Origin of the sequence: Mucilaginibacter phenanthrenivorans (assembly GCF_024721155.1) — a bacterium.
Classification (GTDB): Bacteria; Bacteroidota; Bacteroidia; order Sphingobacteriales; family Sphingobacteriaceae; genus Mucilaginibacter; species Mucilaginibacter phenanthrenivorans.
The window spans coordinates 56,837-114,507 of sequence record NZ_JAHVAP010000018.1; the positions used below are offsets into that span (position 1 = coordinate 56,837).

The window sequence follows — 57,671 nt, forward strand, 5'->3', positions numbered from 1 at the left end:
TTAGTGGCGTCCTGCGCAGCCTGGGCTTTTTTGATAGAGTCCTGCTGGGCCTTTTTCTTCTTGTTTTTGAAAAAGCCCTTCAGCAAAAAGTTGTGTTGTGCGGCGGTAAGGTCCTCATTAAGCGTGTTGGTGGTTTTATGCACGTTTGCCATGGTGGTTTTTGCCTGGTTAACCGTACCCTCCAGATCGCGGGAGAGTTTGTCGTTATTCAATAACCGGCCGATGCTGCCCTTGCCGCTGTTTACCTTAGCCACAATTGCCGACAGCCCTTCGGTAAGATCCGCTGCGTTATCTGCTACCTTTGTTAGTTTGGCTATCATCCTGTCTACGTCAAACGGATTTACGGATGTAAGCTGGCCGCCGTCGTTTATCTGCTCGGTGCTGGTTATGCCGCCAGGGGCTATTACCACCAGCTTATCGCCCATAAGCCCGTCGCTGCCGATGCTTAGCTTAGCGTCTTTTTTAACAAACTTTTTTACGGTGTTATTCAGGGTAAGGTCAACGCGTACGGCGCTGTCTGTTACTATGGTGATAGCCTGTACCACGCCTACATTTATTCCGGCAAAGCGCACGTTGTTGCCTACCTGCAGGCCGTTCACGTTTTTAAATGTTCCGTAGATCCTAAACGTAGAGCTGAACAGGTTTTTCTGATTCCCGATAAAAAATATAACCAGCACCAGCACAGCTATACCGATAAAGGTAAACACGCCGATTTTTATTTTTTGAGATGAAGTTGTTTTCATAATATGTCTTGAAAATATGATCCTACAATTTTGTCTTTTGATTTATGCAGCTGGTCGAATGTGCCTTCTGCTAAGTATTCGCCGTCGTTCATGATTACCACGCGGTCTGACGCTATTCGGGCGCATTCCATGTCGTGGGTGATGATGATGGACGTCGTTTTTTGTTTCTTTTGGATAGAGAGTATTAGGTCGCTGATCTCGCGCGAGGTTATCGGGTCGAGGCCGGTTGTGGGTTCATCATACAGGATGATCTCCGGCTCCACAATAATGGTACGTGCCAAACCAGCCCGCTTGCGCATCCCGCCTGACAAATCGGAGGGCATTTTGTCGATAGCATCCAGCAGGCCTACGCTCTCCAGGGCTTCTTCCACCCGCTTATCAATTTCGGCCTGGTCCTTTATCTTGAGTACCCTGGTTAAGGGGAATTCGAGGTTTTCGCGCACGCTCATGGAGTCATATAACGCCCCGCTCTGGAACAGGAAACCCATCTTGATACGCAATTCCTTCAGTTCCTTTTCATTCATTTCGGCAACGTCATCGCCAAATACCTTAACCGTGCCGCCATCAGGTTTCAGCATTCCTATGATACATTGAATGGTAACCGATTTACCGGTGCCTGAACGCCCCAGGATCACCACGTTTTCGCCGCGGTGCACCTCGAGGTTTATATTTTTAAGCACATGCTTTTCGCCAAATGATTTTTTGAGTCCTTTTATGGCGATCACAACCTCTTCCTTTTTGGTTGATGGCTGTTTTTGTTTGCTGTTTTCCTTTACTTCTGCCATTTCCATCCTATTTATAAAACAACAAACTGGTTATTTGTACGGCAATGGCATCGATCACAAAGATCCAGAGCGAGGCCGTTACCACTGCGGAGTTGGCTGCAATTCCCACGCTTTCGGTTCCCTTATTGGAGTGGAAGCCCTTATAGCAGCCCACAAAACCAATGGCGAAGCCAAAAAATATGGTTTTGATAAAGGCGGGTAAAAAGTCGGTAAAATCAAGGGACGCAACTATCTTGGTAAAGTACAGGCTAAAGCTCATGCTGTCGCGGATATTAAGCGCCAAAAAGCCGCCGAAGAGGCCGATGGCGTCGCCAATAACGGAAAGCAGCGGCACCATAAATGTAGTGGCCAAAATACGGGTGACTACCAAATACTGGGTAGGATTTGCGCCGGATACTTCCATGGCGTCCAGCTGCTCGGTTACCTTCATACTGCCCAGCTCTGCACCTATGCTCGAGGCTATTTTACCGGCACAAATAATGGCGATAATAACCGGGCCGATCTCGCGTACAAACGAAACGGATAACGTTTTGGGCAACATGCTTGCTGCGCCAAACGTTACGAGCGTTGGTCGGAGTTGTAAAATGAGTACCACGCCCATGATGAACGAAGTAACGCCAACCAGCATCATTGACCGGTAGCCGATCTCGTAGCACTGCCGCACAAACTCCGACCACTCAAAGCCGCCTGTAAAAATGTTTTTAAAAAACTGCACGAAGAAACCAACCTGGTCGCCTATTTCTTCGAACCATTTTTTCCACGCAGGTATTGCAACCTCTTCTGACATAGGGATTTATATTTTGTGCTATAAAAGCGATGATGTTAACTTTTGTTTTGTCTCAATCAAATAAATTTACCGTGGTGTATTCGGGCCGGCTTGTATACGGGGGTATTGGTAACGGGCAATCGGAGTGCGCTATGGTTTTAATAATTGAGTTATAGTATCAACACGGGGGAGCGTGTTTTGTTTTAGAGGAGGGTTTTGGCATCAAGAGCTAAAGGGAATATCCGGGAAATGGTATGCTGAAGCAAGAGAGGGAGTTAGGGCACCAGGGCATAAATATGTTCGTCCAAAACCTCGCCGTTTTTAATGATAGCGCTTTTTGAAACGCCCTCCTTTACAAAGCCGCATTTTTCCAGCACACGCATGGACCGCGGATTATTGCCAAACACACCGGCTTGCAGGCGCTTAATATCCAGGTTAGCGAAGGCATAATCGACAACTAATTTTAGCGCATTGGTCATAATGCCCTTGCCCCAATGCGGTTCGGCCAGCCAGTAGCCAATCAGGGGGGATTTCCGGTAAACGTCAGTACGCATTTCGATTCCGACCGCGCCGGCCAGTTCGCCGTCAATAGCAATTACAAAGCAAAGAAATGGATCCTGGTTCAGCATTAAGCTGATCCACTCAATGGCATTTTCCATGGTGTATGGATGGGGAAACCTATCAAACAAAAACGCATACACATTGCCGTTATTGGCATGTTTTTGTAGCGCCGTTGCGTCAGTCGTCCTCCATCCGCGCAGCGTAAAACCTCGTCCCTTAATTTCCATATTGTAACAAAACAGTGTTAAAATTACGAATGATTAGGGAAACTCTTTATATTGTGAGGTTGATTAAGTTGATTAGGTGAGTGGTTGATTGAGTTAATAAATAACGCAATCAGTTTAAGCCTTTCCAATTAATCATTCATGATAAACTGACCGCAATGAAAAGAATTTTTACCCTTTTACTTCTTCCCATCTGTACCGGCGCTTTTGCCCAGAAGCTTGGCCCCTTATCCATCGAAAAAATAATGCGCGATCCCAAATGGATCGGTGTTGCGCCGTCAAACATCCGTTGGAGCGATGACAGCAAAAAGATCTATTTTAACTGGAACCCGGAGAATGCCGATCGCGACCAGCTATATGCCATCACCCCATCAAACATAAAACCCGAAAAGGTAAGCCTTGAGGCGCAAAAAGCATTGATCCCGGAATATGGCGAATGGAATAAAAAGCGTACCATAAAACTGTTTGAAAAGAACGGCGATATCTGGCTGTCTGACCTAAAAACAGGCAAAATTCAGCAGCTCACCAATACCGTCGACCGGGAAAGCAGCGCTACCTTTAGCGGTGATGAAAGCAAGGTGATCTTTCAGCGCGGCGAGAACCTTTATTCGCTGAAAATAAATGGCGGCGAGCTGGTGCAACTCACCAACTTTACCCATGGCGCATCGGCGACCCCTACCCCGGCGGCAGGCAGAAGAGGCGGTGGCGCACGTCGTGGAGCTGCTGATGTAGCAACCGGTAACGACCAGGAACGCTGGCTAAAAAGCGAGCAGCTGGAATTGTTCGATATCATTAAAGTAAAGGATAAGGACCGCAAGCTCGATTCGGCAGAACGCAAGAACTTCGAAGTAAAAAAATTAAAAGAGATTGCCGTTGATGATAAGTCGGTTGGTTCGGTTGCTGTTAGTCCGGATGGGCGTTATATCACCTACAGGCTGGCAAAATATCCCGAGGGTGTGAAAAGTGCCATCGTTCCTGATTATGTAACTGCATCCGGTTTTACCGAGGATATTCCAAACCGCACCAAGGTTGGCGGCCCGCAAACAACGTATGAGTCGTTTGTTTTTGACACGCAAAAAGATACTACTTATAAAATAGTTACCTCGGCTATCCCGGGTATAAAAGACCTGCCTGATTACGTGAAAGATTATCCGAAGGAGCAGGAACGCCGCACCAAAACGAATGCTGACAGGCAGGTGGAAATCCGCGGTCCGTTTTGGAGCGAGGATGGTAAAAATGCCATTGTTGAAGTATCGGCACAGGACAATAAAGACAAATGGATCATGAAGCTTGACCCGGCAACAGGCGCTTTAACCCTGATGGATCGCGAGCATAACGATGCCTGGGTTGGTGGTCCCGGTCAGGGTAATGTAGGCTGGACGGATAACACCCATTTTTACTTTGAAAGCGAAGCCAGCGGTTACGCCCACATCTATTTGCTGGACGTTACCACCGGTACTAAAAAACAGCTGACCACCGGTAAATACGAGGTACAAACCCTGCATTTATCAAACGATAAAAAGACTTTCTACTTCACCGCCAATGTGGAGCACCCAGGCATTACGCATTTTTACCGCATCCCGGTAAGCGGCGGCGAACCTGTTAAAATTACCTCCATGAAGGGCGGCAACGAAGTAACCTTATCGCCGGATGAAAAATGGGTGGCTATCCGTTACTCGTATTCCAACAAGCCATGGGAACTGTACGTGCAGCCAAACAAACCTGGTGCAAAGGCTGAGCAGGTTACCAACTCAACGACAGAAGAATTTAAATCATACGCGTGGCGCGAACCACAGGTGATCACCTTTAAAAACCGTTACGGCAGCGATGTGTATGCGCGTTTGTACGTTCCTGAAAAACAGGACCCTGCCAAGCCGGCTGTAGTGTTTGTGCATGGCGCAGGCTACCTGCAAAATGTGCATTACTGGTGGAGCAGCTATTTCCGCGAGTACATGTTTAACAATATGCTGGCAGATAACGGCTATACCGTTTTGGATATTGATTACTCCGGCAGCGCAGGCTACGGTCGCGACTGGCGCACCGCCATCTACCGCCACATGGGCGGCAAGGACTTAACCGACCAGGAAGACGGCGTAAAAATGCTGGTTGACAAATATGGCGTTAACCCTAAACATGTTGGTTTGTACGGCGGCTCATACGGTGGTTTTATCACACTGATGGCCATGTTTACCGAGCCTGATACCTGGGCGGCAGGCGGCGCAATCCGTTCAGTTACCGACTGGGCACATTACAACCACGGCTATACCGACGAGATTTTGAACGAGCCTTACAATGATGAAAAGTCCTACCGTTTAAGCTCGCCGATATATTTTGCGAACGGGCTTAAAGGCAACCTGCTGATGCTGCATGGCATGGTTGACCAAAACGTAAACTACCAGGACATTATCCGCCTGAGTCAGCGATTGATCGAGCTGCACAAGGAAAACTGGGAATTGGCCTCCTACCCGGTAGAAGACCACGGCTTTGTACAACCCAGCAGCTGGACGGACGAATATAAACGCATCTTTAAGCTGTTTGAAACTACGTTGAAGAAATAGAGAAAAGCCTGCTGACCGACAGCAGGCTTTTTATTTTCAATTCAAAACCGAACGGCCCGATGTTCAATATCGTTACAATGAATGGTGTAAATAAAAGCACAATTTTCTATATGTCAACAAGTTAGTAATTTGGAACAACGATTGCGGTAGTTGATTTACTTGAATGCATATACTTTCCATATCACCCCTTACGACCTGGTCTTCCTGGGAACGATATTTACCGGGCTGACTTTTACCATGCAATTATGGTTTACCAAAAGGATCAACCGAACTGCAAACCGGTTTCTTGGCTTGGCTCTTGCAACCATTGTTTTGTGGATGATCCGGGTGGTGGGCATTGATATGGGACTTGGAACCGGTTTGCCGCACTGGAGTTGGCTGCCGCTGCAATTTTCGCTGGCGCTGGGACCGTTGATCTATTTTTATGTGCTTAAAATAACCCGGCCAGAATATAATTTCAGGTATAAGGACCTGTTGCATTTTAGTCCGCTGCTGCTGGAGTCGGGCGCCCACGCATTGGAAGTTAGCGAGAGCGCAAGGACAAGTGCGGCTACTTACGATACGTTAATCTTTCGGCAAATAAACCCGGTATTGTACGCGGCAGCGTTTGTTTCGGTCAGCATCTACCTTTACGCATCGCATAGGCTGATCGGGCGCTTTTACCGGCGACTAAAATTTACCGGCGGCGACCGGTACCGGCACGAAATGCGGTGGCTGCATAAGCTGCTTATAGGTTTTGGCATAGTGTGGCTGTTATGGATACCCTTTACCGTTGCCGGTTACTATTACCATTCGGACGCACATTTTTATTATCCTTTGTATTTCCTGTTAGGGGTAATAACTATCTGGATTGCGGCCAAAGCATTTTCAAAGCCGGAGGTGAGTATTTTGCCTAATCCTGCTCCGTTTTTAAAGCCACCGCTTCCAGCAGAAATGAAGCAAAGGGGTATTTGGCTTAAGAAAGCCGTACAAACCGGCCGCTATTACCAGGATCCTGAACTAAGCTTAACCTTGCTGGCCGAGAGGCTTGAGCTGACTACCCATGAATTATCCCGCATCATCAATACAGCGCTTAAAAAGAGCTTCAATGATTTTGTTAATGAATACCGAATTGCAGAGGTGGCCCGCAAAATGCAGGACCCGGCGTATGATAATATAACGCTGCTGGGTATTGCATTTGAATCAGGCTTCAATTCAAAATCTACTTTTAACCGGGCTTTCAAGCAAATGACCGGAAAAAGTGCTGCGGAATATAAAAATGAGCTAAAAAAACAGCGCCCATCTTATAATTTGACGCATCATACCCAATTTTCAGCGATAATTTCGTACCATAAAACCACTCCGACGTGGACACACGAAAAATTAAATCGCAACTTTATGTTTAAAAATTACTTCAAAACCGCCTGGCGCAGCCTTAAAAAAAATAAAGGATTTACTGCCATTAATGTATTGGGTTTGTCAGTTGGCCTGGCAACCTGCCTGCTCATTGTTTTTTATGTGGTTGATGAATTGAGTTACGACCGTTATAATGTTAACGCCGGCAACATATACCGCATTACCGAACAGGTAAAGTTTAATGGCAACGAGGGCTCGTACGCGGCATCTGAAGCGCCATTGATGGCCAATATCAAGAGCTTACAGGGCATAGCGAAATACGCCCGGATGCTGCCGACCGAATCGCTTTTCATTTCTCCCCGTAAATATTTCATCAAAAAAGGCACTAATGACATCCAGGAGAACAACATAATTTTTGCCGAACCGAATATTTTTGATGTTTTCACACTGCCAATGATTGCGGGTAGTCCGTCGGGCGCTTTGACCGAGCCCCACAGCGTTGTACTTACTGAAAGCGCAGCAAAAAAATACTTCAATAAAACGGACGTTATAGGCCAGGTGCTGACACTAAATGACACCGGCTTTTACAAGGTTACCGGCGTATTGAAAGATATTCCGGCCCAATCGCATTTTAACTATAATGTATTCGTTTCCTTTTCGTCAATCCCCGAAAGCAAGGTGAACTCGTGGGGCTTTGGCGGACTCCACACTTATCTTATGCTAAAGCCCGGCACCAACGTAAAGGCGCTCCAGGCCGCTATAACCAAAATAGAGATAGCTAATTCCTACTCCCCCAAACTATGGAGCACCGGCGATAATTATTTCCGCGTAGTTTTAACGCCATTGCTTGATATTCACCTGCGTTCGAGCAGCCAGTATGAGCTGAGTAAAAGCGGCAATATCCAATACGTTTATATATTTTCAGTGATCGCGATATTTATTTTGCTGATTGCCTGTGTTAATTTCATGAACTTGTCTACCGCGCGGTCGTCAAACCGGGCCAAGGAAGTTGGGGTGCGCAAAGTATTAGGCTCGGCCCGTAAATACCTGGTTGCCCAGTTTTTAACGGAGTCGTTCCTGGTTACTTTAATCGCTACGATAATAGCCCTTGTTTTAGTGTGGTTGTTATTGCCATTATTTAACCACGTGGCCGATAAGCAGCTATCCTTTACCGTTCAATCCATGGTTTGGTTATTGCCATCATTGCTTGGCCTTGTTTTGGTGATAAGTTTCCTGGCAGGGTCGTACCCGGCACTTTTCCTGTCTGCCTTTCAGCCTATTGATGTGTTAAAGGGAAAAATCTCGGCTGGCTTTAAGGGGGGCTTTCTGCGCAGTTTTTTGGTGGTTTTCCAGTTCGCCATTTCCATCTTTCTCATCATCGGCACGCTGGTTATTTATAACCAATTAAATTACATTCATAGCAAGAGCCTGGGCTTTAACCGCAGCCAGGTTTTGGTCATCAATAACGTAAATAATTTAGGCAAAAACGCCAAACTGCTGAAACAGGAATTAAAACAATTTCCGGGAGTGACCAGCGCTACCATGAGCGGCTACCTTCCTACCGGACAAGACAGGATTGCAACCGCTTTATTCCCTCACCTGCCTATTGATATGAAAGATGATATACTGACCCAATTTTGGCCGGTAGACGAGGACTATATTGGCACGATGGGTATTCGGCTAGTGGCCGGCCGCAATTTCTCCAGCCAGATGGCAACTGATACAGCAGCCGTTATTGTAAATGAAGCGTTTGTAAAACGCCTTGGTGTGAAAAATCCGCTGGGCAAAACCGTTTTCAGGGACAGTTACGGCGTACAACCCTACCACATTATAGGGGTAATGAAAGACTTTAATTTTAGCTCGTTGCACGATGAAATTGGCCCTGCAGTTTTATACGATGCCGAGGACAGGGGAGCGATTAGCGCCAAAATAAAAACAGCTAACCTGCCCGCGTTATTATCGCAGGTTGAAAGTAAGTGGAAAAGCCTGGCGCCCAACCAGCCATTTGCCTACTCATTTATGGATCAGGATTTTGATGCCACTTATCGTTCAGAACAGCGGATCGGCACACTCTTTATTGCCTTTAGCACGCTGGCGATTTTGATAGCCTGCCTGGGATTATTTGGTTTGGCCGCCTATGCTGCCGAACAGCGCAATAAGGAAATAGGCATCCGCAAGGTGTTAGGTGCCAGCGTATCTGGTATCGTAAGTATGTTATCGATGAATTTTATAAAACTGGTATTCATTTCCATCCTGATCGCATCGCCAATAGCGTGGTGGGCCATGAGCAAATGGCTGCAGGGCTTTGCCTACCGCATCGATGTATCCTGGTGGATAGTAGCCGTAGCAGGGCTAACCGCCATATTCATTGCTTTTGTTACCATCAGTTTCCAATCCATAAGGGCGGCCATTGCTAACCCGGTAGATAGTTTGAGGAGCGAATAGCCGCTTATGGGTATCCCAATATTTTATATTATGCAATTTTTTATATATCAATATGTTATAAGTTTGGGGTAGCGATAGCGTTTAAATAGTTCCATTGAATAATTATACTCCCCATATCACCCTGTATAATCTCGCCTTCCTGGGGACGATATTTGTCGGGCTGACTTTTGCCCTGCAATTGTGGTTTACCAAAAGGATTAGCCGAGCCGCAAACCGTTTTATGGCCTTAGCGCTGGTAACAGTCGTTTTGTGGATAATCCGCGAGGTGGGCATCGAAATGGGACCTGGAACCGACTTCCCCCATTGGAGCTGGCTACCGCTGCAATTTTCGCTGGCGCTGGGGCCGCTGATGTATTTTTATGTGCTTAAAATAACCCGGCCGGAATATAAGCTTAGTTGGACGGACCTGCTGCATTTTGGCCCCTTGTTGTTGCAACAGGGCGCTCTGGTATTGGAGATTAAGGAGAGCATGAGGGCCGGCGCGGCTACTTATGATACGCTGATATTTCGTCAGTTGAACCCGTTATTGCAGCTATTGGCGTTTATTTCGGTTGCCGCCTATTTGTATTGGTCTTTTAAGTTGATAGAACGCTTTTACCAACGGCTGAAATTCAATGATGTGAGTGACCGGTACCGGTACGAATTGCAGTGGCTGCGTCGCTTGCTGATGGGATTCGGTGTGTTATGGTTATTATGGATCCCCATCATAGCAGCAGATTACTATTACCACTTAGGCAGTCATGCCTATTATCCTCTATATCTTATTTTAGCGATAATGATGATCCGGATAGCGGCCCGGGCTCTTTTCAAGCCTGAAGCGGGAATGACGGTCCAAGCATATCCTGTTTTTAAACCAAAGCCTCCGGCTGAATTGAGGCAAAAGGGCATTTGGCTGAAGACGATCGTCAAAGCCAACTTGTATTACCAGGACCCGGAACTGAGTTTAGTTGCACTTGCTGAAAAGCTTGAGCTGACTACCCATGAATTATCCCGCATCATCAATACTGCACTTAAAAAAAGTTTTAACGATTTTATTAATGAATATCGGGTTGCCGAAGTAATCCGGAAAATGCAGGACCCCGCCTACGACCATATCACACTGATTGGCATCGCCTATGATTCCGGCTTCAACTCTCCAAGTACCTTTCACCGTGCATTCAAAGAGATGACTGGAAAAACACCTGCCGAATATAAAAAAGAACTGCCATCTTATAATTTGACACATCGTTCCAGATTTGCGCCGATAATTTCGAACCAGGAAACCACGCTGAGGTGGTCTCATGGAAAATTAAACCGCAATTATATGTTTAGAAATTATTTAAAAAATGCCTGGCGCCACATCATACGCCATAAAACCTATTCCGCCATCAATGTTACGGGTCTTGCGCTGGGTATTTGCGGCTGCCTGGTGATTTACCTGGTAGTAAGTTACGAATTCAGTTTTGACAACTTTCACCCCGATAAAGCGCGCATTTATTGCGTCGATGGAAGCATAGCAGGCGGTAAAAACCCGGACGATGCGCATTGGAATTCGGTGCAGGCACCGATGCCTGATGCCATGCGGAGTGAAATGTCCGGATTGGAGACTGTGGCAGCTTTTCAGCATTATAACCCCAAAGTGAAGATAAAACAAGGTGAAAAAGTAATTAAAGCATTCGATGAGACAGAAGGGATAATCGCTGAATCGGGTTATTTTGACATATTGCCTTATACCTGGTTAAGTGGTGGCAAAAAAACATCATTAAACAAGCCGATGACCGTTGTGCTTACCCAAAGCCGTGCGAAAACTTACTTTGGCGATCTGCAGCCAGATGAGATGATTGGCAAAACAATTACTTACGATGATTCGCTTACCGTAACGGTGACGGGCATCCTGAAAGACTGGAACAAAAATTCGGATTTCGACTTTTCTGATTTTATTTCGTTCAGCACCATCAACAGCAGTTTTTTAAAAAACCAGATCCAACTGAACAATTGGAACATGCTGAACCATGGCAGCCAGGAATTGGTAAAATTGCCTGCCGGCGTTAATCCAACGCAAGTGGATGCACAATTCCCATCATTCATCAAAAGGCATCTTGACCCCGATCCGCATACCAAATTGCATATACAACTTCAGCCATTTACGGGCATTCATTTTCATCCGGAATATGGCGGTGAAGGAAGAAAAGCTGACTTAAGCGTTTTATATATCCTTTCAGCAGTCGCCATATTTATATTGTTTATTGCCGCTGTAAATTTTATCAACCTGTCTACTGCACAATCCGTACAACGAACCAAAGAAATTGGCATACGCAAAGTACTTGGCAGCGGAAAAAGCGCTATCCTTTTCCAGTTTTTAACAGAAACATTTACTTTGGCTTTACTGGCGGTAGCCATAGCAATAATTGCTGTAAGGCCCCTCTTGAATTTGTTTGCCGCATATATACCGCCGGGCGTAAAATTCGATTACTCCGCGTATACCGACTGGGCGTTTCTTGTCGGTATCGCCATCTTTACTACATTACTGTCAGGTTTTTACCCAGCAAGGCTACTATCCGTATTTCGGCCGGTTTCGAGCCTTAAAGGTGAAATAAATGAAAAAACGGGTAATAAAGGCTATCTGCGCAAAAGCCTGATCGTTTTTCAATTTACCATATCGCTTATTTTTATTACAGCGACCCTTGTGATCGATAAGCAGATCAGTTATATGCAAACCCGCGATCTGGGCTTTAAAACGAGTAACATTATCACCTTAAGAAGCCTTTGGAACGATCATACAGGCAAAATGAAGGTACTTGCCGAAAAAATCAAACAAATACCCGGCGTCGGCCAGGTTATAACGGAAGCTTTTCCGCCGATGGGTTTTGCGCATATGGGCAATGGTATACAACTGCAGGGAAGCAGTGAAAAACAAATCCAGGCTTCCATCCATTCGGGTAATGAAAACTTTGTGCCGTTTTATCATATGAAAATAGTTGCTGGCCGTAATTTGTTGCGCAGCGACAGTGCAAGAGAATACCTTATAAATGAAACTGCCGCAAGGACCCTTGGTTTCAATGATCCTAAAAAAGCTGTTGGCAAGTTCCTATCAGGCCCTCAAAGTAAAGCTTATCCAATAGCCGGCGTGGTGGCTGATTTTTTCGAAAGCTCGTTCCACCAGCAAATTATGCCTGTGGTTATTGAAAATGACCCAAAGGTGCAAATAGGCATAGCGCTAAAGCTAACGCCGGCTGAATACCAAAAAGGTGATATGCCATTATTGGCAGACAGAATTGCCAGGGAATGGAAGAAAATTTATCCGGAAGAACCTTTTGATTATGCTTTCCTGGGCGATTCCATTGCCCGGTTATACGAGAGCGATCAGCAAACACAGTGGCTCACGAGAACAGCAACATTGATCACCATCTTTATTTCATGCATGGGCTTGTTTGGGTTAGCAATGTTTACCACCGAAAGAAGGATCAAAGAGATCAGTATCCGGAAAGTGCTGGGCGCCAGCATAAGCGATATTTTAACGCTGCTGAATAAGGAAGTGGTTATACTGATCGCTGTTTCATTACTGATTTCATCGCCTATAGCATGGTTCTTTATGCATAAATGGCTGCAGAAATTTGCCTATCATACCAGCCTGAGCCTATGGGTATTTATACTGGCAGGCGCAGGGGCTATGTTAATAGCACTTGCAACTATCAGTTTCCGGACGATGAGATCAGCTACGGCAAATCCTGTAAAGGGGTTGAGGAATGAATAAATCATTGTGGAAGGTTTTGAATTATTGCTGCTGATGTAAACCACAGCAAATGTAAGCGTCACGCTTACAACAAGCCTTTTGCGATTTCAAAAAAAAAAGGTTAGGTGATCAAATTTATACGTCAAGCCATGGGAACACCGGTCAGCTTCCCGATTGCACCGGCGATATCTTGCGGCTTCAGGATAAAACGCGTCTGCCCGCTTCTGATGGCAGACTCCGGCATCGAAGGATGCTGTGCCGTTGCCGGTAACTGCGCGATGGTCATGCCGCCACGCAGCTTGATCTGCGCGGCACCGAGAGAACCATCGCCATCCAGACCCGAAAGGATCACGCTGATGGCCCGGCGGCCCAGGTCTTCGGCCATCGAATAAAATAAGATATCTACGGCCTTGTTGACCTTTTCATCGGCGTGGCGTGCTCTTAATACCAGCTTGCCATCCTCAATCGTCATCATTTGCCCTTCCGCCAATACGTACACCTCGCCGCATTTCAGTTGCATGCCTTGTACGGCCACATTTACTTTCAATTTGGAAAAAGGTTGCAGGCGTTCCGCCAGTTTGCTGGGATAGGCCCGGTCCAGGTGCTGGATGATCAGAAAGGCTGCGTTGGAATGTGCCGGCAGGCAGGAAAGAATTTCAGTCAGCGGATCGATCCCGCCAATAGACAAACCGATACCTACGACATAAAAAGGGTTTTTATCACGTATGTTCATGATTACGTTTGGATCAATTGTATAAACCTACATAAACAGGAAGCCAGGATAAGTTATTTTGCGCTTAAGCGAACTGCTATTTCGGATAGGATGAAACGTGTGTACAGGTATACAATCAATTTTAACAAAATTTGTTTTACGCAGTTCCGGGGTCGATCAGGTCGTCTGTCAGCGCCGTAATGTCAAGTATCACTTTATCCAGTTCTTCTGCGGCTTTTTTTATTTTGGGAATGATTTCGGCATCAGTTGAATCCGTCAGGTCGATCAGCTGGGTTAGGCCGAGAATATTGGCCAGCGGCGCGCGTACCCGGTGCGATTGGATCCAGGCGATCTCCCGCAATCGTTCATTTTGTTTTTCGATCTTGTGCAGGTGCTCTTGTGATTCGGTAATGTCACGCAGGAAGCAGGTCACGCCGATAACCTCGTCATGCAGGTCCCGGATCGGGTTAAAGCTCAGTTCCTCGTAAACCTGCCGGCCATCTATCTCCCGCTGCCTGACGATGCTGAAAGCCTCACCTTTAAAGGCCCGCTCATAGCTTTCGAAAAAAACCTTCAGCCTTTCCTGTACAAAATCAGCATGGGTCACCTCGGTTTCGCTTTTCCCGGTCAGCTCCTGTACCCGGTCCCGGAAAGCCTGGTTGCCGGTAATGATGTGGGATTGCCTGTCCACGGACCAGATCAGGTCGCGGGTATTGTTAATGATGGCCCGTAGGTTCTGCCCATCGTTGTAGATCTTTTCCTGGATCTTTTTTTGTTCGGTGATATCCACGAAATAGACGGCGATACCATCTTTCGTTGGGTACACGTTCATCGAACCCCAAACCCCCAGCGGCGCATATAATTCTTCAAAATGCACGCTGATCCTTTCGGTCATGGCGCGCTCGTATTCGGCGTAAAACCTGCCTTCCCGGGAACGCGGGAAAAACTCCCAAAGGTTTTTGCCCATCACTTCTTCCTTGCTGCAGCACAGGGCGCGTTCGGCTGCCTTATTGATAAAGGTCACCTCCCAATTGCTGTTCAGCGCGTAAAAACCGTCCGTGATACTATCGAGCATATTTTCAAGCTCGGCGGATTTCTCCCTCAGGATCGTTTCGGCCCTGGTCTTTTCGTCCAGGTTAAAGACCAATGCCTGCCGGGCGGCCCTTCCTTCAAAGCGGGTATCATGCGTGAAAACCTGAACCTCAAACGTCCGGCCTTCCTTGTTCCGGTGCAGCCAGCGGCCCGCATCCAGGCGGTTTTTCAGGATGGTTTCATGGAACTTCAGGAAAGCGGGAATTTCTTCCGGCGGCCGTATGTCGGTGACTTTCAGCCTAAGTAACTCCTCCCTGCTGTAGCCGTACTGGTCGACGGCTGCGGCGTTAACCGCAAGAAAGCGGAAAGTGAGGTGGTCATAAATATACATCGGGATGGGCAGCTCATCAAACAGGCGGCTGTAATCGTCTGTGCCTGATTTTTGCTTGCTCCGCAGTTTCGCGATCCGGCTGTAAAGCACGGCGGACGAGAGCGAAATAAAAAGGAACGAAAGAACAGCACCGGCGACAGTCATGGGGTAAAACGGTTAGTGTGCGGATTGAGGACAATGTAGGGTTTTTATAGACCAATCCCGCAAGCATTATTTGGGGCACCTGAGGTTGAAATTAAATGGATACGCCGGTTAGGCGCGCGCATTCGGCCAGCAGTTGGTCCTGCAAGGAAACATCATCAGCCAAACGGTTATAATGGGCCGGTTTCCGGTGGTGGAAATACTGTCCACTGACCAGCGCACCAGGATCGTCGCTGACGGCGAGCCAGACCTGCGTTTGATACCCTTGCGCCAGGTCATCCGGGGCGCCTGCGCCGCCCATCTTCGTGGGTACCCAACCCGGATCGACTGCGTTTGCATAAACACCAGGCCACTTCCGCGCCAGGGCTTTGGCCAGCATGAGCACATGGAGCTTGGTGTCCGAATAAGACGGACTATTTGTCCATTCCGGGTGTCCCGATAAATGCATGCCTGAACTCAGGTAGATCAATCTCCTGGGCCGGTTCATCAATGCCGTTAGCAGATAGGGCGCCAGGGTATTGACCTGTAACAGTTGCTGCGCCCCGGTTCGGTACATGCCTGCATTATGAATAACGGCATCAAAAGTTCCGAAAGCGTTCGCCTTTTCCGCAAGGGCTTTGGTTTCGTCCGGATCAGCCAGGTCGCCGGTCAGCATATCCTTTGCACCGGTTACCCGGTGCAATGCTTGTTCGCCGCGCTGCGCGTTGCGCGCGTGCAGTACCACCTCGTGCCCTTGCTTAATTAATGCTTTGGCAGCCAGCAATCCAAGTCCATCTGCTGAGCCGGAGATGAATATTTTCATGTGATTCAATTTGCAGGTTAAAATAATTAAATGCAACAAAAACCAACATTATTTCCCGACAATTTTCGCCCGGTGTACATTTCCCCAATCTGAAAGTTCACTGATGATCCTTTGCAGCGTTTTGCCGTGTTCCGTCAATTCATATTCAACCGTTATAGGTTGTGTAGGTAAAACGGTCCGTTTCACCAGCTGGTTGAGTTCCAGTTCTTTCAATTCTTTGCTCAGCATTCTGTTGGAAACACCTTCAACATCATTCAGGATATCAGAAAATCGTCTTTTACCGTAGCAGCAAATCGACGAGATAATAGCGATCTTCCATTTGCCGTTTAATGCGTCCATAGCATCCTGAACGGACCTCATCCTTTTCTTTTGTTCCTGCTGGAACTCTGTTATTACGCACTTCATAATGTTATTGAGTTACCCCTCTTTATTTAAATAAAAAACAAAATCCGGAAAGCCCTGTTGTTTAATTCAATAGGTTTTTTTTAACACCCCCATTAAATTTTGAACGGCTCTCGTTCTCCTTCCTTTGCTCTTGCAAATCTTTAATCTGATACATCACAATGTTACTTTGTTACCTCTATGTTACTGTTATTTATCGGTACAAAGTTACTATAAATAACTTATCTGATCTACCTTTGTCGCTCAATCTTTAAAAAAAAGAAATAATGGATAAATTAAAAAATAAAGTCGCTGTGATTACAGGCGGCAATAGCGGTATCGGGTTTGGTATTGCTGAAGCGTTTAAAAATGAAGGTGCTGTGGGTGCTATTGTCGGCAGAAACCAGGAAACTTTAGCTAGTGCTGTGGCCCAGCTTGGTGATAATTTTATAGCCATAAATGCCGATGTAACCAATGTTGCCGACCTGGAAAGGGTATTTGCCGAAACCGCTGAAAAATTTGGTAAAATAGACGTGGTTGTCGCCAATGCGGGTGCCGGAGCGGTTGGAACGGTAGCGACTTTTGACGAAGCCGCGTTTGACCAGGCCATTGACCTGAACCTGAAGAGTGTTTATTTCACGGTTCAAAAAGCTTTGCCTTATATGAATGATGGCAGTTCGATTATTCTGATCGGGTCAAATGCTGCCCACCGGGCCTATGCGAATTTTACGCTTTATGGCGCTGCAAAAGCGGCTGTGATCTATTTAGCCAAAGGATTTTCGAGCGACCTGTTAGACCGGAAGATCAGGGCAAATGTGATCACGCCGGGCACCACGGATACCCCGGCGTTTGACAAGTTTGTTCCCGCGGAACAAATGGAAGCGGTCAAAAAACACTTTGCAGATCAAATGCCGATAGGCAGGATCGGGCAACCAGGTGACATTGGCAAAACTGCAGTTTTCCTGGCCTCTGACGATTCTTCGTTTATGCTTGGCGCCGAACTCCTTGTTGACGGCGGTATGACCTATCTGTCTAAATAATTGACACACACCGGCGCGGGTTACAAACCCGTGCCATTAAACAATTAAAATAATTTTCAAAATGAGTAAATCAGAAAATAAAGCAGGAAGCTACGCAATTATCGGCTTCGGCAAGATCGGCCAGGCCCTGGCAAAGGCATTTGCCCGCAACGGCATCGAAGTATCCGTTGCAACCACCCGCGACCCGGAAAGCTTTGCATCCGATGCCGCCGCAATCGGATCGGAGATCATTCCCACAACACTGGCGGAAGCCGTGAAGGCGGACGTCATCTTTTTGGCTGTACGTTTCGAGTCGCACGCGGATGTAGCGAAGGCGCTGCCCACCTGGCAGGGCAAGACCATCGTTGATGTGACTAATGCCTACGGCGTGCCACCTGAGAAGATGGGAGGACTGCCTTCTGCCAGGTTCGTGGCGCAAGCCTTCACTGGCGGAAAACTGGTTAAGGGCTTCAACCATTTGGGGGCTGCCATCCTTGAACAGGATCCGGCCGTACATGGTGGCAGGAGAGTCGTGTTCCTGGCGAGCGACGATGACGACGCAGCAGCAGAGATTGGGGCGCTTGCTGAAAATCTCGGTTTCGCGCCAGTCAAACTTGGCGGCCTTTCGGAAGGCGGACTGCTGGTGCAGGCGCACGGAAATACCTGGGGTAAACTGATCTTTCAGGACCTGGTCAAGTTCAAATCTTAAAATATTGAACTCATGAGTAAATTAAAAAATAAGGTAGCGGTAGTTACCGGTGCAGCAAAAGGAATAGGTGCAGCCATCGCGAAACATTTCGCGGCCGAAGGTGCAAAAGTTGTTGTCAACTATGCTTCAAGCAAAGAAAGCGCGGATAAAGTGGTGAAAGCCATCACCGATAATGGCGGCACAGCCATTGCGGTACAGGCCGATGTATCGAATGAGGCCGACGTGACCCGGCTGTTCGAAGAAACCAATACGGCCTTCGGCGGGCTGGATATACTGGTCAACAACGCAGTTTACCAGGGATACGCCCCGATAGAATTGATCGCAGCAGAAACTTTTCATAACAGTTTAATCAGTTCAGGCGCGAGCAAAATGCCCCTTCCGGGCGCTTCCCTGTACTCCGCTTCTAAAGCGGCATTAGATGCGATAACGATCGCTTTGTCGAAGGAACTGGGTGCAAAAAACGTTCGTATCAATTCTATTTTGCCGGGCGCGACAGAAACAGAAGGTGCAACCGCAGCTGGGGTGACTGCCGGCAGCGAGTACGAAAAAATGTTTGTTGCTAATACACCGCTTGGTCGCAGGGGCCGGCCCGAAGATATTGCCAAAGCAGCAGTATTTCTTGCTTCCGATGATGCGGCCTGGATTACTGGAGAGCAAATTTCCGTTTCGGGCGGTATGTACGGGTTTTAATTTATAAACTCAAAAAAAATGAAAGACGAAGTAACACAAGAAAATCTCCGGATTGTGAAGGATTTTTTCGCGGCAATCGGCGGCGGCGATAAGCAGGCCCTGCTGGCGCTGGTTGCCGAAGATATGGAGTGGATCATTCCGGGCGAGGACTGGCCGCTGGCCGGCACCCACCGCGGGCACACTGGATTGGCGGATGTGCTTCAGAAGGCGTCCAAAGAGGTGGAAATGACATACCCGAAGCCCCCCGAATTCGTGGCGCATGGAGAACGGGTTTTCGTAGTCGGCGTGGCTACGGGGAAAATCAAAGCCACGAATAAGCCGTTCAGGGACGATTGGGTCTTCGACATCACCGTTCGAAATGGTAAACTGACGAAGATCCGGGAGTATATAGACACGCAGGCACTGGCGCGGGCATCCGAAATGGCCGCGAGCCCATTGTCCTTGCAAAAAAGTCCGAACGATCCTAGCAAAACGATACATATGGCAACGGAAGAATCCTGGGCGAATATCGTATCTCTGCGGAATCCTGATGGCTCGCTCGATAGCTTTCGTCTGGAAGAAACACTTCCCCTGCTCACAGATGAGCAGATTAAAGCGATCCGGCCGTTCGCAGAAGAACAGGAGATACCCGCGGGTGAATTGGTCTTGCGTAAAGGCCAGACCGAACTGGACTTCCTGGTTGTCCTCAAGGGAGCCATTGAGTTTTCCGCAGCCGACAGCTCCGGCAAAGAGCCCACCAGAATCATTCTCATTCCGGAGCGTTCCTTCGCGAGCGATCTTTCACTACTTACGAATACTCCGCTAGCGGCAGACGGGCGAACTATTGAAGCGACCCGAATCCTCCGAGTCAGACACACAGACTTCCGTCGCCTGCTCTCGGCCGAACCCGACTTAGCCACGGTGATCCTGCGCGCATTCGTTTTGCGCCAAAGCTACAAGCTCCGCCACGGCGTCGGCGCGGTCGTCTTGATCGGTAAGGCCATTGATCCCGATATCCAGAAGCTTCGGACTTTCCTGAGCCGCAGCGACTATCCACACAAGCTGATCGAGCCCGATGCAAAAGACCAAACTGGAATGCCCATGTTGGCATCCTACGAAATCTCTCCTTCCGATATTCCGGCCGCATTCATTCGGAAGGGGTGCGTCCTGAAGAAACCGAGTGTATTCGAGTTGGCTTCTGAGCTCGGGCTTGTCGAAAATCTCCCCTCCGATCACGTCTACGACCTCGCAATCGCCGGCTCCGGGCCAGCGGGACTGGCGGCAGCTTTGTCTGGTGCTTCCGAGGGACTGGATACTATTGTATTTGATGCACTCGGCCCAGGCGGACAAGCCGGAAGCAGCTCGCGAATCGAGAACTATCTCGGCTTTCCCACCGGTCTCTCTGGTCAGGAGCTGGCGTCGCGTGCGGCAGTACAAGCACTGAAATTCGGTGTCCGATTGGTCAGCCCCCGCTCCGTCGATCGGATCGTAAGTGCCGGAGAAGACTTCTTTGAACTGACGCTTCGGGATGGGGCAAGAGTCCTTGCGAAAGCCGTCGTTCTGGCGACAGGAGCGGTCTACCGTGCACTCGATATTCCGGAATACGATCGGTTTATCGGACACGGAATCCACCATGCGGCCACGCTCCTGGAGGCGCAGCTCTGTGTTGGCGAGGACATCGTTATTGTTGGCGGAGGAAACTCAGCGGGCCAAGCCGCGCTCTACCTGAGCAAGACCACCGCTCAAGTTCACCTGTTGGTCAGGCAAAAAGACCTCTTGGGCACAATGTCCAGCTATCTCATTGAACGCCTCCAGGCCTCACCCAAAGTTAGAATTTATTTCGATACGGATTTAACAGCGCTGACGGGGCGCGAATCTCTTGAGACTGTGGAATGGCGAAACGCTGACGGGCGCTCCTGGACCAAACCCATTCGAAATATATTTGTCATGATCGGGGCGGTTCCCAACACAGAATGGTTGAAGGGCTGTATCGAGTTGGATTCGAATGGCTACGTCGTCACCAATCCAATGTCCCCTTTTGAAACGTCGCAGCCCGGTGTCTTCGCTGTTGGAGATGTGAGAGCAGGATCTTCAAAACGCGTTGCCGCTGCGGTCGGCGAAGGCTCTGTCGTGATCCAATACGTGCATCATTATCTCGCGCGAGCGGATTCTGTAGAGGCAACAAAAAAGGCTGTGTAATGCCGAAATAATGTTTGTGCCAATACACCGCCTGGTCGCAGAGGGCAGCCTGAAGATATTTCGAAGGCTGCCGTATTTCTTGCCTCCTACGATGCAGCCTGGATTACGGGCGAGCAAATTTCCGTTTCGGGCGGTATGTACGGTTTTTAAAATTCATAAACTAAGAAAAAATGAAAGACGAAGTAACACAAGAGAATCTCCGGATTGTGAAGGATTTTTTCGCGGCAATAGGCGGCGGCGATAAGCAGGCCCTGCTGGCGCTGGTTGCCGAAGATATTGAGTGGATCATTCCGGGCAAGGACTGGCCGCTGGCCGGCACGCACCGCGGACACGCGGAATTGGTGGTTTTGCTTCAGAAGGCCTCCGAAGAGGTGGAAACGACATACCCAAAGCCCCCCGAATTCGTGGCGCAGGGAGACCGGGTTTTCGTCATCGGCGTGGCTACGGGGAAAATCAAAGCCACGAATAAGCCTTTCAAGGACGATTGGGTCTTTGACATTACCGTTCGAAATGGCAAACTAACGAACATCCGGGAGTATATCGACACGCAGGCACTGGCGCGGGCCTCCGAAATGGCCGCGAGCCCTAAGCCTTAATAAACTCAAAGATAAAGGCAATATGACCGTTTATAAGTTAACGGTGGTTTCACCAATGCGCACTAAAATAAATGTTTCAACAGTATAAACTTCTTTCAAATCCCTGTTTCTTCAGGAAGCAGGGATTTTTATTGCCTCAGTTAACTTTGCCGAAAGAGACTGTCATCACGCCGTCAACATACTGAGTGATTTACGATGTTTTTTGTCTTTTACCAGGCCGCTTGAGTAAATTGCGCATAATTATATACTTGAACGATGTCCAATTTTGAAGCGCTTTTCGATTACATTCAAGAAATATCAGGAAAACTGCTTTCAGAAGATGATAAGCATTTGTTGATGGCGCATTTCAAGCCCAAGAAACTTCGAAAACGGCAATATTTTTTACAGGAGGGAGACGTATGCAAATATATCGGGTTTATTGTAAAAGGATCTGCCAGGACCTTTACGGTAGATGAAAAAGGGCATGAACATATCCTGAAATTATCTTTGGAAAACTGGTGGCTGGCCGATTTTGAAAGCTTTTACCTGTTAACGCCAAGTCGCTTTAATATTGAAGCGCTGGAGGACCTGGAGGTGCTGCAATCAACCAATGCTCAAATTGAGGAGTATCTTAAGCAGATCCCTGCCTTTTCAGCGATGGCAAACGTAATCAGTCAAAATTACACCATTGCAAACCAGAAAAGAATGCAGGCCGCTATGAGCTATACAGCTGAAGAGCGTTACGAGGATCTGGTCAGCAATTATCCGCAATTTCTGCAGCGGTTCCCGCAAAACATGATCGCTTCCTACCTGGGTTTGTCCCCGGAAACTTTGAGCAGGCTGAAGAAAAACTCTTTTAAATAAGCGCCCGGCTGTTCAATTGCCGCTTCCGAAGCCCCTATCGATAGATCTTCTTTAATATAAAAAAGTGCTCAACAACGCAAAATATGCCGTTGTGATCTTTCTGGCTTTTTACTTCCCGGGTTTTTTCTCGAGACCTTAAGGTGCTATTTTACAATTTGTTACCGGGTAAATGTGATTTAGGTCATCACCCTGGATTGACTTATATCAAGCGTATTTAATGATTCACGTCAACACACAGCCCGTTAAAGTACAGCATCTTTGGATATAATTCAGAACGGAAAAATCCCGGAGAATTTGAAATCAAAAGATTGAATGGATCTCAAGAAAAAAAGCATTAATAAATAGAAATAATGAGTAAATTAAAAAATAAAGTAGCAGTAGTTACCGGTGCTTCAAAAGGAATAGGTGCAGCTATCGCAAAGCATTTTGCGGCAGCGGGCGCAAAGGTAGTTGTAAATTATGCCTCGAGTAAAGAAGGCGCGGATAAAGTGGTTAAAGCGATAACCGACAATGGAGGCGCAGCCATTGCGGTACAGGCCGATGTATCGAATGAGGCCGATGTAACCAGGCTGTTTGACGAAACCCGGAAAGCCTTCGGTGGGCTGGATATACTGGTCAACAACGCAGTTTACCAGGGATACGCCCCGATAGAATTGATCGCAGCAGAAACTTTTCATAACAGTTTAATCAGTTCAGGCGCGAGCAAAATGCCCCTTCCGGGCGCTTCCCTGTACTCCGCTTCTAAAGCGGCATTAGATGCGATAACGATCGCCTTGTCGAAGGAACTGGGTGCAAAGAACGTTCGTATCAATTCTATTTTGCCGGGCGCTACGGAAACAGAAGGTGCAACCGCAGCGGGGGTGACCGCCGGCAGCGAGTACGAAAAAATGTTTGTTGCCAATACACCGCTTGGTCGCAGAGGGCAGCCCGAAGATATTGCAAAGGCTGCGGTATTTCTTGCTTCCGATGATGCGGCCTGGATCACTGGAGAGCAAATTTCCGTTTCGGGTGGGATGTATGGGTTTTAAAATATCCCGATTGAAATTAATGAAGCGCCTCCCGGGATTTCCGGGAGGCGCTTTTGTTTGCTATTATTGTTCCGCCGGTTCCCGCTTGACAGGCAGATTTAATAGCTCAAAAACTTTAACAATTTAAAGGGTTTAATGTTAAGCAATTATTGCGTTAATGTAAACGCCTTTAAACAGGGTATAAGTTACCGGTATGGTTATGAAAATAAGCAAGTGTACAAGGGTAATCAATGCGTTATTTGTTCTGCAAATATTTGTTAGTATCACCTTTGCAGGGAACGTTTTTGGGCAGGTAAAAACAGAAGAGCAACCCAAAACCCCGGAACAGACAAAAACCACTACACAAGTAAAGGTACAGGCAGCGCAGGTAAATAACTTTGTGCAGCGGTTTGACGATAAATTTTTGATCAACCTTGCTTTGAAGCGCGATGACAGCGAAACAAAAAAGATGCTGTTTTTATCTAATTCACTTACTTATGTTTCCTATAGCATACCTGTGGCATTAATGGTTGGCGGGGTAGTAAGGCACGATAGCGAGATGCGCCAAAACGCGTTATATGTGGGCAGCAGCGCAGCCATAACTTTCGGCACTACTATGTTAATGAAAACCATATTTAAGCGCCGCCGGCCGTTTGTGCAAAATTTAAAAATCGTGGCGGTTTACAATGCCGGCAGTACTTCGTTCCCTTCGGGGCATACATCAACAAGCTTTGCAGTCGCAACGGCATTATCAAGGGCGTATCCCAAATGGTACGTGATCGTTCCTTCGTATTTATGGGCAGGGTCAGTAGGGTACTCGCGGATGTACCTGGGGGTTCATTACCCCAGCGATGTTTTTGGCGGGGCCGTATTAGGCACTACCACCTCGTGGTTATTAAAGCCGGCTTTTAAATAATTGCACATTTTTTACAATTTTAAAATATTCCGCTCTTTCAATCGTCCGCACTGATATACTAGTATTGCATTCTTATTAAAATGGCTAAAAGACTTCCCTTAATTATTCTCCTCTGGCTTTGTACCGACCTTTATTTTTACCAGGCTATACACACATTAACAGGCGCCGCCGATTATTTATGGATCTATTGGGTAATCGACCTCGTGCTGATGGGCGGCCTGGCCGCGGTGATCTTTGTGCGGCGTGGCTCTCAAACACAGCAAACGCTGATCACCTGGGTGATGGGATTGATGCTATTGGCATTTATTCCCCGCTTATTGGCAGTTCCTGTTTTACTTGTTGAAGATATCTCGCGCTTGTTTCGTGGCTTTCCGCCAAGGCAAGTTTGGGTGAGTGAACTGGCATTAGGTGTTTCTGCTGTTATGTTCCTGGTGGTGCTGTTTGGCATTACGCGGGGGCGGCATTTTTATCGGTTGCGGCGCGAAACCATCTGGTTCCCGGATCTGCCGGAAGCTTTCGATGGCTTCACGATCACGCAGATTACTGACGTGCATTCCGGCAGCTTTACCAATGCAGCAGGCGTACAGAAAGGGCTCGACCTGGTGAACGATCAGCAAAGTGACGTCATCTTATTTACCGGCGACCTGGTTAATAACAAGGCCTCGGAAATGGATCAATGGATCCCGGCATTCGCAGGGCTGAGGGCTCCGACGGGCAAATTTTCTATCCTGGGCAACCATGATTACGGAGATTATATTCAATGGGAAAGTGCGGAGGCCAAGCAGGCAAATTTAAAGCGGTTAAAACAAGTTCATTCCGAGATCGGGTTCCGTTTGCTGCTTGACGAAGCGGTAACGCTCAAAAAAGACGATCAATCTATCGAATTGATCGGGGTGGAAAACTGGGGTAAAGGCGGCTTTCACAAGTACGGCGACCTGGAAAAAGCCACCGCCCGCGTGCCGGGCGACGCCTTCAAGGTACTCATGTCGCACGACCCTTCACACTGGGAAGGCGTAACGCTGGAACATGAGCAGCACATCCACCTAACGCTGTCGGGGCATACCCACGGCATGCAGTTCGGCATTGATTTTTTAGGAATTAAGTGGAGCCCTATCCAATATGTTTACAAGCAATGGGCCGGGCTTTACCAAAACGCAGGGCGGTACCTGTATGTTAACCGCGGGTTTGGATTTTTAGGATTGAAGGGCCGAATAGGTATGTGGCCCGAAGTCGCGGTGATCACTTTAAAACGGGGCAGCAGATAAAATGAAAAGCTGAAGGCCTTTTGTGTATGCCGCTGGTTCATGCGGCCCGCTTACAGTATCGCTTTTGCAATGTAGGTGGCGTTTTTGTTTACAGGCAAGCAGAATGCTTGTTATATTTTAGGTCGAAGTTGCTAAACTTCGACCAGTGAGGGTATCTATATCGTCATTGCGAGGAACGAAGCAAACTCTGCGCAGGACAATCAACGGACCTTAATTTCGGTGGGACCTTACGGCCGCTGTTTGGTCGCCACAATGCTATTGCTCCCTGATTTGCATGTGTAGAGGTTGCTTCGTTCCTCGCAATGACGCGCGGGGGAGCCTTTGCGCAGGACAATCAACGGACCTTAATTTCAGTGGGACCTTACGGCCGCTGTTTGGTTGCCACAATGCTATTGCTCCCTGATTTGCATGTGTAGAGGTTGCTTCGTTCCTCGCAATGACGCGCGGAGGAGGGACAGTATGTTCAATGAAATACTTATAGTTCGATCGCTTTTGCCGCAAGTATTACGCTTGTGGTCCGCATTCAGGCAGTCCGCTGAATCAGGAATGATAAGGTTCGCTTTTTAGGCAATAAATAAGTATCGGTACAAAAAAAGTACCCCGGAATACCCGGGGTACTTAACTAAAACGGCGCAAGGCCAGGTAAAGCGTCCGTCCGCGCCTACGGCGGACGCTTTTATTAACTATTAACTGATTTCATTTACGTATGAAAAAACGAAAAGAACGAAGCGTAGTAGCAGTTCGCATGGAGCCGATATAATTTTTACCAACCCGGATTTTGCGTTAAATTTTTATTTAGCGTCAAATCGTAAGGCGGTATTGCCCATACAAACTTATTATCATCAGGTGCAATGGTTAAGTCGATGCCCTGGGGTATAAGAACATCTTTATTCTGCGGAGCGCCTCTTGTGAAGCCCAGGTGCCAGCGTTTAAGGTCGTCCAAACGGAAGCCTTCAAATGCCAGTTCCCGTGTTCTTTCGCTCCTGATAGAATCTGTTAAGGCAGTTCCGGTGGCGTTAATGGTACTTCCGCCCACACGTGCAGCATGTAATAAATTAAGGTATTTTGCAGCATTCCCGGGATCTTTCTTGCCGTCAGCGGCTTCTGCAGCTATCAGGTACATTTCGCCGATACGAAATACCTTTGACGCATTCACGTATTTGGAGATTGCGCCGGCAGTGTTAAATGCGGGATTACCCGGATATTTATTTATCAAATTGAGGTTAGTTTTAACACTGTTTATGCTTACATTAAGATTGGCGAAATAAGTAGCCTTGCGAATATCAGCATTGTTGTACATACCAATTACTGTTTTGGTTGGAACGTATGACGGATCATAAGCCTTGGTAGCATTCAAATAATTCAAAAAAGTTGAATTACCGCCATTGAGCTCGCTTACGCTGGCAAAGCATTGATAAATATCTTCCTGTACACCATCGTTATACCAATAGTTTTGCAGGTCGGCCAAATTACTAACCAGGGGATAGGTGCCACTGCCTATTAATTTAGTGGCGGCGGCGTAAGCCCCGGCATAATCATGCATGTGCAGCCTTACCCTTGCTTCTAACGCGGTAGCCACATCAATGTTAAAGGTATTTGCCCCTGGCGTACCGGCAACATTTGCCAGCAAGCCTTTGGCTGTATTGATATCCGAGAGCATCTGATCATAAATGGCCTTAACGCTTGCCCTGGCAGGCAGCGCATTTACATCATAGGTTAAAACCAGGGGAACACCAGGGTTTGCAGCGGCACTGGCATCGTCGTCATAAGCTTTGCCATACCTCAATATTAATGAGTGATAGTAAAAGGCCCTTGCCAGGTAAAGATCACCTGTATATTGGTTCAATTTAGCCGCATCTGCCGCACTGCTTGTTTTAATGGTTTTAAACCCTGCAATAGCAATGTTAAGCTGGAGGATATTAGAGTAATTGTTCCATGTGCCGGATACATCGCCCGCCTGGAGAAACGCTCCCCATTTGTATACATCGGTATTGTTATTACCGTTATCCGAGGTGATGTTTAACTGATCGGCCTGTATATCGGTCACGGCGCTTGCAAGGGCCTGGGCCCCTCTGAAATTTGAATAAGTGCCTGCATCCCATTTTGATGCATCGCTTATTGAAGCAAAAGCAGAACCCTGATCAATTGCATCATACGGATGTATTTTGCTGACTTTTTTGCAGGCTGAAATAACCGTAAAGATCATTAGCCCCGCCATAAAATATATATTATATCTTTTCATGTTTTTTTTATTTAAATTATAATCCAGCTATTAAAGGGTTGCCCTGATACCGAACGAATATTGTTTAGTATCCGGGTATTCGCCATATGATAAGTTTGAATCAATTTCCGGATCGGGACCTGTGTATTTGGTAATAGTAAACAGGTTGCGCCCTTCCACGAAGAACTTCACACCTTTTATAACCTTTGTATGGGCCAGGAGCGCATCAGGTAGTGTATAACTTAATGTAAGATCTTTTAACCGCATGAAGGATGCATTCTCTAGCAAGCTCGAATCAAACTGTGTCATCTGATAGTTATTAATATCAGGGAAACGTGCTACGTCACCGGGTTTTTTCCAGTAATTCTGTACATCTTTAAATGCGTTGAAGCCTACAGGATAAACATTTGCGTTTTGGAAATAATATCCGTCATTATTTATCAGGTGTTTGCCCAAAGCATAGTAAAACATTACCTGCAGGTCGAAACCCTTATAACCGGCGTTAATGCCAAAGCTGCCTTGTGACGGTGCGTACTGGCTGATACCGGCGTTTTGCTGCAATGCATCGCTGTTATAATTGCTTGTTACCGCTTTAGGATCTTTACGGGTAACGGATGGATCAGGGCCAGGCAAGTACCATTGAGGGGCGCCTGTTTGCGGATTAACCCCAGCCCACAATGGGAGGAAATAGTTTACCGGCTGCCCTACTGTCCATGACAGTAAATAATCGGGTAGTGGGAAACTGCTCTTGCCATTGAATAATTTGGTAATTTTGTTATGCGTGATCTCAGTTTTCACGAAAAAGTTAAGATAGCCATTGTGTGCTCTATCCTTCCATAGATCGACTGAAAAATCAATATCGAGCCCTTTATTTACCAGGGTTACAGCATTTGTGAGGACGCCATACGGAAAGATAGTTGCTGAGTTAGGCGGAACTGCTGTTACGGGATATGGAATCGGCGCAAGTTCATTCGTTCCCTTATCGATGTAATAAGAAAGATCAAGATGGAACCTGTCAAGCACAGACAAGTTTATTCCAAAAGTAGATTTCAGGTGCTGCTCCCACGTTAAATTTGGCGAGCCCGGGTTAGTTACATTATACCCCTTTTGATTATCATAGAGACCATTAGCCGATACCAGCGCAGGGCTTGTATAATTACCTATCTCGGAGTTTCCGGAGGTACCAACATTTGCTTTTAACGTCAGGTTGTCAATCCATGAAACATTTCTTAAAAACTCCTCCTTCTTGGCTTCCCAGGCTAAACCGCCAGCCCAAAAGGTGGCCCGAAGGTGTCCGGGGCTAAACTTTGATGATTCATCATTACGTATGGAAGCTGTTGCATAATATTTTTCGTTAAAGTTATAGTCCAGTTTGCCGAAAAAAGAATTATAAACATATTCCTGGTGAAAAGAGCCTATACCCCTTGGAGATGGTATGGTATTCCCCAGCAGCACTAAACGGTCGTCTGTTAACCCCTGGCCTGAAGCATTAAAACCATAATCGTCGCCATCTGAATATTCCTGGCCGGCAAGAGCGGTGATATGGTTTGCACCACCTACGGTAAATGCATATTCAGCTGTGTTGGTAAAAGTTTTTCTTGCATTTCTTTCATAACTCTGGCTATTTGTGCCAAGGGCGCTACCAACGCCAAGATACGAAGGCAGTACTATGCTTGATACTGTATAATCGTAAGCATTAACACCCGCCTGAGACTTAAGGGTTAACCCGGTGATTGGTTTAACCTGGATATAGGCGGTTGGGTTAATGGTCAGCTTATCGTTGTTAACCGGCTGTTCACTGGTATTATAAAAAGGATTGCGGCGACCGCCCCAGCCGGGTATAACAGTTGGATACGGTGTACCATCGGGTTGATAAGGGCTGATGTAGGGCGCAGCAAACATACTTAAGCCTCCGTTTGTACTGTTAGCAGTATACGGGTTGGTATGTGTAATGTCATAAACAAGTGAAAAATTTAAGCCAACCTGGATCCATTTGTTTACCTGGGAGGTTACATTTGAACGCATATTGTAACGTTCATACCCCGAACCTGCAGCAATACCTGTAGAGGTGAGGTATCCGCCTGATATATAATAGGTGGTTTTGCCGCCGCCGCCAGTTATTGACAAATCGTATTTTTGAGCCGGCGTATTGCTTCTGTAGTAGTATTTATACCATTTTGTATCCGCATTCTTCACTGGTATTGCTGCCAAAGCATTGTCCAATTGCGCTTGAGTTTGCAGCCCGGAGCTTAAGTCAAAATTTATCAGTTCGTCTCTGTTCATGAACTGTTTAAAAAACTTCAGGTCGGCAATGCTTGAGTAGCTGAACTGGCTGCCAAATGTAATGGTAGAGGGTTTATTGTACGAGCCTCGTTTGGTATTGATAAGAATAACGCCGTTTGAAGCTTGTGAACCATAAATAGACAGGGATGCAGCATCTTTTAAGATTTTCCAGTCAAGAATGTCATCAGGGTTTATGGTTAATACTGTTGCCAGATCAATAGGAGAACCATCAAGAATCACGTAAGGGTCGGTACCTGCGAATAAAGAACCTAAACCATGGAGCCGTATAGAGGGCTGCTGCGATGGTTCGCCTCCGTTTGACAAGATACTCAAACCCGGAACCCTGCCCTGCAGGGCGTCCAACGCGTTGGCTCCCGGTTTGTCTTGTGTATCCTTGCCCGAAACTGTAACTACCGTTGATATGGCTCTTTCGGTCGCAGCATTCACCGTACCATAACTGCCTGAAACAACTACTTCGTTTAGTCCCAATGACTGCGGTTTTAATTTAACCGTAATATTATTGGCAGTCGCCTTTACCTCCTGGGTAAAAAAGCTGACAAAGGAGATTTGCAACGTAGCACCTTCTTCAACCCCCTTTAGGGTAAACATGCCATTAACATCGGCAAAAGTGTTTAGCTTGGTGCCCTTAACCTTAATTGTTGCCCCCGGAAGCGGTAGTCCGGCTGTATCGAGAACCCTGCCGGTAACGGTAATTAGCTGCGCAGACACGGCGGCTTGTATATCAACTGCCGAGTCTCCTTCTTTTATAACAATTGAATTTTCATAAAAGGTGTAAACCAAAGGCAATCCCTGCAGGCAGGCTTTCATTACGTCATCCAGCGAGGAATTGTTAAAGTTTGCATTGATCTTTTGGTTGGCTTTAAGCTTGTTAGGCTGGTATAATACATCATGACCTGTTTGCTTTTTAATTTCCTTGAAAACCTGTTTAAGGGTTACTTCTTTTTTATTAAAGCTTACCCGTTGAGCAAAGGTTACGGCACTTACCTGCATTAAGCTTACAATCAATAAAACAATAGTGAGTTTCATTATGAGCAGGAATTTTGTTATACGGCGTTGCAGCCAGCATAAAGAATTAGTATAAATTTTATACATTTGATTATCTGTTTAAATTAAAAATAGTAGTCAACACACTGTTCGGTTTGATCAGGTATTCTTCAGGGGTGTTCCAAGCACCCCTGATCTTTTTATTCTGATCACCGGTTGATTTTTACTGTTAAGCGTCTTCTTCCAGGTTTTTCATTTCGATTAAGTTTAGTTAGTAATTAATTTATTGTTGTTGTGATAAGGTTCAGGTTACTTTATTACCAATATTGTATTGCCTTCTATTTTAAAATGAACCGCATTTGTTAATTCAAGGGTTTTAATAACCTGCGAAACATTTTTATAGCGTGATACGCTACCACTGAAAAGCTGGTTTTTTGCCGTTGTGTTACGGTATTCCACGTCTAAATTATACCACCGTCCCACTTTCTTCATGATACTTTCCAGGCTTTCATCGTTAAATTCGAAATAGCCGTTTTTCCATGCCAGGGCATCATCCGTATCAACCGTTTCTACTTTTAAGTTGTAATCGTCAACCAGTGATTGTTGCCCGGGCTTTATAACAATAGTGTTGTGACTGGTAAAAGCCGAAACCTTTACAGAGCCTTCCACCAATGTCGTCCGGGTGATGCTCTCATCATCATAAGCATAGATGTTAAAGTGCGTTCCCAGAACTTCCACTTCCTGCCGCCTGGTTTTTACCTTAAACGGAGATTCCGGTTTATGTACCACTTCAAAATAAGCTTCACCATTTAATTCAACCATCCGTTCCTTTTTATCAAATACAACTGGATATTTAACGGATGATGCTGCATTGAGCCAAACGTGCGATCCGTCGGGCAGGATTAATTGGTATTGCTCGCCCTTTGCAGTAGTTAGCGTATTAAATCCCGTTTTAACAGTGTCATTGCCTGGTGCTGCATTAGCCTTGTAAATAATCTCTCCCGATTTGGTTTTATTGATAGTAACACCTGCATCACTGGCAAGCTGCCCATTGGAGGCATCACCAAGAATAATTTTTTTTCCGTTTGATAAAATCAGTGTCGCCCTGTTTTTACCCGGCGAAGCATCCTTTTTGACTATCTTGGCAGTGTCGGCGCGATCCTTTTTATGAAGGAAAAAGTGAGCGCCGAAGGCAGCAAAAATTAATAATGATGCTGCAACTGCTACCCTTTGCCAGTTAAACTTCGGAACGGGCTGCTGTTTAAGCACCAGGTTACTGCGGATAAGCGCTAAATTTTTGTCGAGCTCGGCATCACTCAACTCATTACTACTGCTTTCAGCTTGTTTAAGGTACCAACTTTCAAGAATTGCTTTCTCCTCAGGATTTAACTTTCCTTTACCATACTTTTTTAAAAGTGATACTATCTGTTTGTCGGTCATAGTTAACAGGGATTTCCCTTAAATACGCTATAAGACGGCTAAGTCACCTTAAAGTATTAGAAAAACAGAAAAAAAAATTACAATTTGATAAACAAGAGTTAATAATGCCCTTTCCCGGAATTAACAAAGTTGGGGCGCGGATCATTTTTTTCATGATCAATTTGAGACAAATCAAATTCCAACTAATTATTTCGTTGATTATAAGATATTTACGTTTGGCTTAAAAAACAATAGCGTCCGCTTCTGATACAAATGATGTTCGAAACCGGATAATGAGTTATCAGGTGACAATTAATCGTTCCGAATGCGATTTTTTTTCGGTGTTGAGTTTGGATTATAAGAGGGGATGCAGCAGCTATTTGCTGTATAGTTTTAAAAAAACAGCAATAGGGCGGATATGGCAGCCAGCTTTAATCTTAAAATTTTAACAGCATTATGAACCTGCTGCTTTACAGTTTTATCGGAGATATTAAGCTGCTGACCTATTTGCTTATATGATAACTCATCCTGGCGGCTAAGTTCAAATACAACGCGCATTTTTGATGGCAGCGCGGCTATTTCTTTTTCTATAATACTTGCCAGCTGCTTTTCTCTAACTTGCCCGTCGGTAGTATAACTGCCCTCGGTTATAAAGTCGCGGATAGAGTCGATATACCTGGAGATAACTTTTTGATGGCTAATGAGGTCAAAGATGCGGTTACGTACCGAACTGTATAAATAACCCGATAAAGAAGTTTTCAAATTCAGGGTGTCCCTTTTATCCCATAGCGCCAAAAAAACATCCTGGATTACATCATTAGCTTCTTCCTGGCTATTGAGCATTTGGAAAGCATGCTTATATAAAACTACTTTATAGCGGTCGAAAATTTCTGTATAGGCGAGGGGATTGCCTTCTTTTAAAGTGGCAGCCAATTCGTGATCAGTGAATTTGCTGAAATCGGTCATTTAGGCCTAAGTTATTATATGCTTTTTATAAGACGAACAATAATAGCGTATTTTTCCATAAGCCGCAAATCTGCCGGGATGTCAAATCCAATCCATTTGTAATAATTTGGATAATTTAGTACAGGTAATGCTTGTAAAAAAATGAGTTTTAATTTCAAATAGATCCGCATTTGGGGCCCGGACGCAGGGATTAAGGTAATGCCTCCTGCAGCGCGGGGCAGTAGATAAAATGAGAACCTGAAGGTTTTTTGCGCCTGCTGCCGCTTCATGCGTCCCGCTGACGTTAATAAATGAACCGGCGGGGTAAAGCGGGCTACCAGTCAGCGGGTCACGAGAACTCCACCTCTTTAGGCCGGCGCGGCATTCTCGCGCCAGGCGGGGGGGCAAGCAGAATGCTTGTTATATTTTAGGTCGAAGTTGCTAAACTTCGACCAGTGAGGAGGGTGCTCCCGATATACTATTTCTTGCTTTTATTAACGATTTTATAAATATCCAGTCTTCTGTCTTTGAGGTTTCTAACCGCACCGAAGTTATGAAGCTCCTTTAATAAATCCACATCAACATCGGCAATCAGTGTTGTTTCAGTATTAGGTGTAGCCTCTGCTTTGATGCCATTAGTGGGGAATGAAAAATCAGAAGGCGTAAAAACGGCAGACTGCGCATATTGTATATCCATGTTATGGACTTTAGGCAAGTTCCCTACACTGCCGGCTATAGCTACATAACACTCGTTTTCAATAGCCCTGGCCTGGGCGCAGCTCCTAACCCGGGTATAGCCGTTTTGGGTGTCTGTCATAAAAGGGACAAACAGAATTTGCATACCTTGTTCTGCCAAAAGGCGGGGCAGTTCCGGGAATTCCACATCGTAACAAATCAATATGCCTATTTTACCGCAATCCGTGTCATAAGTAGCAATTTGATCTCCGCCAACCATTCCCCATGCACTTTGTTCAGCCGGCGTTAGGTGAATTTTGCGGTACATTTCGTATGAACCGTCCCTGCGGCAAAGATACCCCACATTTTGCAGCACTCCGTTGTCCAGGTAGGGCATACTGCCCGTTATGATATTAATGTTGTAACTAATGGCATACTCAATAAATTTGTCACGCAACGGAATAGTGAAATTGGCTATTTCGCGCATTGCCCCGGCTCCGCTTAAGTGATTATAGGCTGTCATCAACGGCGCGTTAAACAGTTCCGGAAATAAGACAAAATCACTTTGATAGTCGCTGATCACGTCAACAAAAAATTCGATTTGTTCGCACAACGACTCCATGTTCTCGAATGGCCGCATTTGCCATTGTACTAACCCTAACCGGATAATAGATTTTTTAGAGTTGATATGTGCAGCTTCCTCGTTGTAATAAATGTTATTCCACTCTAATAACGACGCATATTCCAACGACTGCGTATCTCCCGGCAAATAGCCTTTTAAGATCTTTCGTACGTGAAAATCATTAGCTAATTGAAATGATAGCGTAGGATCGTAGATTTCCTTACCTTTTACCTTTTCCAGGTAGGCTTTAGGCGTAAGCTTATCCGCATAATCCTTGTATTTAGGGATCCGTCCCCCTGCAATTATCGCCCGCAAGTTATGCCGTTCACAAATTTCCTTCCGCGCATCATATAATCTTCTTCCTATACGCATCCCCCGGTACTCGGGATGTACGAAAAAATCAATGCCGTATAGCACATCTCCGTCTTCATCATGTGTTGAAAAGGTATAGTTACCGGTTATTTGCGCGTAGGTATGGTTGTCACCAAATTTGTCATAATCAACTATCAGCGAAAGGGCGCAGCCGGCAATTGCACCGTTAACTAAAATACAGATCTGGCCTTCAGGAAATATATTAACAAGTTGTGTAATATGTGTTTCGCCCCAATAAGATGCGCCTTCCCATTCTGAATAGGCTTCTATCATTGAAGCCTTTAAACCCAAATAATCGTCCTTGGTGAGGGTTCGCAGTTCTATTTTAAGTTCTTCGTTCTTAATTTCTTTTTCCATTTTCATGATCAGTCCCTTCTGCAAACACAAATGTAAATGCAGATTAGGATTTAAAGTAAAAAAAAAGCATCCTCCCGGTAAAGGAGGATGCCCACAATAATTTTTATAGGTATTAAGCTATTTGTACATTTACTGCGTTAGGTCCTTTACGGCCCTCTTCAACATCAAAGCTAACAACACTGTTCTCGCGAACGTTGTCAATCAGGCCGCTGGAGTGAACAAAAATCTCGCTTCCACCATTGCTAGGTGTAATAAATCCGAAGCCTTTTGTCTCATTAAAAAATTTTACTGTTCCTTGTTGCATTATATTATATATTAATAAGTCCACAAGGTACGCATAAAACAGGAGATATTTTCTTTTTGGTAAAAATATTTAATGGATATTTAATCCCTCAGCTGCTGAAAGGGCTTTACCCCAGCTACCGCAAGCGGTTTTTTCGCTGCCGCAAGTGTGTCGTATGTGGCCCACTGCTAGGTAAACATGCGATAAATAATAAAAAGATAGGTTACCCTAAATTCCCGATAACTTTCTATTGGCTACCGAAACGCGGGCTACAAGGCAGGATCCTTGCGGCAGCGCGAAATTCTTGCTGGAGCTGGGGTATTAATAATTAAGCTGTGTGGTCTTCGACCTTGGGAGATGTGACTTTAGGCTTGTTAATTTGTGATCCAAAGTAAAACCCTAAAATAGTGGTAAGAGCATTGGCTAATATCTCAGGAACTTTAATTTCCTGATTAGTTTTTTCATACAATTTCATGAAAATATAACCGCAAATTGTAATTGTTATTAAAATTGCAATGATAGCTGGAATATAATCTGAACTCAGGAAACCCTTGTCTTTTTGGGGTTTTCTATTATTATTAATCCATATTGCAAGCTCATCCATGCTCAAAAACGTTTTTTTAATGGTTTTATCAAACCCTACAAAAACATAGTTTTCTCCTATTAATTGCTCGCTTTTGATAACTTCAATTACTATCAATTCTCCACCAAGAAAATTAGGTATTCTTCTTAAAATCGAAAATTCTCTACCGTTATTTTGTCTACTCTTAACGGATTCGATTATTTGTTCATTTGTTGCCATTGATGATTTTAGTTCAGGATATAGAATAAATATTTATAAGACTCTAATTTATAGATATTTATTATTTTTGCAAATATTTATAAAGATATTAATCTCAATAAATTTGGTATGTTAGTTATCAAAGCCGCCTGCCCCTGCGGCAGCGAAAAAAGTCGGTCTTGGTTATGGAGGTGTTGAATAATAACAGTTGAGAAGGGAATTAAGGAGACCGATTCACTGGCTACCTAAACGCGGGCCACAAGGCAGGAGCCTTGCGGCAGCGGAAAACGCTTGCGGTAGCTGGGGGAAATACATTAAACAATTGCTTTTTTTGCAATTTCAATTACCAATCCTACACCGACTTCTTGAGCTCTTAGCAATAACCATTTTCCGAACTTTTTGATCGCTAAAATAGTCGTGTCTTTGTTTTCTGAACTGTTTTGAACGATAGCTTCACTGATTATATCCAACTCGTTTTGTCTTTTGTCTATGTCAGGCATCTCCGCTACATAGTTTCTCAGATTTTCCAGCTCAATTCCCAATAAATGGTGATCAATTTTATTAATAACGGTTGGAGTTGAGTTACCCGTTACATTTAATTGATTATTTTGTACTTGGGCATTCCCATCAAAAACCTGAACGACGCCGTTTCCCACGGTTATTTTATGAATAGTTTTTCCCTGTTTCATTTTATTTTTATCAATTATTTCTGAGATTCTTTTTCTAACATTCGGCCTTACATTTAATGATATAAAAGCCTCTTCAATTTTAAAAAGCAGTTCGCTGGTAAATCCTGAATATATTTTATTTTCAACTTCCAGCACCAATTCAAGGAAGTCAGATTTAGTATTAGCCTCTATATATTTTTTTATACTAGTTAAGAAACGGCTCGATCGCAAAAGATATTCTTGTAACAATTCCAGTCTTTCATTCGAGTCCAAGTCATCTTTTAGGAATCTTAGTTTTTTACTAGCAACTAATGATAAAATGTATTTCAATGTTTCTTTCTGCGCGTTTAATCTCAATAAGGAAACTTTAAAATTTCGTAACTGGTAAAATGAGATATTTTGCCTGGTTTCCGTTAAAGGATATTCGTGAGGTATACCTTTATTGTTGAAAAAGTACGTATCAATATTTAGATTATAAAGTTGAAATTGTCTAAATGAAATATCAAATTTATTTTTATTATCGCGATGAACGACCAAAGTATTATCTAATTGTAGCTCATTGGGCGATGTATGAATACAAATAAACGGATCACGAACTTTTATTCCGATTTTATCAAAAACAGCAGTTCTATTTGTTATTGAAGTGCACCTTAGATAGGCACTTGAAAGGTGCGATTTAAGTTCGTATAATTTGCATTCTGTATTTAGCCCCGTCCCAATCGATATTTTATATTGAAATAAATTTTCCAGCAATTTAAATGGATGTATCCTTATGTTTTTTTGATTTCCAACACGGTACGTATTGAATCCTATTTCGAGTTTTGCGCAAGCAAATCCGTCAAAATAAAATCTTTTATAAGCAATTTTAAAACGGATACTATTAATTACCTGAACTTCGTTCGAGTGGAAAATGTGCTTTGCATTACAAATAATTCCTTCATTAATACCAGGAATTCCTCCTAATTTTCTTCTTTGAACTGGCCCCATAAATCGCACGAAATTATCTAAATCCGGTATTGGCCAATTCGGTAGACTTAAGCGATCAGATTCCGCATAAAATCGTCTAATGTCTATTATAGGAAACTGTACAACTATATGCATAAAAAAACTCCCTCATCACGAAGCTGAAGGAGTTCGGACATCGCCTATACTTAGGCCCACATCACGGAATCAAACCGCGTACACCAAGACTGTCAATCTTGTACTCTATCAATGAGCTAATGCTTTAAACGTCTCAAACAACCCCAATTCAGTCCTTTGCTTCATGGGATATCTAAAGATAGAAAATAATACGCAAATGGAATGCAAATAATATACTGAATCACTCTATCAACATCCGACAGTTAAAGCATTTTGCTTTGGCACTCAGCGGTGTCACGAGAACTCCACCTCTTTAGGCCGACGTGGCATTCTCGCGCCAAGTGGGGTCACGAGAACTCCACCTCTTTAGGCCGGCGCGGCATTCTCGCGCCAAGGGGGGGACTGGATGATGGTTAGTAAAGCTGGCTACCTGTCAGCGGGGCACGAGAACTCCACCTCTTTGGGCCGGCGTGGCATTCTCGCGCCAGAGGAGGGGGACTGGATGATGGTTAGTAAAGCGGGCTACCTAAACGCGTGTCACGAGAACTCCACCTCTTTAGGCCGGCGCGGCATACTCGCGCCGGGTTGGGCGCATGAACCGCTAAAAAAATAGTATAATTCTAATTGCTTGAATTACAACTTATTTATAAATTTATGTCACCTAAAGGAGCCTTTTTTATTTTAAACTCAATCACATGAAGCGACTATTCTTATTGCCAGTGCTTTTATTATTTTTTTTTCTAAGAACAAATGCTCAAAACAGCAGGTGGATGTATTTATCATCTGATAAGGATGAAACCTTAATGATTGATACAGCGAAAAATGACATCAAACAATTTAAGACTTATGAAGGCCATAATAATGTCGTGTTAATTTGGATTAAGGGTTTAAAAAATAAGGTAGATAAGGAGGGTTCATCCATAGAATCTAGTCTAATGCATATTGCAATTGATACTACAACCAGTGAGCTTGGAAGTAAATCTATAACCTTATATCGCGGGGATAGCGTAGTTCAATCACAAAACTATAGTATAATAACGTGGCAAGATGTGTTACCGGGTTCGAATGGTGAGGTTTTCGTTGAGTATTGTAGAGCCTTAAATAGACATGACTTGATGCTTAAATACATTTTAGCTGCAGGCCTGCATGACATTGAAGCCCCAAAAAAGAATTAAAATTGAGACATTTCCAAATTCCCTAGTTACGGCAAGCGGTTTTTTCGCTGCCGCAAGCGTGTCGCTTGTGGCCCACTGCTTGGTAAACATGCGATAAATAATAAAAGATAGGTTACCCTAAATTCCCGTTACCTTTCTATTTGGCTACCCAAACGCGGGCCACAAGCGACACGCTTGCGGCAGCGGGGGCAGTCATCTATAAAAAGATTTTGGAAGGACGAATAGTGGAACAGCAATTGAGGACTCTTAAATTGAGGGCTGACAGTTTAGAAGATGTCAGAGCAGCTCAAAAAGAATCGCTTTCACAGTTAATTCAAGCGGAAGCAGAGCATCTTAATTCTATTACTTTTAAAAGAAATGTGCCTGAAAACATTGAGCGAATTAAGAATTCTATTGAACTGTTTGCGTCTCTATTAGACAAAGGGGCTGAAGTTCATCCCGCAATTGGAGCACCAGAGAACGTGTCTAACTTATATCCCAATTTAAAGGCCCTGCCAACTGTTGAATCGAAAATAAAACAAATCAATCAGTAAAGAATTCTTTTCTCCTCCACTGTTGCAAGCGCGTCGCTTGTGGTCCACTGCGGTGAATATGCGATAAATAATAAAAGATAGGTTACCCTAAATTTCCGTTACCTTTCTATTGGCTACCTAAACGCGGGCCACAAGGCAGGAGCCTTGCGGCAGCGCAACCGCTTGCGGGAGCTGGGGCAGCAGATAAAATGAAAAGCTGGAGGCATCTTGTTCCCACTGCCGGTTCAAGTGTCTCGCTTACAATATCGCTTTTGCAATGCAGGTGGCATTTTTGTTTACAGGCAAGCAGAATGCTTGTTATATTTTAGGTCGAAGTTGCTAAACTTCGACCAGTGGGGCATTTGTGTATGCCGCAGGTTCATGCCTCCCGATTTCAATAGCCCAGCTACCGTATGTCTTATTGTTTTTTTTCTTTAGTATAGAAAGCATCATAAAATTTTTCATTTCCTTGGTTAAGGGTTTTACGATAATAGGGTTTAACCATATTTTGCAGGAAATCCCGGTAGCCGGACTGGGGCAAGCCTTTGAGTAATTGTGCGTACGGCTCTACAATGCTTTTAGATAGCATTTTCTGATGTGCGGCCTGCCGGATCACAGCCTGCGACAAGCCGGTACTTTTTAGCAGTGTATATTGCTTAAAGCACTCATCCGGCTTGGCTAGTAAGATAAACGTGAGGATCCAGTTGAAGCGGTCGCTGCCAAAGAACATTTGCTGGCCGAAGCTGGAATGATAGACTGGAATGATCTTTTCAACGCCAAATCGTTCAATGAACAGGTTGAGCATAGCTAGGTAGCTATCTTCATTGCCTACGCTTTTGAAATTCTTTAGCAGGAATAATTCCGCTGTTTCCTCGTGGTGCATTTCGTTTTGCAGGGTCATGATCAAACTGTTTTCATTGAAACCATTGGAAAATTCATAAGCAAATACGGTCAGTTCCTTGAGGGCCAATGTTTGACTTTTGATCACCGCTTCAAAGGCTTTCCGAAATGGCGAGCGGAAACGATCAACCGCATAAATATTGATCAAATGGCCGAATAAGACCTGCGCATGGTCGATCTTACTTTCTTTGAGCGGGAATGTGTCAGCAAAAATGCTTTGTATAGACAGTGTGATCAGGTTGACAATGATCTTTTCGTTAATATTAGTAATGTATTTGAGAATCTGCAAAAAGAACATTAAGGCATCATTTTTATTTTTTTGCAGCTGCGCTTCTATAATCTTTGCAATAATCTTAGAATTTATCAGATTGCTGTCGATCTTGCAGATCAACAATTCCAGCACAACGGCCCAGGAGGCCAAACCGAGGTTCCGGTCCAGAATGTCGTTGAAGCGACGCTGGTTTTGACCCATATAAAAGCTACTGAAAATATAATAGGCCGTGAAATATTCCAGGAAGGTTTTGTGGGTGAATTTATTCTCGAAATAGATCGAGCGTAATTTGGCAAATTCTAAGAATTCAATAGCTGCCTTGTTGGCAAGCCGTTCGTCTTCGATCTCCCCATTTTTGAGCAAGTAAGCCTTGATATGCTGCTGAACAACGCTATTGTTAATCCTTTTATTGGGATTGTCAAACTGCCAGAACGCGATAGATGAGAACACGGAGGCTTTATTATTAATCTGAAGACTGATCTTCAGCTTCTTTTCTTTGTCATCCCGGTGTTCAACGATCGTATTCGTGCAGCCTTCATAAATGGCTAATTTATTGGTAGGTAGTTCCAGTTCATTACGGTAAAGAATCAGGATCAAGGACAAAAGTAAAGGATTAAATTTCAGTTCTTCGTCTACCTGAGTAAGTTGTGCCAGGCAACCGGTGATCTCTTTTTGACGGCGGCCGGTATCCTGTTCTTCCTGAGTATACCATTTTTGCACATAGCTAGTCAGTTGCTCTTGATTAAAGTTCTTAACTTCTAATTCGTGAAAATCTTTGAAAGCAACTTCTTCATAAGATTCAAAACGACTGGTAACAACAATCCGGGCGTCAGGGTAGGTCGAGGCGAAATTTTCGATGTCATTGCGGACATTGATTCGTTCCTGGATATCAAATATTTCATCGATCCCGTCGAAAAAGATCAGACAGGGAAAAAATGTCAGGATCTTTATGATGCGTTCTAGAGAGATGTTGGTTTGGTACTCGCTTGCCAGCGTCTGCACGAGGAATTCGGCAAACCCGATGTTGTGCGCGACCTTTACCTGGTTGTATCTGTGCAGTTCGATGCGGAAAGGAAGATAACGGTAAATATCGTTGTTGGAGAATACTGCTTCATCCCCTTCTAAGATCTTGCAGATCGAATATTTGATAATAGAGGATTTTCCTGCACCGGGATTACCTAGAATAACGAGTTTGTGATCACGGCTAAAAAGATCCTCTAGAGTATCTGCGGCAAATTCCCCAATCAAATTTTTAGACCAATAACTTTTAGTCATTCTGGCATCAGTTTCTAATAAGGCTTCCTTAAAAAAGGCTGTGTCAATTAGCTTACTTTCGGTAAATATGGGAAATTTATAAGTGATTTTGTGGCTGCCTTGGTGATAGATGTTACGAAACATACCTCTATTAGTAAAAAGCGGGGGGACAAACAGTTCATACAATTCTACTTCACGAGGCCGTCGGCTTACGGATAGGCCGAAAAAATTCAACCGAGAAAAGTTATTGAGGCATTTCTCCCTGTAAGAGGCTTTAAAGGTGGCAAAGTCGGAATAATTGAAGTCCCGAGCGATCTTTAGGTCTGAGAATTGCAGTTCAAGCAATTCATTGATTATCTGAAAGATAAGCACATCATTGGTGCTTTTAATCAACCCATAAATGTCAGTGGCATCTAATATTTGGGTACTCGTGTTAAATGGAATCTTGCCTTTTACGATCTTATCAATAGCATCCTGTGCATAGCTTTTCTGCTTTTCGGTAAGCACATAAACCAATACCCTATCAACCCTTTTGGAGTGACCATATTTAATGAACTTAGTTAAGGTAGATTTGACTTTTTCCAACGAATTCGTTGCGGTTACCTGTATGCCGATCTTGGCGTTATCGTCGATTAGGTCGAGGCTTTCAAAATTCTTCCGGTCGGTCTCGTTGACATTTTTAAATTTCGCCTTAAATATTAAGTCAAGGATCGGTAGGATGATGTTCTCGGCGTGCTGATTAAGATCATATTCAGAATTAGCTGTAGCAATCTTGACTTGAAGTTGAAAACGACTTAAATAATCCCTAATAGAAACGAGCAGTTTGGCGTGGTTGGACATAGGCGTATAGTATAATAAGGCTGATAAAAATTTAAAGATAACCAATTTGTAATAACAAAATTTGATTTATGACCACTGGAATCGAAACATTCTGGAATATTGACTCCGACTTATCCAAACGCCTAAATCAAAAACCTGTTACTCCTTTTTGTTGCCACATAGTCCGAATTATAGAATGCTTTTAAAAGTCATTATTATTTTAAGCGGGGCGCTAATTAAGGGGATGCTTGAGTGGAAGGGGGCTATTGGTGGGCTACAACAAAAGGGGAGGCTTGCGGTTGCAAAATTCTTTTGGAAGCGGTTGATATCCTTAAGACGGCCAGACAGTTTTTTTTACCGCTTCACTCACCACATCTACTAGTATATCTTTAAGGGCCATACCAACCGCCATCCCTGCTTTTCCAGCATATTTTTTGAATTTTAGTATAGCTAAACTGGTATTGGGTGTATTTTGCATTAAATTGTTAACGCTGTCTTTAAAGTCTTCCTTGTCGGCGTTGTCTAATTCGGAAAATTCAATCAATTCAAAGGCCGCTTCCTGTATTGCCGTTGTCCAAGGAAAAGGATGGCCGCAACTGTCACAATAAGATGGTAATTCATAAGTGCCGAAATCAAATATTCCTTCGTAATGCGCCTGACCTCTTATAGGGCTTGCACAATCGGGGCATTGAATAATTGATTTGCTTCCGCATTTATCACAATATGTTTTATTTGCCGCAGGGGCGGACTTCGAATCTGCATTTATCACATGTCCATTGAGGCAAACTTGAGCTACATCGTAATACATTGATATAAGATTTTATATTTAGGTAATAAAGATAAAAAAAAGAAATTACTTCCTGCTACCCGTGGATCCAGCTACAAATTACTATTCATAAAGGCTACTTTACGAAAGCATGAATTACCCTTCTCTATCGCAAGTATTCGGGCTGGCAAAAGAGGTAGGCTAATCGTGCCCCGCATTTAGGTAGCCTGCCTGCTATGCAGCAAAATGCCGGGTTAGGGATAGCAGCGGATACCGGCCCTGAGTCAGTAGGCAGTTTGTAGTGAGCAGTTGGCAGTGTTTAGCAGCATGCTTGTGGTATGCAGAATTTGCGCCTAAGGCCCGTGCCGTATGAGCGGATAGCCCGGCCACGCTTCTACTGGCGTGGAAACCACTGAAATCAGTTGGCAGTTTGTAGTTGGCAGTTGGCAGTGATTTTGAAGCGGGTTATTGGGTTGAATGATGTGCGCCTAAGGCTCGTAAGTAGTTGGCAGTTGGCAGTTGGCAGTAGGCAGTTGGCAATTGGCAGTGCTTAGCAGGGGGTTATATCAATCATCATCCTCATCATTACTCTTATTCCAATACGAAGTTTTGATATGGATAATATTGGGGTCTTCCGGCTCCTTCGGCAGGTCGCGGATCTTGCCGATGAAGATCTGGCCCTTGTCGTTGGCCCATACCTCGTACTCCATTTCGCCGGGGATCTCGCCGGTGAGCACGGTGCGGGGTGGGATCTCAAAATATTCCAGGATAGCCAGGATGGTTTTTCCTGCCTTTTCCAAGTCTTCAAAGGTTTGGTCGGCTTTGGCTTTGGCGGCCTGTACCTTGCGGTTACAGGCGATGATGGCGTCTAAGTCGCTTAAATGGCGTTGGTTGGTGTAGGGCAGCGCATCGGCCAACAGGGTGCTGAAGCGTTCGTTGCGTTTTTCAAGCAGCTGTGTGAGGTGGTAGTAGTGGCTGCACCAGGATGTAAATTCATTGGTCATGGGGTTGGGGGGTTAGTGGGTGTGAGAAAATGTTTTTTTGTTGGCGTAAATACACGTATTTATGATGGTTAAACCGCTTCGGATCCGGGCTGCCATGTACACGGGGGCTTATATGCGCCTTAGGCGCTACCGCTTTGTAGACATACCGGCTAAGACAGATCAGCGCCGTTAGGTGCTGCCCTCAGTGTGCAAGGTAACCGGGCATTGGTGGATAAGGGTAGCCTCGATGAGGCACAATATCATGCGTTTATTTTTCTACAAAGCGGTTGCCCCGACGGGGCAGATCGTGCTGATGGTTTTTTTGCGGGTGTGGGTGCAAAGGGTGGTGTTAACGTTAATGCATTGGCGTAGAGTTGACTCACCCGACATTGCTTCGCTCGTCGACCTCTCTTCCGCGAGCGGTAAAGAGGTAGGAGAAAAAAAAATAAAAAATTCTTTCCCCTCTTTGCGCAGCAGAGAGGGGTGGTCCAGCGCAGCGTCGACCGGGGTGAGTCGAATATACACGCGGCGTTAACGCAAATGTCTTTGCGTAGACTTGCCCGCGGGCGCTGCCACCATACCGTCATTGCGAGGAACGAAGCAAACTCTACACATGCTAATCAAGGAGCAATGGTATTGTGGTTACCAATCAAGCCGCTTTAAGGTCTCTAAAGGCATAAAGGTCCGATGATTGTCCTTAGCAGAGTTTGCTTCGTTCCTCGCAATGACGCGCGGAAGACAAGCGGCTGTAAAGTCTCTAAAGCATAAAGGTCCGTTGATTGTCCTTAGCAGAGGTTGCTTCGTTCCTCGCAATGACGCGCGGGGGAGGGGGCGTTTGCCTGCGTCGTCTTGAGTATATGATCCAGCAGTTGCGGGGTGAGCAGTTCATCAATTGCTGATGTTTTTCGGATCCGCGTGGGGTTGGGATTCTCACGGGGCGTTACATGCTCTACCTGTGTCCCCGGCGGGATTGCATGGTCCGTTAACCCCTCCCTGCCCTCCCGGGGGAGGGAATTTGCAGGCGGGTTGTTTTGGTTATTGGTCATTAGGTCATTTGCATATACTTCTCCATCCGCACATTCACGCATCCGCATATCCGCACATTCTTCCCCATCTGCACATTTTTCTTCCTGATTCGCACATCCACGCATCTGCATATCCGCACATTCTTCCCCATCTGCACATCCTTCTTCCTCATTCGCACATTCACGCATTTGCACATCCGCACATCTGAGCAGCCTATTTACCGTAGCCAGGCCTATGCCCAGCTGGTTTGCGATGTCGCGCTGGCTGAAACCTTTGGCGGAGAGGGCGGTGATTTTTCGGGCCAGCTGCAGGCGGTCTGTGGCGGTACGGGTGAGCAGGTGGAGGCGTTCGGGGCTGTGGCCCTCGAACGCGAAGTGCAAAAAAGCGCCGGGCTTTTGGATGCGGCACAGGCATACGTTGTCGTGGCCGTAGCGCTGGCGGGTGTTGCGCTGCTTGATCTGTTTGAGGTAGCAAAGCTCATTGTCGAGGGTGCTTTTTCCGATGGCGAAAGCGCTGTCGGCAAAGTTGACGAGCAGCTTACTGCCGTGCAGGTCGTCGGAACTGATGGGTTGCGTGGCGTTGCGCCGTTTTGGGGTATGCGCCAGTACGAGGATAGACAGGTTGTGGTCGTTTTTTAGCGCCTTTAGGCTTTTCATGAGCGCAAGGGCTACCGCCGAGTTTTCGGTGCCGCCGCGCAGGCAGGTGATGTTATCGATGATGAGCACAGAGGCCTTTACCTGGTTGATCTTATATTCAATGCCGGCAATCAGCAGCTCGTTTTCGTCGACATTGGGCGGCGGATCGGGCAGGAAATTATACTGTGCCCGGAAAAAGTTATCCGAAAACTGGTGATCCTCGTCGCCCTGGCTGTACCGCAGGCCGAACTGGGTTTTGCTCAGCTCGAAATCGATGTAGAGCACCCGGGCGGGCGGCGCCTGGCAGGCAAAGGGTGCGAGGCTTTGTCCAAGCTCGAAATCGATGTAGAGCACCCGGGCGGGCGGCGCCTGGCAGGCAAAGGGTGCGAGGCTTTGTCCGCGTGCGATGCTTTCGCCGATCTGCACGGCGAGGATTGATTTGCCGATATTGGTATCCGCAAACAGCATGCAGAGTTCGCCCTGGTGCCAAAGCTCGCCAAGCAGCATTTTGGCTTCGGGTTCGCGCCGGGCCAGCTCGAGCCAGCGGTTACCTTTTTCGATGGTAAACAGGCGGTGAACGTCTTCGGGCGTGGGTCGTGTGCGTTCGGGGCGTTGTTTTGTGGCCTGCCGGAGCGGTAGTCCGCGGCTTTCGGCGCGCAATTGTTCGATGTAGGACGGGCGTTCGGAAGATGTTCCGAAGTGTGCCGGTGGAGGGTAGGTTGGCATGGTGATAATGGATTACTACAAATTTAAGGAGTTGCAGCCATTAAAGTGCTGACACTGTTTTGTCAGTGGTTTGAGAGGGGGGGGGATGTTATTAGGTTGAGAGGCGGGTGATGTCGGCGTGAATGCAATTGCGTGAATGCATGGCGTGAACGTCGCGCGTAGGGTGGACTCACCCGGAGACGCTGCGCTGTCCGACCTCTCTTCCGCGAGCGGTAAAGAGGTAAAGAAAAAAAGAAATAAAAAATTCTTTTCCCCTCTTTCCGCAGGAGAGAGGGGTGGCGAGCGCAGCAACGCCGGGGTGAGTTGAATATACGCGCGGCGTTAACGTTAATGCACTGGTGCCAATGTCCTGGCGCAGATTTACCCTCCCCGCCGACGCTTCGCTGGGCGACCCTCCCTTTGCTGCGCACAGGGAGGGTATGAAAAATGGGAAAGGGTTAAATGGTGAAAATGGAGTTTGCTGATAATCAGGATGTTTCAAAGTGTTCCGGGTGTTCCATGTGGAAAAACGGAACACTTGCAGCCCACCGGGATCGAATGCTTTTAACCCAAAACCGTACGCCCCGATGCCCGCTTTCGTTACAGCGCATTTGTTTTATTCTTTGGTAAGCTTTTGTATATCAATAAGTTGCAAGTTTGGAACAGCGATTGCGCTTAAATAGTTCAATTGAATGCATATACTTTCCATATCACCCCTTATGACCTGGCCTTTCTCGGGGCGATCTTTATTGGGCTGAATTTTGCCCTGTTGTTGTGGTTCACCAAAAGAATCAACCGGACTGCAAACCGGTTTCTTGGCCTGGCCCTGGCAACTGTTGTTTTGTGGATAGTTTGGATAGTGGTCATCGATATTGGGATGCGGACGTATTTCCCTCACTGGAGCTGGCTGCCGCTGCAATTTTCGCTTGCGCTTGGCCCCTTGATCTATTTTTATGTGCTTAAAGTGACCCGGCCGGAATATAAATTCCGGGGGAAAGACCTGCTGCATTTTGGCCCCGCGTTATTGCAGCAGGGTGTATTGATATTGGAGATCAGGGAGAGTATTAGAACCGGCGCGGCTACTTATGATACGCTGATATTTCATCAGTTGAACCCGGTATTGCAGTTGTTGACGTTTGTCTCGGTTTCCACGTATTTGTATTGGTCCTTCAGGCTGATAGAACGTTTTTACGATCAGTTGAAATTTAATGATGTGAGCGACCGGTACAGGCACGAATTGCAGTGGCTGCAACGTTTGCTGATGGGTTGGGGCCTGCTATGGTTATTGTGGATCCCCGTCACGGTAGCAAGTTACTATTACCACTTAGACAGCCATGCTTATTATCCTTTGTATCTTCTTTTAGCAGTAATGATGATCTGGATTGCGGTGAAGGCTCTTTTCAGGCCGGAAGCCGGAATGGCGGTCCAGGCACTGCCTGTTTTTAAACCATTGTCTCCGGCGGCACTGAAGCAAAAGGGGGCCTGGCTCAAGAAGGCCATGGAAACCGGTCTGTATTACCAGGATGCAGAGCTCAGCATAAATTCGCTGGCCGAAGCGCTGGATCTCCAACCCCGTGAACTGTCGCGGATCATCAATACGGCGCTGGGAAAGAACTTCAATGATTTTGTGAATGAATACCGTGTCAGGGACGTGTCCCGTAAAATGCAGGACCCGGCTTATGACCGGTTAACGCTGCTGGGCATAGCCTTCGATGCCGGATTCAATTCTAAATCCACCTTTAACCGCATCTTCAGGCAAATGACCGGAAAAAGTCCGGCTGAATACAAAAGCGATTTAAAAAAAGAGCGCCCAAGTCGCGATTTGAGACCTTATTCCCGTTCTGCGGCGGTAATTTCGAACCAGGAAACCAGTCCTAAGTGGTCTTCCGGAAATTTAAACCGCAACTATATGTTTAAAAATTATTTAAAGATCGCCGTACGGCAACTCCGCAGACAAAAAATGTATGCGGCTATAAAGGTCGGGGGCTTTGCGCTTAGCATTGCGGCCTGTTTGTTAATTGCCTTATATATCCGCAACGAGCTGAGTTATGATAAGTCGTACCCTGACGCAAACCGTATTTTCCGCGTAGTAATGGTGTATACTGATAACGGCAATGTTGGCAAAGGCCCGGAATGGCCTGCACCGATGGCTAAAACACTGAAGAAGGATTTCCCGCAAATTGAGTTTGCCGGCCGCCTGATGCCCAATACCCTGATGGGTGCCGGTACAGCCGAAGTGCGCCGCGCAGACCAGGTGCAGAACACCTACGAGGAGGGTATTACCTTTGCCGACCAAAGCATGCTGGATCTATTGAAATTACCCATGGTTTATGGTGATCGCTCCCATGCGCTGGCTAGTCCGCACACCGTGGTAATTACAAAAAGGAAAGCCGATAAATATTTCCCCGGCCAAAATCCGGTAGGCAAGGTGATGTATTTTAATAACGATAATACCCAACCCTATACTATCGGCGGGGTTATAGAAAACTTTCCAACAACCTCGCACCTGCAATACGATTTTTTGGTAACCCTATCGGGGAGGGAGTTTTGGCAGGGTGAGCAAAATGCCTGGGGGAATTTTAACTATCCCACCTACGTGCTGCTTAAACAGGGCATAGATGGAAAAGCCTTTGAGCGGAAAATGACGGCTGACATGGTTAAAAACTATTTCCTGCCGAATATTAGAAAGGGTGGTGCAAAAAGCCCCGAACAGGAAGCTGCCAAAATTCATATAACGCTGCAGCCGGTTACCGATATTAATCTTTACTCGTTCGATATCCGGGATGGCCTTCAGCATGGCGATATCCGCTTTATTTGGCTGTTTGGTGGTGTTGCGGCATTTATCCTCATCATAGCCTGCATCAATTTTGTAAACCTTGCTACCGCCAAATCAGCCAACAGGGCTAAGGAGGTTGGTTTGCGTAAGGTAGTCGGCTCCAATCGCAGCGGGCTGATTAAACAGTTTTTAATTGAGTCGCTGCTGTACAGTTGCCTTTCATTTGTTATCGGCCTGTTGCTGGCCCGGCTGTTGTTGCCATATTTTAACTCGCTTGCCTCCAAATCGTTAACCATGCCGTGGGGCGAGTGGTGGCTGCTGCCGGTTGTGTTGGTTTCGGCTATCGTTGTCGGCGTCGTTGCAGGCTTATATCCGGCCTTTTACCTGTCCGCCTTTAAACCTGTTCAGGTTTTAAAGGGTACGCTCAGTACCGGCAGCAAAGGCTCATTATTACGCAACAGCCTGGTGGTGTTCCAGTTTACCGCATCCATTATACTTATCATCGGCACTATGGTTATTTATAACCAGGTACATTACATCCTTAACCAAAAAGTTGGGTTTGATAAGGACCAGGTGGTAATTGTACAGGGCACAAATACGCTGGGCGATAAAAACATCCGCAGCTTTAAAACCGAGCTGCAAAAGCTGGCGTCGGTAAAAAGCGCGTCCATCAGCGACTACCTCCCAATTGAAGCCGGGAGCAAACGCAACGGTGATGGTTTTACCATCGAGGGAAGAGAAAAACTCGACGCGCACGTGCAGGGCCAGCTTTGGCAGATAGACGATACCTACCTTAAAACGTTGGGGATGAAACTGGTGGAGGGGCGTAATTTTTCGTACGATATGTCGGACGATACCGCAGGCAAAACCATCATTATCAACCAAACGATGGCAAAAAAGCTCAACCTTAAACACCCTATTGGCGCTCGCATTTCCAACGGCAATGCAGCTACGGTGATAGGCGTGGTGGCCGATTTTAATTATGATTCGATGCACCGCGGAATTGACCCTTTAATATTGCATTTCGGCCTGAGCCCGTCACTGGTTACCATAAAAGTTAGGGGCGGAGACATGAAAAACGCCCTGCAAGCCATTGCCGCCACCTGGAAGTCATTTGCGCCAAACCAGCCTATCCGCTACACTTTCCTGGACGAAAGCTTTGCCAGCATGTATGCCGACGTGCAACGCATGGGCCGCATTTTCACCACGTTTGCCATACTGGCTATTATCATCGCTTGTTTGGGCCTTTTCGCGCTGTCGGCGTTTATGGCCGAGCAACGCAGTAAGGAGATCGGCATCCGCAAGGTGCTGGGCGCTAGCGTGAGTGGCATTACTACATTGTTATCGGTTGATTTTGTAAAGCTGGTAGCCCTGGCTATCCTTATTGCCACGCCCATTGCATGGTGGGGCATGTATAAATGGCTGCAGGGTTTTGCCTATCACGCACCGGTACAGTGGTGGGTTTTTGCTTTGGCTGGTTTGGCGGCAATATTGATCGCGTTAATCACTGTTAGCTTTCAATCCATAAAAGCCGCGATTGCAAACCCGGTAAAGAGTCTCCGTTCTGAGTAGTGATTAGAGGTTAGAGACCGGAGATTAGAGATTAGGAAGATAAATGCGGTATGGCAGCACAGGTAACTTCCATAAAGAGCTTAGGTCTGTAAGTGAGATCTGGGATTTAGTTGAGAAGGCGCTCCGGGGTGAGATCCGGAGCGCATTTTTATATCCTGGTCAAAGCTGTCCACAAAGGCGATACCATTCGCAAACCACAACCGCACACTACGCCGTCCGCTTTTATTACAATAAACATTTCAAATATTTTATAATGTTTTCTTTATCAGTGTGTTATTGATTTGGAACGGCGATTGTAGCACCTGTCCTGCTTGAATCCATATACATTACATATCAACCTTTATGACCTGGCCTTCCTGGGAACGATCTTTATCGGGTTGACTTTTGCCTTGCAATTGTGGTTCACCAAAAGGACTAACCGGGCCGCAAACCGGTTTTTGGCCCTGGCATTGGTTATTATCATGCTGTGGATAGCCAGAATATTGGGCATCGACACCGGGCTGTCGGCTTACCTTCCTCACTGGAGCTGGCTGCCGCTGCAATTTTCGCTGGTTCTTGGCCCGCTGATCTATTTTTATGTGCTTAAAGTGACCCGGCCGGAATATAAACTGCGCCTAAAAGATCTGCTGCATTTTGGCCCCTTACTGTTGCAGCAGGGTGTATTGATATTGGAGATCAGGGAGAGCATAAGGACAGGCGGGGCTACTTATGATACACTGACTTTTCATCAGATGAACCCGGTTTTGCAATTACTGGCGTTTATTTCAGTCGTCACCTATTTGTATTGGTCCTTCAGGCTGATAGACCGCTTTTACCAACAGCTGAAATTTAATGATGTGAGTGATCGGTACAGGTACGAATTGCGCTGGCTGCAGCGCTTACTGATGTCGCTCGGCCTGTTATTGTTATTATGGATCCCTTATACCGCTGTGGATTATTTTTATTACCGTGGACAATTAGGGATCCATGCTTATTATCCCTTGTATCTCTTTTTAGCAATAATGATGATCAGGATAGCGGCTGCGGCTCATTCAAAGCCTGAAATAGCATCGCCATTTCAGGCAGTTCCGGTTTCAAAACCAACGATCCCGGCGGAGGTGAAGCAAAGGGGTATTTGGCTGAAGAAGGCCATGGAAGCGAGCCTGTTTTACCGGGACGCGGAACTAAGTTTGGGCTCACTTGCCGAAAAGCTGGACATTCATCCCCATGAGCTATCACGAATCATTAATATCGCGCTCAAAAAAAACTTTAATGATTTTGTTAATGAATACCGCATCCGCGAGGTAGCCCAAAAAATGCAGGACCCGGCCTACGACCGGCTAACGCTGCTGGGCATCGCCTACGATGCGGGCTTCAATTCAAAATCAACCTTTAACCGCACCTTCAGGCAAATGACCGGGATTAGCCCGGCGGAATACAAAAGCGACCTGAAAAAAGAGCGCCCAAGTTATCATTTGAGACCTTATTCCCGTTTTGCGGCGGTAATTTCGAATCAGGAAACCACTCCTAAGTGGTCTTCCGGAAATTTAAACCGCAATTATATGTTTAAAAACTATTTTAAAATTGCATGGCGGAATATCGTTCGCCATCAAAGCTATTCTGCCATTAACGTGGCCGGGCTGATTGTTGGGATTGCAGCCAGCCTGCTTATATTTGTAGTTGTTCAATATGAATTGAGCTTTGATACCTATCAGCCGGGTTATAAAAGCACCTACCGCATTGTTACAAAAAAAGTCCGGGAAGGCAACATCAGGTATAGTGCCGGTATATCTACACCGGCTGTAGACGCCTTTCGCCTTTATTTTCCACAAGCCACCGTTGCCGGTATCAATGCCATTTATGGCAGCCAAATTGTAGCTGTCAAGGGCAACCCGGCCAGCGATAAAAAATTTGTAGAAAACGCCGGCATCATGTTTGCCGAGCCGCAGTTGTTCGATATTTTTTCAGCAAAGTGGCTCGCCGGCAGACCCTCTGCTTTAAAAGATCCCAATATGGTGGTTATAGACGAAAGCAGCGCAATAAAATATTTTGGCGATTGGCAATCCGCTATGGGCAAAACACTCAGGATGGACAACCTGGTAACGCTGAAGGTAGCAGGAGTAATTATGGATGCACCTGTAAATACCGATCTTCCGTTAAAGGTACTGGTTTCCTATATCACCTGGAAACAAAATGCGAAAGCTTATAATTACGCTCACACCTGGGACGAAACCAGCAGCGACTGCCAGGTCTACATAAAATTTCCTGCAAATGTATTGCAAAGCACCATCGACAGGCAAATGCTTAGCTTTTCGGCCAAACAATTTGATAATAACAAACGCACTGCCCGGAGGAGATATGCGATAGCACAACCCTTACCGGAGCTCCATTTCGATACCAATTTTGGAGGTACGCTGGGCGATCATATAACCAGCAGGGCAACCCTGCGCACTTTGTCGCTTATCGCAGTACTCATCATCATTATGGCGTCAATCAATTTTATTAATCTTTCAACGGCCCAATCCGTGGGCCGGTCGAAGGAGGTAGGGATCCGCAAAGTGCTTGGCAGTAGTCGAGGGCAATTGATGGGCCTGGTGATGTGCGAAACAGCCATTATTGTACTGTTGTCCGCGGGACTAGCAGTATGTGTGGCCGAACTGGCTTTGCCCTTACTCAAAAACATTGCCAGCGTACCTGATACCATAGGCCTGTTCAATCCCGGCATATTGTTTTGCCTGGCTTGCGTAATATGCGCAGTGGTACTGCTTTCGGGGGTATATCCGGCACTCATCGTATCAGGGTTTAAACCTATCCAGGCGTTAAAAAATAAAATCAGTTCCACAGCCGTCGGCGGTATATCGCTCCGCCGGGTGCTGGTAATTACCCAGTTTGCTATCTCCCAATTGTTGATTATCGGAACGGCCATAGCCGTTAAACAAATGGATTTTGTAAACAACGCCGACCTTGGCTTTAATAAAGATGCGGTGCTGGCCATACCATGCCCTACCGATAGCGTCGGCTTATTGCGCCTGAATAGCTTTAAACAACAGGTACTCGCGTTGCCCGGTGTAAGGGCGGCCAGCTTTTCGGCTGATGTGCCATCGTCAATGCACAACAATTCAAGTAATTTTTTCTTCAATCATTCAGAAAAAGATCCTGGCTTTGATATCTTTATGAAAGTAGCCGATGCAGATTACTTTAAAACTTTCGGCCTCAGGTTTATAGCGGGCAAAGGCTATGAACCCAGCGACACCGCACGGCAGTTGGTTGTTAACGAAACCTTTATACACAAACTCGGTATTAAACGCGCGGAAGACGCTTTGGGCAAAACCATCACCTTCGACAATTACGCAAACCTGCCTATAGTTGGCGTAGTAGCCGATTTTAAAACCAACTCCATGCGCGAGGAAATTAAACCCCTGGTGATATACCCCGCCAAAAAATCCGAACAGGAAATAGCTGTAAAAATTGAAGGCCAAAAGCTGACAAAGACAGCTGCTGCAGTACAAAACCTTTGGAAAAACAACTATCCTGAATACGTCTACACAGGTTTTTTTGTTGATGATAGCATAGCAAAATTTTATAAACAGGAAAACCAGCTGGAGCAGATCTACAAAATATTTGCGCTGATTGCCATTTTCATTTCCTGCCTTGGTTTGTACGGACTGGTTTCGTTTATGGCGGTGCAGCGTACCCGGGAGGTAGGTATCCGAAAAGTTTTAGGCGCATCTGTAGGGAGCATTGTTTATTTGTTCTCAAAAGAGTTTATAGCGCTTATTGCGCTCGCATTTGCAATTGGCGCGCCCGCTGCCTGGTACCTGATGAACGGATGGCTGCAAACGTTCGCCTATCGTATTTCGCCGGGTGTATGGGTTTTTGTGGCCGCTATTGCAACCTCGTTATTAATAGGTTGGGCTACGGTAGGTTATAAAGCTGTAAGGGCCGCACTGGCAAACCCGGTGAATAGTTTGAGGAGCGAGTAAGCAGTTTTCAATGGCAGTTGAGTTCTTGTGTGCAATTCAAAACCGAACGGCCTGATGTTCAATATCGTTACAATGATTGGTGTAAATTAGGATGCAATTCATTATATAACAGTGAGTTGGAAATTTGGAACGGCGATTGAGGCAGTTGCTTACTTGAATCCATATACATTCCATATTAGCTTTAGCCTGTATGACCTGGCCCTCCTGGGAACGATCTTTATCGGGTTGACTTTTGCCCTGCAATTGTGGTTTACCAAAAGGATAAATCAGGCTGCAAACCGGTTTCTGGCCCTTGCCCTGGCAACTGTGGTTTTGTGGATGGCCAGCGTGTTGGGTATTGACGTCCGGTTGGGCACCTGGTTTTCACGCTGGAGCTGGCTGCCGCTGCAATTTTTGCTGACGCTTGGTCCCCTCATTTATTTCTATGTGCTTAAAATTACCCGGCCGCAATATAAGTTCCGGTGGAAGGATTTGCTGCATTTCAGCCCCTTGCTGCTTGAACTAGGTGCATTGGTATTGCAAATTATGGAAAGTATAAGGACAGGCGTGGCTACTTATGATACGCTAACCTTTCATCAGTTGGACCCGGTTTTACAATTACTGACGTTTATTTCGGTCGTCACCTATTTGTATTGGTCTTTCAGTCTAATAAACACCTTTTACAAACAGCTGAAATTTAACGACGTGAGTGACAGGTACCGGTATGAATTGCGATGGCTGCATCGCTTATTGATGGGTTTCGGCCTGATGTGGCTATTATGGATCCCTTATACCGCGGTGGACTATTTTTATTATCATCACCAATTAGGGGCCCATGCTTATTATCCTTTATATCTGCTTTTGACGATAATGATGATCCGGATTGCGGCCCAGACTCTTTTCAGGCCGGAAGCCGCCATGGCGACCCAATCAACCTATGTTTCAAAACCAAAGCTACCGGCTGAATTAAAGCAAAAAGGTATTTGGCTGAAGATGATCGTCAAAGCCAATCTGTATTACCAGGATCCGGAATTAAGCCTAAGCTCACTTTCTGAAAAGCTTGCGTTGACTCCACATGAACTATCCCGCATCATCAATACCGCGCTCAAAAAAAGCTTCAACGATTTCATTAATGAATATCGCGTTGCTGACGTTGTTCAGAAAATGCAGGACCCTGCTTATGATCATATCACCATGCTGGGGATTGCATTTGATTCGGGATTCAATTCCAAAACCACTTTTAACCGGACTTTCAAACAAATGACCGGGAAAAACCCGGCAGAATATAAAAGCGATCTGAAAAAAGAAGGTCCATCTTATAACTTGGGGCGCTATACGCAGTTTGCACCGGTAATTTCGTATCAACAAGCCACTCCTGGGTGGGTTTACGAAAAATCAAACCGCAATTTTATGTTAAAAAATTATTTCAAAATCGCGTTTCGCAGCCTTAAAAAAAACAAGATGCATTCCCTGCTTAATATTACTGGCTTATCGGCAGGAATGGCGGTAACGCTGTTGATCGGGCTTTGGATCAATACTGAATTGTCGTTTGACAAGTATCACCGGAATTTTAACAGCATTGCCCAGGTAATGCAGAACCAGACCTTTAGCGGTGAGACATCAACACAACCTACCATTCCCATGCCGCTTGGCGAGGAATTGCGAACAAGCTATGGGCGTGAATTCAAAAAGGTAGTAATGTCATCGAACACCGCAAAGCACCTGGTAGCGGCGGGTAACAAGCATTTTGTAAAAACCGGGAATTACATGGAGGCGGAGGCACCTTCTTTATTCTCGTTGCAGATGCTGAGCGG

General features: G+C 45.8%; 38 protein-coding genes and 1 pseudogene (2 of these 39 running past the window's edge). 19 read left to right on the forward strand and 20 right to left on the reverse strand.

Features of this window, described 5'->3' with window-relative positions:
* From KXD93_RS28255 to KXD93_RS28270, 4 genes are all read right to left on the reverse strand, one after another.
* A protein-coding gene (locus KXD93_RS28255; protein WP_258140920.1) for an MlaD family protein crosses the window boundary here: on the reverse strand, positions 1-743 show its 5' portion. It extends 25 nt beyond the left edge of the window; 743 of the gene's 768 nt are visible here — the first part of the coding sequence; it begins with the start codon at positions 741-743; its stop codon lies beyond the left edge, outside the window.
* Positions 740-1,528 carry an ABC transporter ATP-binding protein gene (locus KXD93_RS28260; RefSeq protein ID WP_258140921.1) on the reverse strand — a complete coding sequence of 263 codons (789 nt, stop codon included), beginning with the start codon at positions 1,526-1,528 and terminating at the stop codon, positions 740-742. The genes KXD93_RS28255 and KXD93_RS28260 overlap by 4 nt, the downstream gene beginning before the upstream one ends.
* Before the next feature lie 7 nt (positions 1,529-1,535).
* Positions 1,536-2,315 (reverse strand): MlaE family ABC transporter permease, encoded by a 780-nt coding sequence (locus KXD93_RS28265; protein WP_258140922.1) that lies wholly within the window; start codon positions 2,313-2,315, stop codon positions 1,536-1,538.
* Between the two features lie 254 nt (positions 2,316-2,569).
* Positions 2,570-3,082, reverse strand: coding sequence for a GNAT family N-acetyltransferase (locus KXD93_RS28270; RefSeq protein ID WP_258140923.1), 513 nt, complete (start codon positions 3,080-3,082; stop codon positions 2,570-2,572).
* Between the two features lie 155 nt (positions 3,083-3,237).
* Here KXD93_RS28270 and KXD93_RS28275 point away from each other — a divergent pair, with 155 nt between their 5' ends.
* From KXD93_RS28275 to KXD93_RS28285, 3 genes are all read left to right on the forward strand, one after another.
* Complete coding sequence (locus tag KXD93_RS28275) at positions 3,238-5,637, forward strand: prolyl oligopeptidase family serine peptidase (RefSeq protein WP_258140924.1); 2,400 nt, start codon at positions 3,238-3,240, stop codon at positions 5,635-5,637.
* Between the two features lie 159 nt (positions 5,638-5,796).
* Positions 5,797-9,417 (forward strand): ABC transporter permease, encoded by a 3,621-nt coding sequence (locus KXD93_RS28280; protein ID WP_258140925.1) that lies wholly within the window; start codon positions 5,797-5,799, stop codon positions 9,415-9,417.
* A 94-nt stretch (positions 9,418-9,511) separates the two neighbouring features.
* Positions 9,512-13,150, forward strand: a complete 3,639-nt coding sequence (locus KXD93_RS28285) for an ABC transporter permease (protein WP_258140926.1) — start codon at positions 9,512-9,514, stop codon at positions 13,148-13,150.
* 121 nt (positions 13,151-13,271) lie between these two features.
* Here KXD93_RS28285 and KXD93_RS28290 read toward each other — a convergent pair whose 3' ends face one another.
* From KXD93_RS28290 to KXD93_RS28305, 4 genes are all read right to left on the reverse strand, one after another.
* Positions 13,272-13,862: a chemotaxis protein CheB gene (locus KXD93_RS28290; RefSeq protein ID WP_258140927.1), complete on the reverse strand. Its 591-nt coding sequence runs from the start codon at positions 13,860-13,862 to the stop codon at positions 13,272-13,274.
* 136 nt (positions 13,863-13,998) lie between these two features.
* Complete coding sequence (locus KXD93_RS28295; protein WP_258140928.1) at positions 13,999-15,408, reverse strand: PAS domain S-box protein; 1,410 nt, start codon at positions 15,406-15,408, stop codon at positions 13,999-14,001.
* Between the two features lie 91 nt (positions 15,409-15,499).
* Positions 15,500-16,207 carry an SDR family NAD(P)-dependent oxidoreductase gene (locus KXD93_RS28300; RefSeq protein WP_258140929.1) on the reverse strand — a complete coding sequence of 236 codons (708 nt, stop codon included), beginning with the start codon at positions 16,205-16,207 and terminating at the stop codon, positions 15,500-15,502.
* Between the two features lie 48 nt (positions 16,208-16,255).
* The gene (locus tag KXD93_RS28305) at positions 16,256-16,612 is read right to left on the reverse strand and encodes a winged helix-turn-helix transcriptional regulator (protein WP_258140930.1); all 357 of its coding nucleotides are present in this window, start codon (positions 16,610-16,612) and stop codon (positions 16,256-16,258) included.
* Positions 16,613-16,875: 263 nt separating this feature from the next.
* Between KXD93_RS28305 and KXD93_RS28310 the strand changes: the two genes are divergently transcribed.
* The 10 genes and pseudogenes from KXD93_RS28310 (at position 16,876) to KXD93_RS28355 (ending at position 25,811) form a co-directional block, all read left to right on the forward strand.
* Complete coding sequence (locus tag KXD93_RS28310; RefSeq protein WP_258140931.1) at positions 16,876-17,628, forward strand: glucose 1-dehydrogenase; 753 nt, start codon at positions 16,876-16,878, stop codon at positions 17,626-17,628.
* Between the two features lie 61 nt (positions 17,629-17,689).
* Positions 17,690-18,316, forward strand: coding sequence for an NADPH-dependent F420 reductase (locus tag KXD93_RS28315; RefSeq protein WP_258140932.1), 627 nt, complete (start codon positions 17,690-17,692; stop codon positions 18,314-18,316).
* Between the two features lie 12 nt (positions 18,317-18,328).
* Positions 18,329-19,006 (forward strand): SDR family NAD(P)-dependent oxidoreductase, encoded by a 678-nt coding sequence (locus KXD93_RS28320; protein ID WP_258140933.1) that lies wholly within the window; start codon positions 18,329-18,331, stop codon positions 19,004-19,006.
* A gap of 18 nt (positions 19,007-19,024) precedes the next feature.
* On the forward strand, positions 19,025-21,184 hold the full coding sequence (locus KXD93_RS28325; RefSeq protein ID WP_258140934.1) for an FAD-dependent oxidoreductase: 2,160 nt from the start codon (positions 19,025-19,027) through the stop codon (positions 21,182-21,184).
* Between the two features lie 18 nt (positions 21,185-21,202).
* Positions 21,203-21,334, forward strand: a pseudogene (locus KXD93_RS28330) (SDR family oxidoreductase); the annotation flags it as partial.
* A 20-nt stretch (positions 21,335-21,354) separates the two neighbouring features.
* On the forward strand, positions 21,355-21,780 hold the full coding sequence (locus KXD93_RS28335) for a nuclear transport factor 2 family protein (protein WP_258140935.1): 426 nt from the start codon (positions 21,355-21,357) through the stop codon (positions 21,778-21,780).
* A 255-nt stretch (positions 21,781-22,035) separates the two neighbouring features.
* Complete coding sequence (locus KXD93_RS28340; RefSeq protein WP_258140936.1) at positions 22,036-22,623, forward strand: Crp/Fnr family transcriptional regulator; 588 nt, start codon at positions 22,036-22,038, stop codon at positions 22,621-22,623.
* A gap of 350 nt (positions 22,624-22,973) precedes the next feature.
* On the forward strand, positions 22,974-23,651 hold the full coding sequence (locus tag KXD93_RS28345; RefSeq protein WP_258140937.1) for an SDR family NAD(P)-dependent oxidoreductase: 678 nt from the start codon (positions 22,974-22,976) through the stop codon (positions 23,649-23,651).
* A 199-nt stretch (positions 23,652-23,850) separates the two neighbouring features.
* Positions 23,851-24,546, forward strand: coding sequence for a phosphatase PAP2 family protein (locus tag KXD93_RS28350; RefSeq protein ID WP_258140938.1), 696 nt, complete (start codon positions 23,851-23,853; stop codon positions 24,544-24,546).
* Positions 24,547-24,626: 80 nt separating this feature from the next.
* The gene (locus KXD93_RS28355; RefSeq protein WP_258140939.1) at positions 24,627-25,811 is read left to right on the forward strand and encodes a metallophosphoesterase; all 1,185 of its coding nucleotides are present in this window, start codon (positions 24,627-24,629) and stop codon (positions 25,809-25,811) included.
* A 763-nt stretch (positions 25,812-26,574) separates the two neighbouring features.
* Here the strand turns inward: KXD93_RS28355 and KXD93_RS28360 are convergent.
* The 8 genes from KXD93_RS28360 to KXD93_RS28395 form a co-directional block, all read right to left on the reverse strand.
* Positions 26,575-28,053 (reverse strand): RagB/SusD family nutrient uptake outer membrane protein, encoded by a 1,479-nt coding sequence (locus KXD93_RS28360; RefSeq protein ID WP_258140940.1) that lies wholly within the window; start codon positions 28,051-28,053, stop codon positions 26,575-26,577.
* Positions 28,054-28,083: 30 nt separating this feature from the next.
* On the reverse strand, positions 28,084-31,362 hold the full coding sequence (locus KXD93_RS28365) for a SusC/RagA family TonB-linked outer membrane protein (RefSeq protein ID WP_258140941.1): 3,279 nt from the start codon (positions 31,360-31,362) through the stop codon (positions 28,084-28,086).
* A gap of 267 nt (positions 31,363-31,629) precedes the next feature.
* Positions 31,630-32,760 (reverse strand): FecR family protein, encoded by a 1,131-nt coding sequence (locus tag KXD93_RS28370; protein ID WP_258140942.1) that lies wholly within the window; start codon positions 32,758-32,760, stop codon positions 31,630-31,632.
* 372 nt (positions 32,761-33,132) lie between these two features.
* On the reverse strand, positions 33,133-33,705 hold the full coding sequence (locus tag KXD93_RS28375) for an RNA polymerase sigma factor (RefSeq protein WP_258140943.1): 573 nt from the start codon (positions 33,703-33,705) through the stop codon (positions 33,133-33,135).
* A 457-nt stretch (positions 33,706-34,162) separates the two neighbouring features.
* Positions 34,163-35,710, reverse strand: coding sequence for a bifunctional GNAT family N-acetyltransferase/carbon-nitrogen hydrolase family protein (locus KXD93_RS28380; RefSeq protein ID WP_258140944.1), 1,548 nt, complete (start codon positions 35,708-35,710; stop codon positions 34,163-34,165).
* 112 nt (positions 35,711-35,822) lie between these two features.
* Positions 35,823-36,014, reverse strand: coding sequence for a cold-shock protein (locus KXD93_RS28385; protein ID WP_258140945.1), 192 nt, complete (start codon positions 36,012-36,014; stop codon positions 35,823-35,825).
* A 307-nt stretch (positions 36,015-36,321) separates the two neighbouring features.
* On the reverse strand, positions 36,322-36,795 hold the full coding sequence (locus KXD93_RS28390) for a hypothetical protein (protein ID WP_258140946.1): 474 nt from the start codon (positions 36,793-36,795) through the stop codon (positions 36,322-36,324).
* A 293-nt stretch (positions 36,796-37,088) separates the two neighbouring features.
* The gene (locus KXD93_RS28395) at positions 37,089-38,543 is read right to left on the reverse strand and encodes a hypothetical protein (protein WP_258140947.1); all 1,455 of its coding nucleotides are present in this window, start codon (positions 38,541-38,543) and stop codon (positions 37,089-37,091) included.
* A 674-nt stretch (positions 38,544-39,217) separates the two neighbouring features.
* On the opposite strand from KXD93_RS28395, the gene KXD93_RS28400 reads away from it, so the two are divergent.
* Both KXD93_RS28400 and KXD93_RS28405 read left to right on the forward strand, forming a co-directional pair.
* Positions 39,218-39,697, forward strand: a complete 480-nt coding sequence (locus tag KXD93_RS28400) for a hypothetical protein (RefSeq protein ID WP_258140948.1) — start codon at positions 39,218-39,220, stop codon at positions 39,695-39,697.
* Positions 39,698-39,837: 140 nt separating this feature from the next.
* On the forward strand, positions 39,838-40,230 hold the full coding sequence (locus KXD93_RS28405) for a hypothetical protein (RefSeq protein WP_258140949.1): 393 nt from the start codon (positions 39,838-39,840) through the stop codon (positions 40,228-40,230).
* Positions 40,231-40,627: 397 nt separating this feature from the next.
* Here KXD93_RS28405 and KXD93_RS28410 read toward each other — a convergent pair whose 3' ends face one another.
* The 3 genes from KXD93_RS28410 to KXD93_RS28420 all read right to left on the reverse strand — a co-directional run bounded on the left by KXD93_RS28410 (position 40,628) and on the right by KXD93_RS28420 (position 45,223).
* Positions 40,628-43,474 (reverse strand): SMEK domain-containing protein, encoded by a 2,847-nt coding sequence (locus KXD93_RS28410; protein ID WP_258140950.1) that lies wholly within the window; start codon positions 43,472-43,474, stop codon positions 40,628-40,630.
* Positions 43,475-43,784: 310 nt separating this feature from the next.
* Positions 43,785-44,261, reverse strand: a complete 477-nt coding sequence (locus KXD93_RS28415) for a DUF2321 domain-containing protein (protein WP_258140951.1) — start codon at positions 44,259-44,261, stop codon at positions 43,785-43,787.
* Between the two features lie 524 nt (positions 44,262-44,785).
* The gene (locus KXD93_RS28420) at positions 44,786-45,223 is read right to left on the reverse strand and encodes a hypothetical protein (RefSeq protein WP_258140952.1); all 438 of its coding nucleotides are present in this window, start codon (positions 45,221-45,223) and stop codon (positions 44,786-44,788) included.
* Positions 45,224-45,430: 207 nt separating this feature from the next.
* Between KXD93_RS28420 and KXD93_RS28425 the strand changes: the two genes are divergently transcribed.
* Positions 45,431-45,574: a hypothetical protein gene (locus KXD93_RS28425; RefSeq protein WP_258140953.1), complete on the forward strand. Its 144-nt coding sequence runs from the start codon at positions 45,431-45,433 to the stop codon at positions 45,572-45,574.
* A 413-nt stretch (positions 45,575-45,987) separates the two neighbouring features.
* Here KXD93_RS28425 and KXD93_RS28430 read toward each other — a convergent pair whose 3' ends face one another.
* On the reverse strand, positions 45,988-47,589 hold the full coding sequence (locus KXD93_RS28430) for an AAA family ATPase (RefSeq protein ID WP_258140954.1): 1,602 nt from the start codon (positions 47,587-47,589) through the stop codon (positions 45,988-45,990).
* Positions 47,590-48,256: 667 nt separating this feature from the next.
* On the opposite strand from KXD93_RS28430, the gene KXD93_RS28435 reads away from it, so the two are divergent.
* The 3 genes from KXD93_RS28435 to KXD93_RS28445 form a co-directional block, all read left to right on the forward strand.
* Positions 48,257-51,916, forward strand: a complete 3,660-nt coding sequence (locus KXD93_RS28435) for an ABC transporter permease (RefSeq protein ID WP_258140955.1) — start codon at positions 48,257-48,259, stop codon at positions 51,914-51,916.
* A gap of 311 nt (positions 51,917-52,227) precedes the next feature.
* Positions 52,228-55,878: an ABC transporter permease gene (locus KXD93_RS28440; RefSeq protein ID WP_258140956.1), complete on the forward strand. Its 3,651-nt coding sequence runs from the start codon at positions 52,228-52,230 to the stop codon at positions 55,876-55,878.
* A 111-nt stretch (positions 55,879-55,989) separates the two neighbouring features.
* Positions 55,990-57,671, forward strand: partial view of an ABC transporter permease gene (locus tag KXD93_RS28445; RefSeq protein WP_258140957.1) — the 5' end (the start) only. The gene runs 1,975 nt beyond the window's last position; 1,682 of the gene's 3,657 nt are visible here — the first part of the coding sequence; it begins with the start codon at positions 55,990-55,992; the stop codon falls past the right edge of the window.

What these genes read in the sequence shown, in the direction of transcription:
- KXD93_RS28365 (WP_258140941.1), bottom strand. Translation starts at nt 31,362, where the DNA reads ATGAAACTCACTATTGTTTTATTGATTGTAAGCTTAATGCAGGTAAGT.
- KXD93_RS28355 (WP_258140939.1), top strand. Translation starts at nt 24,627, where the DNA reads ATGGCTAAAAGACTTCCCTTAATTATTCTCCTCTGGCTTTGTACCGAC.
- KXD93_RS28385 (WP_258140945.1), bottom strand. Translation starts at nt 36,014, where the DNA reads ATGCAACAAGGAACAGTAAAATTTTTTAATGAGACAAAAGGCTTCGGA.
- KXD93_RS28265 (WP_258140922.1), bottom strand. Translation starts at nt 2,315, where the DNA reads ATGTCAGAAGAGGTTGCAATACCTGCGTGGAAAAAATGGTTCGAAGAA.
- KXD93_RS28345 (WP_258140937.1), top strand. Translation starts at nt 22,974, where the DNA reads ATGAGTAAATTAAAAAATAAAGTAGCAGTAGTTACCGGTGCTTCAAAA.
- KXD93_RS28295 (WP_258140928.1), bottom strand. Translation starts at nt 15,408, where the DNA reads ATGACTGTCGCCGGTGCTGTTCTTTCGTTCCTTTTTATTTCGCTCTCG.
- KXD93_RS28305 (WP_258140930.1), bottom strand. Translation starts at nt 16,612, where the DNA reads ATGAAGTGCGTAATAACAGAGTTCCAGCAGGAACAAAAGAAAAGGATG.
- KXD93_RS28335 (WP_258140935.1), top strand. Translation starts at nt 21,355, where the DNA reads ATGAAAGACGAAGTAACACAAGAGAATCTCCGGATTGTGAAGGATTTT.
- KXD93_RS28420 (WP_258140952.1), bottom strand. Translation starts at nt 45,223, where the DNA reads ATGACCAATGAATTTACATCCTGGTGCAGCCACTACTACCACCTCACA.
- KXD93_RS28370 (WP_258140942.1), bottom strand. Translation starts at nt 32,760, where the DNA reads ATGACCGACAAACAGATAGTATCACTTTTAAAAAAGTATGGTAAAGGA.
- KXD93_RS28275 (WP_258140924.1), top strand. Translation starts at nt 3,238, where the DNA reads ATGAAAAGAATTTTTACCCTTTTACTTCTTCCCATCTGTACCGGCGCT.
- KXD93_RS28270 (WP_258140923.1), bottom strand. Translation starts at nt 3,082, where the DNA reads ATGGAAATTAAGGGACGAGGTTTTACGCTGCGCGGATGGAGGACGACT.
- KXD93_RS28320 (WP_258140933.1), top strand. Translation starts at nt 18,329, where the DNA reads ATGAGTAAATTAAAAAATAAGGTAGCGGTAGTTACCGGTGCAGCAAAA.
- KXD93_RS28395 (WP_258140947.1), bottom strand. Translation starts at nt 38,543, where the DNA reads ATGCATATAGTTGTACAGTTTCCTATAATAGACATTAGACGATTTTAT.
- KXD93_RS28310 (WP_258140931.1), top strand. Translation starts at nt 16,876, where the DNA reads ATGGATAAATTAAAAAATAAAGTCGCTGTGATTACAGGCGGCAATAGC.
- KXD93_RS28260 (WP_258140921.1), bottom strand. Translation starts at nt 1,528, where the DNA reads ATGGCAGAAGTAAAGGAAAACAGCAAACAAAAACAGCCATCAACCAAA.
- KXD93_RS28400 (WP_258140948.1), top strand. Translation starts at nt 39,218, where the DNA reads ATGAAGCGACTATTCTTATTGCCAGTGCTTTTATTATTTTTTTTTCTA.
- KXD93_RS28350 (WP_258140938.1), top strand. Translation starts at nt 23,851, where the DNA reads ATGAAAATAAGCAAGTGTACAAGGGTAATCAATGCGTTATTTGTTCTG.
- KXD93_RS28375 (WP_258140943.1), bottom strand. Translation starts at nt 33,705, where the DNA reads ATGACCGATTTCAGCAAATTCACTGATCACGAATTGGCTGCCACTTTA.
- KXD93_RS28315 (WP_258140932.1), top strand. Translation starts at nt 17,690, where the DNA reads ATGAGTAAATCAGAAAATAAAGCAGGAAGCTACGCAATTATCGGCTTC.
- KXD93_RS28390 (WP_258140946.1), bottom strand. Translation starts at nt 36,795, where the DNA reads ATGGCAACAAATGAACAAATAATCGAATCCGTTAAGAGTAGACAAAAT.
- KXD93_RS28360 (WP_258140940.1), bottom strand. Translation starts at nt 28,053, where the DNA reads ATGAAAAGATATAATATATATTTTATGGCGGGGCTAATGATCTTTACG.
- KXD93_RS28380 (WP_258140944.1), bottom strand. Translation starts at nt 35,710, where the DNA reads ATGGAAAAAGAAATTAAGAACGAAGAACTTAAAATAGAACTGCGAACC.
- KXD93_RS28415 (WP_258140951.1), bottom strand. Translation starts at nt 44,261, where the DNA reads ATGTATTACGATGTAGCTCAAGTTTGCCTCAATGGACATGTGATAAAT.
- KXD93_RS28410 (WP_258140950.1), bottom strand. Translation starts at nt 43,474, where the DNA reads ATGTCCAACCACGCCAAACTGCTCGTTTCTATTAGGGATTATTTAAGT.
- KXD93_RS28325 (WP_258140934.1), top strand. Translation starts at nt 19,025, where the DNA reads ATGAAAGACGAAGTAACACAAGAAAATCTCCGGATTGTGAAGGATTTT.
- KXD93_RS28430 (WP_258140954.1), bottom strand. Translation starts at nt 47,589, where the DNA reads ATGCCAACCTACCCTCCACCGGCACACTTCGGAACATCTTCCGAACGC.
- KXD93_RS28300 (WP_258140929.1), bottom strand. Translation starts at nt 16,207, where the DNA reads ATGAAAATATTCATCTCCGGCTCAGCAGATGGACTTGGATTGCTGGCT.
- KXD93_RS28290 (WP_258140927.1), bottom strand. Translation starts at nt 13,862, where the DNA reads ATGAACATACGTGATAAAAACCCTTTTTATGTCGTAGGTATCGGTTTG.
- KXD93_RS28340 (WP_258140936.1), top strand. Translation starts at nt 22,036, where the DNA reads ATGTCCAATTTTGAAGCGCTTTTCGATTACATTCAAGAAATATCAGGA.